A 44804-nucleotide genomic window follows, 5' to 3' on the forward strand; every position below is an offset into this window, starting at 1 on the left:
AGCGGCCTCAACTTTAAAAAAGCTATTTAGTATTTTGATTGCCATTGTATTAACTAATTTAGTTTTGCTTTTTCCGTTGAATTTACTCACCATCCTCTGGGACTCAGAATCAACAAATAGAGATAAACTCTATTACGGCCTCATTGCCATCAGCATAAATATTCATATTATTTGGTGTATCGGCTATCAAATGGCTTTATCAGCCAGAGAGAAAAGCAAGCTTGAGCAAGATAATCAAAAATTAAATTTAAAAATTTTAGCACAACAAATACAACCAGAGTTTCTTTATCAGAGTCTAGATAATATTGAAGAATTAATTGAACAAGATGAAGAATTGGCATCAAATGCCATTACAGACTTAGCTGAGCTATTACGTTATAAACTTAAGGCGAGTAAACTTGATAATGTGCTTATTGGTGAAGAACTTCAAGCCGTTAAGCACATGCAGTGCTTGGCTAATTCTGGCGAAATTAATATTATAGATTTACCTCACATCTTAGCGCAAAATGTAACTATACCACCCCTTTGTGTTTATAATTTATTGACATTATTAAATCAAAAAATAGCATCCCCTTTATCTATTTCTTTTCAAATAGAGCAAGGAAAGTGGTATTTGATAGTTTCAGGTGTACTCACCTCACCTAGATTGATCCGCAGAAAAATACTTAAGCAATACGAGATGTTTTTTAGACAAGATGCTGAATTAACTTACATTAACCAGCAACTCATTTTATCTGTAAAATTATAGTTTTAATTCGCCGCTAATGCTTTGGTAAGGTTTTAATTTAAAAATTAATAACATCGCTAAAAAGTGGTCAATAATATCGGCTTGAAGGTGCTCATAAGGGATCCAGCGCTTATCTTGGCTGAAACAATAAAACTCTATTGGCAAACCGTGCTCTGTTGGCTGTAGTTCACGTACCATTAAAGTTAAATTTTGATTCAAACTGGTATGTTGCTTTAAATAAAACTCTGCATATTGACGAAATAAACCAATATTCGTTTGTCCCACTAAAGGCTTTACATTTTTAAGTAAAAACCCTTGCAGGTTTTCATTATTGATTAATTCATTTTGCATTGATTCTGTAACGATTGATATTGATAACATATCAATATTCATGGAGCGTTTGATTCTGCGGCCGCCAGACTCAGACATGCCACGCCAGTTTTTAAATGAATCAGAGATAAGTGCATAGGTAGGTATTGTCGTTATTGTTTTATCCCAGTTGCGTACTTTTACAGTATTTAACCCTAACTCTTCAACTTCACCATCAGCACCAAAACTTTTTACTTCAATCCAATCACCATAAGTTACTAAGCGATTAGCTGCTATTTGAATGCTAGCAACAAATCCAAGAATTGTATCTTTAAATACCAGTAAAATAACGGCAGCTAACGCACCAAAACCCGATAAAATGTAAGCGGGTGTTTTACCTATCATGATACTAAAAACCAAAATAGCAGCTACAATAAAGGTGACTAATTTAATGACTTGGATTAAGCCTTGAATAGGTACATCTTTAGAAAAAGAGAGTTGGTTATATATCGCCCCAGCAATACTCACAACAGAGCTAAATATTAAGCCTGCATAAATGACTAAGAGAATTTGCCCGCCTGATTTAAATATAGATGTAAGTAACTCTGTAGAAGGGTAAATAAAATGAAAGGTTGTTAAGAATAAAATTGTACAAAACAAAACCGAGAGTCTTCGATCAAGTTTATGGATTAAATGACTTAAAGGACCTATTGTTTTTGGCGAGAAGTATAAAGCGATTTTCTGCAAGGTCGGTAATAATAAGCGACTTGCAAATAAGTACACTACAACTAGTAAACTAATACCTAATAATACTGCGATAATCGCAGATATTAAACCAGCCTCAGGCATGTTAGCTAACCAAGGTAAAACCAGTGTTTGTAGCGGGCTCATTTGAATTCCTTTTAGTGAAACTTAAAGTTTAAGCAACCTCATTTTCAGATAGCTTTTTCATGTTTTGCTCTTTATCTTGCCACATTTTATTTAGCTCAGACTGAAACTGCACTCTAAAGTCAGTATCATTACTATAGTCCCCGATTAATGCATCGCTAATAGGCATTACTTCAACATGTACTTGAATACGCTTTACTTTACCGCTAGCAAAATCAACGAAATTAGGTATGCCATCAGGGTAATGTATGGTGATATTAACTATTTTAGAGAGTTGATCGCCCATAGCTTGTAAAACAAAAGCAATGCCACCCGCTTTTGGTTTTAACAATTGCTGAAAAGGACTTTTCTGCCTTTTATGCTTATTTTCAGTAAAGCGTGTTCCTTCAACAAAATTCACAATACTTACAGGTACTTCTTTGAATTTTTCACATGCTTTTCGAGTTGTTTCTATATCTTTTCCACGTAGTGACGGGTTCTTTTTTAATTGTGCTTTGCTGGTACGTGACATAAATGGAAAGTCTAATGCCCACCATGCTAACCCTAAAAATGGCACATAAATAAGTTCTTTTTTCAAAAAGAAATTTAAAAATGGAATACGATTATGTAATAAACGTTGCATCACTAAAATATCAACCCAGCTTTGGTGATTTGCAATTACCAAATACCAATCTTTCGGTTGCAAATCATCTAAACCTGTCACTTCTAATTTAAATGGTGTCATTATATTTTGAATGAGTGAGTTACAAGCAACCCAGCGACTCGCTAAAAATTTAGCAATCCAACTTATAAACTGCTGCCACGGCTTAATTGGGATTAATTTTAAAAATCCACAAATAATAATAGGCAATACCCAAAAAAAGGTATTTATCGCATAAAACCCTATAGAAACGAACTGTCTAACTTTTGATAACACTGAACCCACTACAACTTCCTTAACTACGCTAATATCACAACGGCTACAGCAATATGATAACGCTTTTTAATCTTCAAAATAAGGGGGATACCTGTTAAGTCTCTTTAATATGGTTTTTTGCTTATAAATAGGGGCTTTGGAGGAGTGAAAATGAAAATATGATTTATAAAAAGCAACTTGTATATACAAATTACTCAATTGATTAAATTTGTATATACAAGCTTAAGTTATCTCTCATTAAAAGTGAATTAGTGAGTCACTTTAATACGTTCCAATAAATCAGGCGCTTTTTCACTATCTTTACTCATCGCATAATCTAATTGTACTAATAAACGCTTAGCACCATGCTCTGTTTTAGCAAATTTCCACTGCCTCAAAGCAACTTTTGAAACTTTATCAAATACTTTTTTAGGCTGTGCAGTAACTACGCTTACGTTTTCAACCAAACCAGCAGGTGTAATATCATAAACTAACACTACAGCCCCTTCTGTGCCTTCTTCGGCAGCTAGAACAGGATATTTTGGTTCGATACGCATAATTGGAGAAACCTGTTCTTGTTTCATGCCATGAGCTTCATCTTGATGTGCTACTGCTATACCGCTCAACAAGCTTGTAGTCAGTGCAATTGCAGCTAATTGCGCTAAAGGTTTTGTAGATTTCTTTTGTTTCAGATTATTAATTCTTTGCAACATAGTACTCTTCTCTCCATAGTGTGTATAAGCACAAAGTTTCGTGCTTGTTTGCTCAGCGCATATTAATAAGGCTTTACCATATTCAATGCTCTGTGACTTTGTTTTACTTTTTAATACAGCTGAATCGCATGAGATCTCTTGCACGCGACGATAACTAAAATAGCCAAACCAAATCAGAGGATTAAACCAAAATAAACTTAGAACAATAATCGCTAGGCTATTACATAAGTTGTCTTTACGTTTATAGTGATAAATTTCGTGCTCTAAAATCATTTTTAGCTGTTCTTGACTATATAACTTTTGATAATGAGTCGGTAAAACTAATTTAGGCGAATAAACCCCTAATAATAAAGGGCTTGATACAATATCTGAGTGATACAGCCTTAATCTATCAGGTAACTGTAGTGGTAAATTTTGTGCTGCTGTCAGAGTTAAAGATGATGCTATCTGCTGTTGCTGCTTTGAAAAAAATCCAATAAACAAAATAAAAAACGCACCTACCCCCCAAACTAAAGGTAGATAATTCAACTCCGTTTGAGAAAACTCAGGTGATTGAATCCCCACTAAATAACGGGTAATCTCATTATTTTCAATTGCCACAAACCCTAAAGGCAAATTATTCAAAATTATTCCCACTGGTAATATCAACCAAAGGCTATAACTTAATTTAGCGCCTAAACTAGGTAATGACTTTTTCTCAAAAAACACTAATGCGATCATAATTAAACAGATATAAAGTTGCTGCTCAATTAACCAAGTTAGCAATTGAGAATCAGCTAACATGTTAATCATTGTCTTGTTCCCATTGATCAATCAATTGCTTTAACTCTGATATATCTTGCTTTGATAGTTCATCAGATTTTGCAAAACCAGCAACTAAAGGGGCGATTTTCCCACTGAACATACGCTCAAGTAAGCTTTTACTTTCTTTTAATGTATAAGAGTCTCGCTCTAATAAAGGCGTATAAATATAAGTCCTTTGTTGTTTTTCGAATCCTATAGCGCCTTTTTTTACCATACGATTAAGTAAGGTTTTTACTGTTTTTTCATGCCATTCTTTATTTTCATTTAGCTTAGCAATGATCTCATTTGCTGAAGCAGGATGCTGCTGCCATAACACCTCTAGTACTTCAAATTCTGTTTTACTGATTTCTGTTATTGTCGACATAACGATTACCCTTGTAATTTATAAAGAATAGATTACACCTGTAATTATATAATACAAGCTTTTTTTGATGTTTATTTACCCAGACTAAAAATTAACTTATGCTGAAATTAAATAATAAAAGGGAACTATTATGCTCAAACATGTAATTTGTCTTAGCACTGCACTACTTTTAAGTACTTCATTTAGTTATGCAAACGTAGTTAAAGTACAAAAACTCAATCAGAATATTTATGTATTATTTGGCCAAGGAGGCAATATAGCGGCCAGTATTGGTGAAGATGGTATTTATATTGTTGATGATCAATTTGCTAAATTATCAGACGACATAAAAAACAAACTTAAGGATATAAAACCTGATGTACCAGAGTTTGTTATTAATACCCATCACCATGGAGACCATACTGGTGGTAATGAGAATTTTGCTAAATCAGGAGGGCATATCATCTCTCATGATAATGTACGTGAGCGACTCAAAGATAAACATGGTGAAGCATCCCACTATTTACCAGTGCTTACTTTTTCAAAAGACATCAACCTATATTTTAATGATGAGCATGCAAAACTTATCCATTATAAAAATGCCCATACCGATGGTGATGCCATTGTATTTTTTGATAACGCTAACATAGTGCATATGGGGGATATATATTTTAATTTAAACAGTCTGCCATTTATTGATGTGAATAGCGGAGGTAGTGTTAATGGTGTGATTGATGCAGTTACTGATGTATTAAAAAAAATAGATAACAATACTCAAGTGATCCCTGGCCACGGTCCTATTAGCAATAAACAAGAACTCAACAACTACTTACACTTAGTCAAAAAGGCTAAAGAATTAGTTTTAGAGGCAATGAAAACAAATAAAACTGAACAAGCGATTATTGATGCACAACCTTTAAGCCCATTGAAATTAACTTACTCAAACTGGTTGCCACAAGAACGGGTTACAAAACTCTTTTACCAAAGTTTAAATAAGTGAATTCACTGCCATAAATCTCCTTCATAACCCTTTTACGAGGTAAAAATGACCAAAAATCATTTTTACTCTCGTTTGTCCCCTTAATTTGTTACTTTATGTTTTATCAGAAACATTTTAAAAATATATAAGGGAATAATATGCAAAAAAATCAAAATGAATTGCCAGATCTGTCAGCTATTGTTAGCAAAAAGAAAGGTTCTGCTATCGGTGTAATACTGGCTATTGCTGGCATAGCGACAGCATACCAAGCCATGTATACAGTTGATGAAGGTCACGTTGGCATAATCAAACGTTTTGGTGAAGCAACAGAGCAAGTAAACCCTGGGTTACATACTAAAATCCCATTTGTGGATACCATAGAAGTATTAGAAATTCGTACTCGTAAGAATGTTGAAAAACTAAATGCTTCGACCCATGAGCAAATGCCCGTTGTGGCAGAAGTGTCGATTAACTGGACTGTTAAGCGCGATCAAGCTTTTGAGTTATTTAAAGCTTATGGTGGTTTATCTCAGTTTGAGAGTCGTATATTAGACCCCAAACTCAGATCTGCTGCAAAAGATGCGTTAGCACGATATAAAGCAGAAGAGCTAATACAAAACCGCTCTCAAGTAATTGCGCAAATTGAAGAGTTACTTGTTGATGGCATGAAGGAGTACCCTGTTAAATTAGATTCAGCGCAATTAGAGAATCTCATTTTACCGGCCAAATATATTCAAAGCATTGAAACAAAACAAACTGAGAAAAATTTAGCTGCTGCAGAACAACATAAGCTCGATCGTCAAAAATTAGAAGCGCAACGAGAAGTAAATACTGCTATGGCGCAACGTGATGCTGCAAAAGCTCAAGCTGATGGTCGTGCTTATGCCATTAAAAAAGAGGCAGAAGCTGAAGCCGAGGCAATATCACTAAAAGGTTTAGCGGAAGCAGAAGCGATTAAAGCAAAAGCAGCTTCTTTGAGTAAATCAAAAACATTAGTTGAGTATGTAAAAGCCCAACAATGGAATGGTCAAATGCCAACAACAATAATGGGATCTGACCAAAACGTTTTATGGAGTATTGATAGTAAAAAGTAACCCCTAAATGTAGCTTAACTTTACTTTAAAGCGTAGGCGCGACTTCAGTCGCGCTTGTTTTAACTTATTGTTTTTGCATTCAAAAACAACACAACTAATTCCACTCTATTTTCTTATTTATTTTCAACACGCTTTACAATACCAGTGAAAAGAACAAACACACAAAAAGCCAAGACCACAAGCACAATGCTAATTGGTGCAAATAAAATAGGAGCTTTCATCATCGTGGTCATTAGGGAGTCTTGATAGTAAAAAAACCATTGGTTTTCAGCAGGAAAAATCACTGTATGTAACCAATAAAATACTTTTTGAGGGCCTATAACTAAAACCACCAGCAAGCTGTAGCCTATAAATAATAAAATAGATTTTATTTGAGATTTAAAACTTGGAAGAGGTTTATTTTTATATATAAAGCCAAATGAAAGCGTGCACCAAACCACAAAAAAACCTAATGCCATTTTCATTAATATACTCAATAAATATGCCACATCTTGCAAGTGAGTCACTTCTGCCTGATGTAAAAATGTCGATGTGACTTTGAAATTTTCAGTATTTTTATACGTATAACTAATTTTGTCTAAACCCACCCCATCATTGTGAATAGCAGTGACAATATCTGAAAATAGCGATATATGAGTATCTTTTGAAGTTAGTTCAAAACCTTTTTTATAATAATTTTGCGGACCAAATTCTAAAATAGTTTCATCAATAGATAACAAATCATAAAAAGTAGGGTATAAAAAATCCACCTTAAACATCACTATCCAAGAGATAAAAAATGCGATGACTAAACCACTAAAGCTATATAGAGAAGAAACAAATCCTTGCGATATTTTATTAATCATACATTACCAATATAGCTGCTACAGCAATTAATAATAAACCTAACATATCTTGTTTTTTAGGTTTTTGTTTAAGCCAATAAATGGATATTAAAATAGTAAAAAACACTTCTACCTGCCCTAATGTTTTTACATAAGGCACATACTGTAAACTCATAGCACTAAACCAACCAATCGAGCCTATACAACTGCAAAAACTCACAGCCGAGGTCGTTTTTTTATGCTGCCAAAGTTTATTTAAGGTGTCTTTTTGAGTGATTGAAATAAATAACAATAATAAAATAGTTTGTAAGCTAATAACAATTAGCAGCACCCAAGCGGCACTATGTGGAAATGGCAAGCCTATATTATGACTTGCTTCTCTAATCCATAAAGATGTCAGTGCAAACGCACTGCCAGAGCCTAAACCAAGCATAATCGTTTTAAGGTTGGGTTTTTGTTTAAAGGATAAACCACTTAATAAAAATACAGCAACCGCACCTGTTGCCACACCAAACCAGCCTAAAGCGGATAACTGACTACCAAAAAACATACTACCAAGAATAGCAGCGACAATAGCTTCACTTTTTGCAAGTCCAGCACCTACAGCGTAGTTATTGAGTTTAAATAGTTTCACCATCAAAGCAGTCGCAATGATTTGTGCTAAAGATGCGCCTACAATGAATAAAATAAAGGTCGCATTTAATTTTGGTAGCTCAGTTTGCTGCCACTGATATAAAAGAAATAAATAAAGTGCAGCAATAGGCCCTGCGATTATAAACCTTGCCAATGTTACGCCTGATACACTGACCGACTGACTTAACTTACTTTGTAATGCATTACGCCATGCCTGCATAAATGCAGCTAAAAATGTAAATAAAATCCAACCCAAATCGATCTCCTTAAAAATGAACAAGCAATTTATCAGTTGAGTTAACTATTGTATACAAAGGAGAAATGCGAAATATTCAAGTCTATAGAATTATGCATGCTTTGTTGATCTTAACTAATTGCCCTTCGGGTAAGTCGGCAAGGTGATATTTCTCAAATCTGATGCGTTTTAAATCAATCACCTTATAACCGAGTTGATGACTCATTTTTCGGATCTGACGATTAAGTCCCTGGGTGAGTATAATTTTAAAAGTATCAGCTGAAAGTATAGATACTTTACAAGGCAAGGTTAATTGCTTATTAACAATCAAACCACCCGCCATCTGTTTAGCAAAGTCATTATCTAAAGGCTGTTGCTGTGGTTTTACTTGAACCTTAACCAAATATTCTTTTTCATGGCTAAAGTCAGGATGAGTCATTTGATTACAGAACTCACCATCATTCGTTAAAATTAACAACCCTCTCGAATCTTTATCTAAGCGGCCAATAGGATAAACTCGCTGCTCTGTTGGTAAACTATGACTCAGACTGGCTGGATCATCCATATTAAGCTTACAATCAATACCTACAGGCTTATGATAAGCATAATAAACGCGCTGCGTATCAACTTTAATTCTCTGTCCAAGTATCGTTATGCAATCATTCTCTGTGACATGATCAATATGATTGGCAGGCTTACCGTTAACCATAACATCACCGGCATCAATATGCCTTGAAGCCTGCTTTCGAGAACAGTAACCACTGTGCCCTATATATTTAGCAAGTCTTATCATGTGTCACTTTTAGTCTCTTTCTCATTTATAAAAGGCACTTCTATTGGTGGTAAGTCACCTTTGATTACAACTGTTGCACTGATTTTATCTTGAATTGCTTGTCGGTTTGGATCCCAATAAATTTGCATAAAACCCAATAAACCTGTAGCAAAACCGGCTCCATAACCGCCATAACGACCAAATGAATCCCAGGCATTTAAATATTCACCTGATAATGCGATGACTCTAATACCCATCATTTTTTTACCTGGCGTTTGCCCTCTCCAAAGCAAAGTAAATAACGTAAAATACACAGCCGCCCAACCAAATCCTAAACCAAGATCGGTAATGACAACTTTAATCCACTCAACTAAGCTATGGTTTGTTTCAAGAGGAGAACTTGCTGGATTATCTTTTTTAGATTGCAGCTTTTTTTGCTCTGATTTATAACTTTCATATATTCCCCAAATAACCGCTCTTGCTATTTTGGGGTCAGTTTTGCCTGTCAATTCATTATCAAAAAAACCATCACTGGCAATATCAGTATTTTTTGCTTTTAATTCATCTAAAGCTGCTTGCTGACAACTTGCTTCACATTCATCAGATTTTGTAGCTTCTAAATAATCCTCTATCTGTTTTTGTTGCTGCTCAGTTAAAGTCACATCACTTGAAACTGTAATTAAATCTTCTGAGGAATTAAAATAATCAACGGTTTCATCTAAAAACGCCATACTGGCCACAAATAGTATAATCGCAGCACTAAACTTTAAAAATTTACGTAGCCAAGTTTTTGTTTGTGGTAGGTATTTATCATTCATGCCACGATAAAATGCTAACGCAGCCACAACCGATATTAGCGCAGCACTGAGTTTAGCAGCGACAAATATAAAAAAGACATCTATCAAAATAGCAAAACCACGCCTATTAGCGCTTGCCAGCGGTAGCCCTAATAAGTTTTTGTTAATTTTAAAGGCGTAAGGTGTGATGATTTCTCTGCATTCTTCATTTGATAAATGAAGCTCTTCAAATTCTTTAGGTTCCATGATTTATTTATATCTATTTTAAGTAGTTTTAGAATTTATAACTCAATGAGACTTTAGCGCTTCGTCCCTGCTGAGGATAAGGATGCACTGTCGTACCGCCTTGCTCGTATTGATGGTCTAATACATTATGTAAATTAAACTCAATATTAAAGTCAGATGTGATTTGATGTTGGTAATTTGCATTTAATACTAATGCAGGATCAACACTATAATCTTTAGCATTGGCCTCACCTTCCATAAAAATAGGTGACATTTGCGAGCCGATATAACGAATAATTAAATTAAAATCACTTTGCGGTGATACTGCTATCGTACTGATGAAGTTTGCAGTTAAGCTTGGTACGTTATGAACATCGCCGTCAGTTTCACCATAATTTTCTGAACTAATCGCTTTTTGATAACCTATCACAGCTTTTAAACTCACATCTTTATGTTGATATTGACCTTCAAACTCTAAACCCCAGCTTTTTAGCTCTCCGGCATTGATATAGTTTGGACCTAAAATATCAGCGTTATTATCCCTAAAAATAAAGTCGCTCAATTCGTTATAATAAATATTGGTAGACAGTATTAGATTTTGATCTAAAAGTGTAAATGTGGGTGTTAGCTGTATAGACTCTAACCTTTCAGGCTTCAAGTTTTCACTTCCTTGAAAAGAGGGCAAGGTACTAAAGCGATTCCAAAAAGTTGCATCTACAAATGACGATGCGTAAGACAGTTTTAAATTGAATTGTTCACTTTTGTTATAAACCAAAGACAATCTCGGGCTGAAATCTTCAATATTTTCAGTTTCATAACGGGATTTATAATCATATCTCGCCCCAATATTAGCAAGCCATAAGTCGTTTAATCTATATTTCATTTGCACAAATATTGATGCGATAGACTCCTTTGCTTTTGGTAATAAATCAGCTCTACCCTCAATAGGTAATAAGTCTGAGCCTTCAAAAGAAGTTAACAGTTCGCTATCTTTTATCTTCATAGCGTCATACTGAAAACCAATTAAATAATTAGCATTTTGAGTTTGTTTATTAATACTAGAGATCAAACCAACTGAACGCTCTCGCCATGAAGGCGCCGAATAAGTTTTTGTTTCAGGGTTCACTATCACTAACGAATTAATCTCATTTTCATCCAGGTATATTTCTTGATGCCATAACCAATTATTAAGTTGCTTATCAAAACTAAAATTATAATGTTGCGATTGCCAACCTAAACCTGGCCCTATGCCATTTAACTTTGCATAATCATCATAATCATAAGGCTCACCAGTTTTACCGCCTCCAGAAAAAGGCTCTATATAATGACCCCTTCGCCAATTGGCATACAAGCTCCAATTATCATCTTTAATTTTAGCGCCTATATCGTAGCTAGGTAGATCATCATAACCACCAATAATGGCACTATCACTTTGGCTTGTCTTAGATAAATAAATAGGGCTATTAGGAATATTAATTGTATCCCCTTCACTTTTAAAATACTGACCCCAAGCAAGTACATCTAAATCAGCGATAGTTTGACCGTGTAAGAAATTAACTTGTTGCGTATTATTTTTAGCTAACCCAAGGGTTACTTGAGTTGAATCTAACTCACTACCTTTTTTCAAAATAATGTTAATAGTCGCGGTTAATGCAACGTTGCCATATAAAGAAGAAGCCGGACCTCTCAGGATCTCTATATGTTTGATTTTATCTAAACTGATACCGTAATCAGGTGCTGCCATCGAGTAACTACGGCTATTTAATCTATGACCTTCAATCATGATTAACATTTTTTGCTGTGAAGACGTAAATACACCTCGAGCAGCTACATTTTGCTCATTTTGGTCTTCTACACTAGTGAAATTTGGTACAAAGGTGGTTAATAAATCTTTTAAATTGCGAGCGCCGGTTTCATCTATCATTTGAGCGGTGATCACAGTAATAGGCACAGGCACATCTGCGAGGGATTCTTTAAAAAGAGAAGCCGAAGTAACCTCTATTTCGACTAACTCTTCTAAAGATAGAGAAAATATATCTTCATCGGCAGAAGCTGCATTGATGAAAATAAAAGTTAAACCTAATAAACAACCGCGGATAAAATTCAAAGAAAATTCTTTTTTATGATTCTTTTTATTTATTCTAGAGTTTATCTAGTTAAACAACAACGATTGTTTTCCCTGTATATCAGCACGAATAAATTTATTATCTTGCCAAATCAATAACTCGCCTCTTTTACCTTTTTTTATTGAGGCATCAATTGCTAAAATTTTATCGTTAAAACGGGTTTCCAGTTGCTTCATCGAAGTATGACCAACAACAATGCGCTTCGCATCTAGTTGCTTTAATAAGCTTTCTATTTGTTTTTGGTCTAACTCGTCCTCTTTAAAGAATCCACGATACCAGATTGGGCCAGTTGATGCGTGAAGCACTTTATATATATCATGAGATTTTACCTCTTTTTTACTCAGACCTATACTGTTTCTAAACTGTGCATTAGCCTCTTCTAAACTTAGATTTAAATCTAAAAAATCTTGATGAATACCGCCATGCAAAAATACAAATCCATTTACTTTAATAACTGTTGATTTACTACGCAACCAACGACCTAATACCGTATCTTCTGCAAAAAGCGCTTTTAAATCACGATTAATCACCTTAAGTGTATAAACGTATTTATCATGTAAGTAACGCTCATCACCACGTAAAACCATATATTCATGGTTGCCTAATAAGTAATGTAATTTACCGCCCGCCTTTGCTGCTTGTTGCTCTAATTTATATACTAGCCATAATGCTTCAGTCACAGTATCACCACGGTCAAAAATATCACCTGTAATAACTAAATGCCCTTTACCCCAAGTCCAGTTATGGTTGGCATCAATCACACCATTTTTTTCAAGTAACTGTATAAAAATATTAACTTGGCCATGTATATCACTAATCGCAGCTATTTTTTCTGCATTGTTATATACATCTTTTTCATTTATTTTAAATGTTTTAGGGATTGATAAATCACCTTTATAATCATAGATCTTGAGTTGATTGTTGTTAATTTGATATTCCATCAAAGCTTTATCACCATCAATCAAATAAGGCCCATCATTATATAATTTTGCCGCTGATACTAAATTTGTAAAACAAGCTAAGAAGCCTGTGAACAGTAAAATATGAGTTTTCAATTTTTATATCTCTTAATCTTTTTATCTATTGTACATCTGAGCAAAAATATAATTTGTATACAAATCTATCTTTCTCTTTTTAATCTCTATTTAAAGTTTAACTAATAAAAACAATTAGATAACTAATTAGTTTGAAAATAGTAATCTGTATATATGTGACTTTATTCATTTATTATTATTAGAAATTATGACCTTTCATGATACCTTGTGATTGATTTTTGTATGAGATTTAAATTTTTAGGGCTTAAATGAAACCTGTTTGGATAAATGGCAACAAAATAGATTGGCAACGCAGCGAACTTATCTCTCCAGCGCGTACCACCTCTATAGAGCCAAAAATATTAGCTGTTTTAAAAGTACTAGTTGAAGCTAATGGCGATGTTGTTTCACAACAGTTTATTTTAGATACGGTATGGGAAAATGTCGTAGTTGCACCCAATGCACTTCAGCGCTGTATTGCACAACTAAGAAAGCTATTTTCAGATGATGCAAAAACACAAGAAGTGATCAAAACACACCCAAAAAAAGGTTATAGCTTAGTTGCTAATATCTCTTTATCAGCCCCAGTCCTAAATAACTTAATTGATGAGACAAACACAAGTTCACAATCCGATAGAAAGCATTCATCAACGCAATCTAAACCCTATGTGTTTTTGGTCACTGCAATTATTTTCTTTATTGGTTTTTACTTAGTGACATCATTTAATGGTTTTGAAAAGCAATATAAAACAATAGAGTCACTCACAAGTTCTGACAGTATAGAGAGCATGCCATCCCTATCTCATGACAAACAATTGCTCGCATATATTAATACCCAAGCTGATGATGAATTTTCAGATAAATCTCAATTAATTATTAAACACTTACCTTCTCAAACAAAATCTGTTTTATTAACTGATACGCGCTTCAAAGGTGGACTCTCTTTCAGTCCAGATAATCAATCTATTACTTACTCACAAGTACGATTTTTTAATAACACAAAATGCGCATCTATAATGCAACTCACCATTGAAACCAAAAAAGTAAAACAACTGATTCCGTGTGAAAATAGCTTTTATCATGATGCGCAATGGCTTGATAGTAATACTTTAATAACACTAAAAACAAATAAGATAGCCGATAGCGAATTTGTATTATTTGATGTTTTATCAAATAAACAAACAAAACTTACCACTGATTTTAAAAAGCCAATCAGCTTCGCCTATAACCCGCTCTCACAACACATGGCTGTTATCTCTCAATCTATTAACGATAAATACCAGTTATCATTTTCTGCACTCAACCTCATAAACTCAAAGCTAATCACAACTAATCACTACCCTTTACCTATGAGCAATTTAAATCAAGCTCAGCCAAAATGGTTTAATGAAAACAAACTAATAATTGCCGCAGATAAAAAAATATATTGGTTTGATAATTCAGGCCTAATGAATACCACAGAGATACTGACACCTAATACAATATTTTCTGCACAGCCATTTAATTCTCATGGCGATATACTTGCAGTATTAGGCCAACAAGATATGGATGTTAGATTACGTACATGGGATAAAACTAATTCAGATAACTTTACTGATCACGTGGTTGAACGCTCTACAAAAAAGGAATATTCAAGTAAGTTTCAACCAAACACTCAAAATATAGGTTTGATATCAAACCGAACAGGGCATGATCAAATTTGGATCAATAGCAGCCAAGGGTTAAAACAATTAACGGATATCAAAAATGAACCAATAAGTACTTTTGTATGGTCTACAAATGGCAATAAATTAGCCTTTTTAACAGATAATGCAGTTTGGACTAAAACCTTAAACAACCCTGAAAAAGCATTAAAACTCAATTTTAAAGTCAAAGATATTTACCAATGGTGGCAAGATGGAAACTCTGATTATTTATTAGTTAACGCATTAATATTTGATAAAGCGTCTAATAAAACACAGCCAAAAATCATATCGCTTAACTTAAAAACCTTAGATTTTACTGTCGAATTTATAGGTGAAAACTATTGGGCACAAAAAACATCAACCAATGCTTTGGTTATGAACGATCATCAAGGACGTATTTTTAAACTAGTTAATAATCAAAAACAAATAATTAAAGATTTAGATCACATAACAGTGCAGTGGCGCTATTACTGGCGCAACAACATATTGTATATACAAGATAAGCAACAGAATATTTGGCAATATGATGCGATAAAAGACCAAGCAAATATTATTCAGCAGTTTGATTTAAACTCTCTGTTTATGACTGATTTCAATCCTTTAGAAATGAAAATGCTGTCAGACAATTACGCCCCACAGCAAAAAGATTTAGTGTTATTGAAAGTAGCAAACTAATATTATAATTTTAATACCTTTAATTTATTTTGGATAAATTGAATGCTTTCGTCATCACCCTTTGCTTTAGCTAAAATAAGCGCTTTATTATAAGTCTGTTTAGCCGCTCTATTCTTCTTAGCGGCCAATTGCGCTTTTGCTAAACGTGTTAAGTAATAAGCGTTTTCTGGTGATTGATTGACTACCAGTTTAAGAGTTTTAATCGCATCAGTATATTTAGAGTCCTCTATTTGCATATCACTTAAATCCATCAAAGTATTAATTGAAGATAACTCATAACCATATTTCGCTTTTAAATTATCGTAATAAACCTCTACACCCTTTACCCCAGATGCTTTAAATTGCGTCATATCTGAAGGACTACGGTCTGAAAATAGTTTTTGCACCGCTTTAGATACACCTACCATAGGCCCTGTCATATAATTATCTGTTCGAAAATCTTCTGTATGCCAAGTTAAATTATTATGCGCATATTGATTTAACTTCTTTTCTAATCCCTCAAATAAAGGGGCATTACTAGTGAAGCTGCCTAGGCTTAAATATAGACTTTTATTTTTATAATCAGGCGAAGCCAATCGATTATCAAATTTAGCCAATAAACCTGATTTATCCAAAGCTAAAGCAGGGCTTACGCTAATATATGCATTAAATAGTTCAGGTTTATTAGCTAAAACATATAAAGGAAAATTACCACTACTAGAAAAGCCTTCTAAAATATTAAACGGATGTGTTTTAAAGTGTTTGTTTATATAAGGCATCACTTCTTGATTTAAAACTTCAATAGTTAAATCACTATTGATACCTGAGGCAGAAATATATTTAGGCTCCATATCTGTTTCAATTTCAATATAAGGCACTGTGACGATAATCACTTTAGGTAAAGCACCAAAACCTACATGGCTCAACCAAGCTAATTGTTCTTTCAGAACGTTTATTCGACTGCCTCCTGCTGTTGTATAAAATATAGGATAACGCTCATCAGAGTCATCTTTATAACCATCAGGTAAATACACTTTAAATTTAACATCATGATTAGCAAGTTTACTTGGCAATACCACAGGCTGCTCTATATTTTTTGCCATTAAATGACTGCAATTAAAGATGAAAAAGAAACATAGCAGCAATATATATTTATTAAATCCGTTTTTAATATCGTTCATAATACTCTCAATTATTTAATATAAAATTCAAAGTTACTATCCCTTAAGTCACTGCTATTAAATTGATTTTTAGATGATAAAAAGCTGATGGTTTTATGATGAAATAAAAAATAACCCACTTATTTTTATATAAGTGGGTTATGGTTACAAGATAAGTTGGGTTTAATTACCTGTAATACACAATGCTAATTTTTATAAAACCGAGATGTTTTAACTAGCTTAATATCTGGGTTTTCTACCGATTGAATTGTAAAATTCACATCTGTTATTTTCTTTTTAATATCATATCCGTCAGCGGTGATGGTAACAGGGACTCGATGCATCACCCCTGGACCAATTTTAATGTCTTTTGATACATCGAGTATGCCACCTAATACGCCGTCTGATGTAATATTAAAGTGCAGTGGCTTTTGTGTTTTGTTTATAATTCTTAAAGTATAAGTATTCTCAACTAAACCTTCATAATTAACACGGTAAAGTGCATTACGATCTCTTAATATCGATGTCTCTAACGGCACACGATTAAATGCCCACAAACCCATAAGTACAAATAATAGAACTGTAAATACACCATAACCTACAAGCTTCAACCTAAATTTACTGACGCTTTTACCAGATAGTGCATGCTCACTGGTATATTTAATTAAACCTTTTGCATAACCAAATTTATCCATCGTATCGTCACATGCATCAATACATAAACCACAGTTAATGCACTCATACTGCATACCATTACGAATATCGATACCTGCAGGACATACCTCAACACATAAGTTACAGTCAACACAGTCACCTAAACCAAGTTTTTTAGGATCTTCTTTACGTTTACGACGGCCTCTGTTTTCGCCTCGTGCCGTATCATAAGCAACAATTAAAGTATCTTTATCAAACATGACCGCTTGGAAACGAGAATATGGACACATGTAAATACACATTTTTTCTCTTAACCAGCCAGCATTACCATAAGTACAAATAGCAAATAAAAATACCCAGCCACTGGTGATCCCTGACCATTCAAATGTGAACATTTCACTATATAATTCAGATGCTGGAATAAAATACGACATAAAAGTTGTTGCTGTGAATAAAGATAAAATGAGCCAAACACTATGTTTAGCAAATTTTTTACTAACTTTACTTGCTGACCAAGGAGATTTATCTAATTTGATCCTTTGATTACGTGTGCCTTCAATTTTATGCTCAACCCAAATAAATGCTAAAGTCCAAATTGTTTGCGGACACATATAGCCACACCAAACACGGCCTAACCAAACCGTGATAAAAAATAAAGCAAAAGCAGCCCCCATAAACAAACAAGCTAATATCATGAAGTCTTGTGGCCAATAAGTGACACCAAAGATACGAAATTGCTGCTGTGCAACATCTAATAAAACGGCTTGCTGACCATTGTATTGAATAAAAGGGATCAGGATGAAGCTAAGCATGAGTATCCAACCCATGATTCTGCGAATTTTTTGAAAATATCCTTTTTGTTCTCTAACATAGATCGGCCCATCGGTTTTATAGGGCTTGATGATCATATCTTCTTCTTTAATATCGAATTTCATATTGCTACAACTTAGTGACGGATTCACTTAGTTATAATCAAATATCGAGCCAAGAAGGCACCACCATAAACCATTGATTTTATTTAAAATAAATCTAATGTTAAATTAAAGAAAACACGATATATCACATACGCACGATATATCGCGCTTTAATTACGACTTATATTTAATTTTTTCATTCGAGATCTCAAAGTACTATCTGGCATACCCAATATTTGAGCTGCACCTTGTTCACCACCTATGCGCCAGCGACATTCACTTAATACTTCTAAAATGTAACGTTTTTCAATTTCAGCTAGTGGTACTTTCGTAATGTTTGGCACGTTTTTACTGATATTAAAATTTTGTTTAATATGCAGAATTTTACCTGTAGATAAAATCATTTCTCTTTCTAGGATATTTTGTAATTCACGAATGTTACCCGGCCAGTTATAACGCATTAATTTATCTAAACTGCGATTATTAATACCCTCGACTTGTTTATGTAGCTTTTGATTAAGTTGATGTAATATGCTTTTAGCTAAAGCAGGAATGTCTTCAATACGTTGCCTTAATGCAGGCACCTCAATCGGAAAAACATTAAGACGGTAATATAAGTCCATTCTAAACTTACCTTGTTCAACCATTTTGAGTAAATTTTGATTAGTAGCAGCAATAATACGAATATCAACAGCAATAGTTTGATTACCGCCCACTCGTTCAAATTCTCTTTCTTGTAAAACCCGCAAAAGTTTACTTTGTGCCTCTAACGGAAGCTCGCCAACTTCATCTAAAAATAAAGTACCTTTATGTGCCAGCTCAAATCGCCCTTTACGGGTTTCATTTGCTCCTGTAAAAGCCCCTTTTTCATAACCAAATAGTTCAGATTCTAATAAACTCGCAGTAAATGCCGCACAATTGACTTTTACTAATGGAGAGTGGCATCGAGCGCTTAACTGGTGTAAATTTCTAGCGATGACTTCTTTACCTGTGCCATTTTCACCTAAAATTAATACTGTACTATCTGTTTGCCCTACTAACTCTATTTGCGACAACATTTGTTTAAAACAATCAGTTTTGCCAACTAAGCCAGAATCAGCCCAGCCTTCATTTATCTCAGCTTGTAAGTAAGTATTTTCGGCTTGGAGTTTTTCCGTAAGTTGTTGTACTGTTTTTAATGCATCGCGTAACGCCTGATCTGTTTCCCTTTGCTGGCTTACATCTCTAAATACTGCAACTGCACCTATTAACTTGCCATCCTTATGAACCGGTGTAGATGTATATTCAACAGGAAAACTCGTGCCATCTTGACGCCAAAAGACTTCATGGGTAATTTTACGTTCAATACCATCGCGCATTGTATTATAGATATTACATTCTTCGGCTGGATAATCACTGCCATCAGCATGACTATGATGATGATATTTATGGATGTTTTTACCCAATAAATGCTTTGCTTTCCAGCCTGTCATACGTTCAGCTGCTGGATTAATAAATACCGCATTGCCATCTAAATCAAAACCATAAATACCTTCACCTACAGCGTTTAGTAATAATTCAGAGTCTGCTAAAAATTGCTTTATTGGGTGTGCCACTATTATTTATTCCATTACGCGATATATCGTGGCTTTAATTATGAGTGATAAAAGCCACGAAATACAATGTTATTTTATAGTGTTGATGCGCTACTAAGCTGGTGAATAATAATTAGATTAACGATAAACCACAGATCTTTAATAACAAACTGCCCAGTGCCTGTTAATAAGGTACTTGCAGATAAAGAGCCGCTAAATGTTAATAAGAAAGTCTGCGTCACTAAAAATACCGTACTTGCTAATAACAAAGTAAAAATAAGATAGCGTTTGGTATATAAACTGATAGCTAGTAACAGTGTTATCACTAAATCATATATGCCAATAAGATTTGAGGTCATTTGCAAATCAAAGAAGTGATATAACCACGACATTAGAAAAGAACTTTTAACTAAAGCCTCAATACCTTGCGCCTCAATTAACGTAAACTTCATGCCACCAATCCAGATATATACTAAAGCAACGGGAAAAAAGTTAAGCCATATAAGCTGCTGTTTAGAAAGCTTTTCAGATTTAATTAAATAAAAACCTATCGTAAACAATGCAAAATATTTAATAATGCCTTGCCCTGAGCCTATTGCAGGAAAGCCCCCTAATGAAGCAATCCATACTTTATCACTTAACAAAGTCAATAAAGGCACTAAGCTAACCAAGATCAGTAAATAACCTAGCCAAAGCGTTACTTTTTGATTATTTAAAGCAGAAAAAGATAAAACTGCACAAATGATAAAAACGACTGCTGCCATTAAAACAAATACAGTATTTGGCAATAGCCCATTAAGACTATAAAAGTCAGCAGTAAAGCTAATAGATTTGTGGTCACCAATTAAATAAGTACTTAACCCCATTAAAATAAATGAGGTTAATAATAATATTAATATGGCTTTTTGATGTGATATAAGGTGTTTCATAATAACTCGATTCAATAATAACTAACTTACTTGACCGAGTTTTTACTGTTTTTATTCTGATAATAAAATACCTTGTATATAACTGACTACTTGGCGAGAGTAAATCAGACTTGTATGACTTAAGTGAAATACTTTATGTTCGGCCATGCCTTTAAGCTTAGTTTCATCTAATAATACTGTGCCATCTGACTCACTGCCTCTTTCAAGTATTGGCATTAGACCTAAAGGTAAATCGCCCGCAATGCTGTAAAGCTTAGCCTTAAAAGGCCAATCATTATTTGGAGATAACAAATACTCCACACTATTTTTAAGCAGTTTATCTAACCCTTTTTCATGCATTTGTTTTGCTATGCTACTACCTTTATGTGGCGTGCCTAGAGTAATCACTTTAGTAATAAATTGCGATGATTCAGAATTGTTCTCTAAATACGCCCTCGCAATTAAGCCACCTAATGAGTGGCAAACTAATACTGTTGGTTTATTTACTATGAAATCATCTAACTGGGTAAAAATTTGGTTACTATCAGGGTCACGGCTTTTATATGTCAGGTTTAATATTTTTACACCTGATTTTGCCAATCGGTGGCATAAAGGTTTCATCACAAAACCTGACATATACAAGCCATGTAATACGATGACTTGCATATCTGATACCTCACTCACTTGGTAGTTTGTTGCTGTATGTATATTCAAATTAATACTATGTCCTTATCAATCTCTATTTGAGTTTAGAGGCTCAATTATCTTATGTCATCTTACTTGCGACGATAAAATGTAAACCCAACTAAAGCTAATAGCATATATGCCGCCGAACCTGAACTATGTACCACTTCAACATACTCTTCTTGAACATACTCTTTAGACTCTAAAGCAAGTCCAGCTAAATTAGCCCATGAATTAGAACTGATATAATGTAATTCATGCCCGTAATCAGCATCTCTTAAAACAACTTCAATATCATAATAACCACTCACAAAACCTGATTGTAGATTGATATCAAAATACTGCTTATCTTCTGTTGAATCAGCATAAATAGTAAAAGCATTGCTTGAGTAAAATAATTGACCATCAATCACAATATCAGCAACAACATTCTGATAACCATATGTGGTATCGGCATCAATCGCTAAAGTAAAATTTTCATAATACTGATCATTATCTATATCTTGATGGTATTGAATTGCAAGTGAATAAATAGATAATTCATTATCTTGATCATATACACTGCCTTCTAACGGTAAGTCTTCTAATGCATAAAAATCATTATGATTGGCAGTTAAATAAACCTCTGAAGAGTAAGCATCTCGCACTGTAATATAAACTTGATAATAGTTTGTAGGCAATAAATCAAAAAACTGAAAGTCAAACTGCTGGTTATCTTTATCTGAATCACCATTTAAGGTAAATAAATCAGATGTATATACAAGCTCTGATATACCGTTTTGATTTATAAATGCGATATCAACAAATACATCTAAACTTGAATAATCCGTATCTAAATCAAAATTTAAGGCTAAATTTTGAAAATAGCCATCTTGATCTAAATCTTGGTATGCCTCACTCGTTACATCATAAAACCAAATTGGCTCTTGATGATTCATAACTGAGTTTTTAACTGCACTTTTAACTGCATTCTGCTTTTTTACAGATTGCTGAACTTTAATACTAGGGGAAGCTTTAGTGAGTATTTCTGCCGAGGCAGTAAAACTGCTCAAAACTGCTATTAATAATGTAACTGTAAATAAACGCATTTGTGTATTCCGCTTTTATGTTTGCTTACCTATATAAAAGCGGATCTGCGCTGAATCAAAACTGAACAAATGTAATTATTTGAAATTACTTTGTAATCAAAGTTTATTTAAAGCACTATTTCAGTTGAATTGGTTCTACTAAAACACTGCTATTTTCATCTGAAAACCATACCTGGCCATCTTGAACAGTCACGGATAACTGCATGCCTCTGCCGATCATGCCAGCTAACTCTTGAGTCGTTGCAAAAGGTAAGCTAAATACTTCTAAGTTATCCATTTTATTTAACTTCTGAGCATTTTTTTGCCACCAAATATCTTGTGCACCTTCGCCATATGAATAAACACGCACCTTTTTAGAGCGGTTACTGGCTTTTTTTACACGTTTTTCATCAGGTAACCCTAAATCAATCCAAAGCTCTATTTCTTCTGAATAATTTACATGCCATAGCTCTGGCTCGTCTTCTTCACATAGCCCTTTGGTAAACTCTAATCCTTCACAAGCATTTAAAGCAAAAGTTAAAATACGCACCATTAAACGCTGATCTGTTTCAGACGGATGCTGGGCAACAGTAAAACTAAAATCTTGATAAACATGTCTATCCATATCGCTTAGCGATAGTTTTACTTTGAGAATTGTTGCTTTAAGTGCCACTTTAAGTACCTTAAAAAAGAGAATTTTAAAAATTTGTGCCAGTATACCTGAATAATGTTGGCTCAAGACACTATCGCCAGTTAAAATACAATCTGAATTTAAAGTGAGGAGTAAATAAATGGCTATCCAGTGGTTCCCAGGGCATATGAATAAAGCCCGTAACGAAATAAGTGAGATCATGCCGCAGATGGACGTGATCATTGAAGTACTGGACGCACGTATTCCTTACAGCAGCGAAAACCCAATGATCAGTGAATTACGTGGCGATAAACCTGTAATTAAAATACTGAATAAAGCCGATTTAGCAGATCCTAAGTTAACAAATGATTGGATGAGTTATTTAGAGCAAGAAACGGGTGTTAAATCTTTAGCTTTAGATACCAACAAAGCAGGTGAAGTTAAACGCATTACTGACCTGTGTAAAAAATTAGTACCTTTAAAAGTAGGCGCTGATAAACAAATTAAAGCCATGATTATGGGTATTCCAAATGTAGGTAAATCTACGCTGATCAATACATTAGCAGGGCGTATAGTAGCTAAGACAGGTAATGAACCAGCGGTAACTAAAGCACAGCAACGTATTAAAATTGATGAAGGCATCATGCTTTACGATACACCAGGCATGTTATGGCCAAAAGTTGAAAATGAGAATTCAGGCTTTCGCTTAGCCGCAACAGGTGCTATCAAAGATACTGCCCATGATTATGAAGAAGTAGCCAGTTATACTGCTGAATATTTATTAGCTTCTTACCCTGAGCTTTTAACAAAACGCTATAAAATTGAAGACTTACCAGAAAATGACTGGGAGTTTGTTGAAATGGCGGGCAAAAAACGTGGTTGTATTCGTTCAGGAAACCAGGTTGATACCCATAAGATGTCTGAAATTCTGATCAATGAATTAAGAGATGGCATTATCGGTCGTGTGACCATGGAAACACCTAAGATGCGTGATGAAGAAGAAGTGATTGTAGCTGAAATGCGCGTTAAAAAAGCTGCGCAATTAGAAGCTAAAGCGCAAGAAAAACTTGCGCGTCGCTCTCGCGCAAGAAAAAATAGACGTTAATTTTATTTTAATAGGGAATGAGTTAAGTTTCGGTTCAGGTAAGCATTGCTATAGTAGCGTTATTCCCTGGAACGATTACTCCCTGATGTAAAAATTCCCTTGTAGCATATTAAATTAATGCTTTAGCCGACTTATTTAAGTTGGCTTTTTTTTTACTTGCAATATAATACGCTTAAAAAAGGATAAAAATGAAAAAATGGATTTTATTTACTGTATTAGCATTAATCGCATTATTGCTTTGCACCTTAGTGACAACCTCAAATGTCAATAGCACCTATCAAAAAACAACCTTAATAAAAGCTAACGACTTTCAAATGGCTTCTCAGTTAAATAATACAAAAAGCAAAAAGACGACTAATTTCGAGCCTGAATCCTACAATCAGTGTGATAAATTTATAAAAACATATCAAAAACACAAGAATCAGATAGGAAGAAATATAAATTGGGAAAAATTCTTAGCCGATGACTATCATGTCGATGATATAACACTGACAATAGAACACATTCAAAACAGTAATTTTGCATCCAGTTGGCGGGTAGAGCAACTCCGAAAAGGCTCAACACTCAACAAAAGCAATAATGACATAAAAAATCATATAAAAGATTTAATACCAGACTTACCAAGTTTCTTTCATATTGAAAAAGCAGTACCCTTGCCCGACCTCGAAAAAATAAACGATTTAAACTACCATGATGCGCATAATTTGCTTAAGCGCTTAACTCTAACAGTTGATGATATAGCATGGTTAATCACACAAGAAAACATACCCCAACCTTTAATAATTGAAGCCCTTAACAATCAAAATCTTAATAAAATTATAGGCTACGATAAAATTGATGCAATATCACTATTAGATTATGCCGTAAATTATAATAAAGACTCTGTTGTTGAATTCTTACTAGATCATGGTGCAACAATTTCAAATGATCTGTATTTAGGTTCGACGATGGAGTGGGCACTAAAAAATTTAATGGTTCAATTTTGGAATCAAGATCAAAAGGAAAAAGTTTTAAAAAGCATAAATATTGTAAAAAAATTAATCCATCTAGGAGCAGAAGCACGATTTAGTGTAAAGAACGAATTTGAAATTAAGGGTGACTTTCCCCGTCAATTCTATCAATTCAAAGAGCTTGAAATTAAAAAGCTATATGAAGAATATCAATTAGATTTAATACAAATATCTGAACGTAAAACATTAGTTGTTGATAAACAGTCAGAATTAATACAAAGAATAACAACAAAAATTTCAAAGAATGTAACTAAAGAAACATCAATCAAAAACTCAATTTCGACTTTTCATAACTGCCGTAAAATGATCTCCAAGATAGAAGACAGTTGGAAACCAAAACCTCTTAAACACTTTATAAATCAGCTTTCTGAAAATAAAATACCTATCACTAAAGAAAATCTACAAGAGATAGATCCTATTTTAGCCACATGTTACTTTAAAAAAGAGAACCCTTTTCGCATAGAAGTAATTGAGAACTCACCTAGCACCAAGCAAATTTTTAAAGCTCTCAATGAGAAAGATATCAATAAAGCAATAAGTATCGCAGAAAGTAAAGAATACTCAATGAAACAAAAAAGATGGCTTTTTTATCAAGTTTTAGGCTGGGATACGGCATATTATTCAGAACTACAAAATAGCGATTTGCACCAAAGTAAATTTAACTATCGATATTTTTCTGCTACTAAAATTGAAAGTATAAAATCATTTGTTGAAGCGGGTTTTGATTTAGATTATATAGATGAACAAGGTACCACTCTGCTTCACTTAGCGATTCAAAAAAGAAACCTAATACTATTAAAATACTTATTATCTGAAAATGTTTTACTCGATGAATACAATTTATCTGATGATTTATTATATTTATTTCTGAGAGAGCTCAGTAAATTTACTGAAGAGGCGAGATTAGCTTTTTTAACCGAGTTAATGGCATTAGAGCCACAAATAAACCATCACCACTTGCGTGCAATGTCATTATTTAAAATGCGAAATCAAGAGCAATACCTCGAAATAATAGACTTATTTCCTAATTTTGCGATAACAGATAAAACACCTTTGCCTAAAGCATATTGTGGATTTTATTAATATTAAAAACACATAATATAAAGAAAATTTTTTAACAATTAAAAGAGTTAAGTTTCAGTTCAGATAAGCACTGCTATAGTAGCGTTATTCCCTGGAACGATTACTCCCTGATGTAAAAATTTCCTTTATTAATGCTTTAGCCAATCTCTTTAGGTTGGCTTTTTTTTGCCTAAAATTTAGAGTATTAGTTTTTTATAAAGTGACAATAAATAAAGTTTTGCTTGGTATTAAATGGGGTTTGGTGCGTTTCTTTGTGATGAGAGACTAAGGTAAAACATTCACCTAGCGCTAAAGCCAATGAATGTGGGTTATATCTACATATATCTAAACCACTACATTTCTCAGGTCCATCCTCTGCAAATGTAGCAATAATCACATGACCATTTTTATTTAATATATGCGTTAAATTATTTATATATTTTTGACGATTAATCTTATCAGTCAAAAAGTGGAACACAGCCCTATCGTGCCATAAATCAACTTTAAGCGCTTTTAATCTTTCATCAGTTATATCAGCTTCAATCCAATTAATTTGCTTGGAAATGTCTCCTAAGCGTTCTTGTGAAGTTTTTAAAGCTGCTAGTGATAAATCTAAAACCTGTAACTTTGAATAACCTAGTTTAATCAAATCATCCACTAAAATTGAAGCACCACCTCCAACATCAATCAAAGATGCTGATAAAGGTAAACCTAGTGAGTTTATTAGCTCAAGTGACTTAATACTATGAGATTGAAACCAGCTCACCTCATCATATGATTTAGTTGTATATACATTTTCCCAATGATCTTTTACTGTCATATTATTTATTCTATTGCAGTCTTTTTAAGACTATCTCATTATTTCAGGCATTAAAAAAGGCCGCATAAGCGACCTTTTTATTAACAATTAGAATTAACTAATTATTATTCTACGATGCTAGCAACAACACCAGCGCCTACAGTACGGCCACCTTCACGGATAGCGAAGCGTAAACCTTCGTCCATCGCGATTGGACAGATAAGTTCAACAACCATCTTAACGTTATCACCAGGCATAACCATTTCTACGCCTTCTGGTAATTGAACATCACCAGTTACGTCAGTTGTACGGAAGTAGAACTGTGGACGGTAACCTTTGAAGAATGGAGTATGACGACCACCTTCATCTTTTGAAAGTACGTATACTTCAGACTCAAACTTAGTATGAGGCTTGATAGTACCTGGAGCTGCTAGTACTTGACCACGCTCAACGTCTTCACGCTTAGTACCACGTAGAAGTGCACCAATGTTCTCACCAGCACGACCTTCGTCTAGAAGCTTACGGAACATTTCAACACCAGTACATGTAGAAACTGTAGTTTCTTTGATACCAACGATTTCAACTGAATCATTTACGTTGATGATACCAGCTTCAACACGACCAGTTACAACAGTACCACGGCCTTGGATTGAGAAAACATCTTCGATAGGCATGATGAATGCTTTATCGATATCACGCTCTGGCTCTGGAATGTAAGAATCTAGTGCTTCTGCAAGCTCAACAATCTTATCTTCCCACTCTTTCTCGCCTTCAAGCGCTTTAAGAGCTGAACCAGCGATTAGTGGTAAATCATCACCTGGGAATTCGTATTCTGAAAGAAGTTCACGAACTTCCATTTCTACTAGTTCAAGTAGTTCTTCATCATCAACCATGTCACATTTGTTCATGAAAACGATGATGTAAGGAACGCCAACCTGACGTGAAAGAAGGATATGCTCACGAGTTTGTGGCATAGGGCCGTCAGTTGCAGCTACTACTAAGATAGCACCATCCATTTGAGCAGCACCAGTGATCATGTTTTTAACATAATCGGCGTGACCAGGACAATCTACGTGTGCGTAGTGACGAGTTGGAGTATCGTATTCAACGTGAGAAGTTGAGATAGTGATACCACGTTCTCTTTCTTCTGGCGCGTTATCGATTGCAGAGAAATCTTTAGCTTCACCACCGTATACTTTTGCAAGTACGTTTGTGATTGCTGCTGTTAGAGTTGTTTTACCGTGATCTACGTGGCCAATTGTACCAACGTTAACATGCGGTTTTACGCGTTCAAACTTTTCTTTTGCCATCTTAAAAATTCCTATTAAGAATATAATAGTCCAATCCAGCCTTGCGAGCTATGAATCGGACCGAACTAAAAATTATCTAGCAGTACGAGCTGCCATGATTGTTTCTGTGACATTTTTTGATGCCTCAGCATACTTCAAAAACTCCATTGAGTATGAAGCTCGACCTTGTGTCGCAGATCGAAGGGCGGTTGCATAACCGAACATCTCAGCTAATGGAACAAGTGCATTCACTTGTCTTAATCCACCAGGAGCATCGTCCATACCTTCAATCAAGCCACGACGGCGGTTTAAGTCACCAACTACATCACCCATATTGGATTCTGGAGTAACAACTTCAACTTTCATCATAGGTTCAAGTAATGCAGGGTTTGCATCTAATGCACCTGTTTTTAAACCCATGGATCCTGCGATTTTGAACGCCATTTCATTGGAGTCAACATCGTGGAATGAGCCATCAAACAAGGTTGCTTTAACACCAAGTAGAGGGAAACCAGCAAGAACACCATTTTGCATTTGTTCTTGGATACCCTTATCTACTGCCGGTATAAATTCACGAGGAACAGCACCACCTACAATTTCGTTTACGAATTCGTAGTTTGGCGCATCATCATCGTTAACGTCTATTTCTAACGGTTCAAGTCTAAGCCATACATGACCATATTGACCTCTACCGCCTGATTGACGTATAAATTTGCCTTCAACTTCTACAGTTTTACGAATCGATTCGCGGTATGAAACCTGAGGTTTACCCACGTTACACTCAACGCTAAATTCACGTTGCATGCGATCTACGATAATATCGAGGTGGAGTTCACCCATACCTGAAATAATTGTTTGACCAGTTTCATCATCCGTATGGACTTTGAAAGATGGATCTTCAGCAGCTAGTTTACCTAGTGCGATTCCCATTTTGTCTTGATCAGCAACTGTTCTTGGTTCTACTGCAATTGAAATAACTGGTTCAGGGAAGTCCATACGCTCAAGCGTAATAACAGCATCCTGATCACATAAAGTTTCACCTGTGGTGACTTCTTTAAGACCAATCGCAGCGGCGATATCACCGGCTCTTACTTCTTTGATTTCTTCACGGCTATTAGCATGCATCTGTACGATACGACCAAAACGCTCCTTTTTACCCTTAATCGGGTTATAAACGAAGTCGCCTTGTTTTACTACGCCAGAATACACTCTAAAGAAAGTAAGCGTGCCAACAAATGGGTCGGTTGCAATTTTAAATGCAAGCGCTGAAAACGGTGCGTTGTCATCTGCCGGACGCTCAGCTTCGGAATCATCTTCAAGAACACCTTGAATTTGCTTCACTTCAGTTGGCGACGGTAAATAATCAACAACGGCATCTAATACTGCTTGAACACCTTTATTCTTAAAAGCTGAACCACATGCCATAGGAACGATTTCGTTCGCTAAAGTACGCTTACGTAATGCGCTTTTAATTTCAGCTTCTGAAAGTTCACCTTCTTCAAGGTATTTATCCATTAGCTCTTCGGTAGCTTCAGCAGCCGCTTCAACCAATTGTTCACGATACATTTCTGCTTCTTCTAATAAATCAGCAGGTATCTCATCGTAACTAAAAGACATGCCTTGATCTTCATCAGACCAATTTATGACTTTCATTTTAACTAAATCAATTACGCCAGAGAATTCTTCTTCAGCGCCAATTGCAAGTTGAATTGGAACAGGATTAGCACCTAGGCGGTTCTTTATTTGGTCGACTACCATAAGGTAATCTGCACCAACGCGATCCATCTTGTTTACGAAGATCATTCTTGGGACTTCGTATTTGTTCGCTTGTCGCCAAACTGTTTCAGTTTGCGGCTGAACACCAGAGGATGCACAAAGAACCACTACAGCACCGTCAAGTACACGCAACGAACGCTCAACTTCAATTGTGAAGTCAACGTGTCCTGGCGTATCAATGATATTGATACGATGGTCTTGGAACTGTGCGTCCATACCTTTCCAGAAACATGTGGTAGCAGCAGAAGTGATCGTGATACCACGCTCTTGCTCTTGCTCCATCCAGTCCATCGTTGCAGCACCGTCGTGAACTTCACCAATCTTATGTGAAAGACCAGTGTAGAAAAGCACACGTTCAGTTGTGGTAGTTTTACCAGCGTCTACGTGTGCAACGATACCGATATTACGGTAGCGCTCGATTGGGGTTGTACGTGCCATACTATTCCTCTTAAAACTTTAAACCACTTAAACAAGAAAGATCTGACTAATAAGCCAGACCATTTCAATTTTAAGCAGTGACTACCAACGGTAGTGAGCGAATGCTTTATTCGCTTCAGCCATACGGTGAACGTCTTCACGTTTCTTAACCGCAGTGCCTTTATTATCAGCAGCGTCAACGATTTCTTGAGCTAAACGTAAGCCCATAGATTTTTCGCCACGCTTACGTGCAGCGTCTACTAACCAACGCATACCTAATGCGTTGCGACGAACTGGACGTACTTCTACAGGAACTTGATAAGTAGAACCACCAACACGGCGAGATTTAACTTCTACCGTTGGGCGAATTGCTTCAAGTGCTTGTTCAAAGATTTCTAGATGCGCTTTACCTGATTTCTCAGCAGCCACGTCTAACGCACCGTATACGATTTTTTCAGCAGTTGATTTTTTACCATCTTGCATTACAACATTTACGAATTTCGCAAGAAGTTCTGATCCGAACTTAGGATCTGGAAGAATTTTACGTTGACCTACTACGCGTCTTCTAGGCATTTTGTATCTCCGGTTTATTCAGGTTGGACTTGTTAGTCTCATACCCAAAACAAAAAAATTAAATTATGTGTTTGGCCTTACTAACGGAGACTATTAACCCTTAGGTCGTTTAGCACCGTATTTTGAACGTCCTTGACGACGATCACTTACACCAGCACAATCTAATGCGCCGCGTACTGTGTGAAAACGCACACCTGGTAAATCTTTAACACGACCACCACGGATAAGGATTACACTATGCTCTTGCAAGTTGTGACCTTCACCACCGATGTATGATGTTACTTCGAAACCGTTCGTTAAACGAACACGCGCTACTTTACGTAATGCAGAGTTTGGTTTCTTTGGAGTAGTAGTATATACACGAGTACAAACACCACGTTTTTGCGGACATGCTTTAAGCGCCGCTGAGTTGCTTTTTACAACTTTACTTCTACGTGGCTTACGTACAAGTTGGTTGATAGTTGCCATTAAATAGCTCCTAATGATTAATTGACTGCTGAAAGAATTAAAATTCTGCCTAATGCTAGTTCAAAAAAGATTGAATTTTTACACTCTAAATTTTTTGCCCTCAACATAAGGGTGGCGGAATTTTAATGAGCAAAGTTTAACCTGTCAACAATTAGCGTAAAAAAGGCGGTATTAACCGCCTTTTTTCTTTATTTTGTCTTAAATTTGACTAAAAGACTCAAAAACTAGTCGCCTAGGGTCGCGTTAAGTGCATCAGTTAATGCTTGAGCAGCATCTTCTGCACTAACCGTCTGTTCTTCAACAGCTGGTTCGTTACGCTTTTTACGACGTGCCATACGTTCTTGATGATAAGAGAAACCTGTACCCGCTGGGATCAAACGACCTACGATTACGTTCTCTTTCAAGCCGCGAAGCTCATCGCTCTTACCATTTACTGCTGCGTCAGTCAGAACACGTGTTGTTTCCTGGAACGATGCTGCAGAGATGAAAGATTCTGTTGCCAATGATGCTTTAGTGATACCCATTAACTGGATTTCAAACTGAGCTGGGATCTTGCCTTGCTCTTCAAGTTCACGATTCGAGATATTTACTCGAGATACTTCAACTTGTTCGCCTTTTAAGAACTCAGTGTCACCACCGTGAGTGATAATACACTTACGGATCATTTGACGGATAATTGTTTCAATGTGCTTATCATTGATTTTTACGCCTTGCAGACGGTAAACGTCTTGCACTTCGTTAACAATGTAGTTAGCAACATCTGTTACACCACGAAGACGTAAAATGTCATGTGGAGACTCAGGACCATCGGCGATAACCTCACCTTTAGACACAGACTCACCTTCAAACACGTTAAGTTGACGCCATTTTGGAATCATCTCTTCGTAGTGGTCACCCTCTGGCGGAGTGATAACTAAACGTTTCTTACCTTTAGTTTCTTTACCGAAGCTAATTGTACCAGTTACTTCAGCTAAAATAGCAGGCTCTTTTGGTTTACGCGCTTCGAATAAATCGGCTACGCGCGGTAGACCACCCGTGATATCACGAGTTTTTGAACCTTCCTGCGGGATACGTGCTAATACGTCACCTGGATTAACGGTATTGCCATCACTTACTTCGATTGTTGTAAATGCAGGTAAACGGATTTCTTGTAAACCAGTCTCTTCACTTTCAACAATTAGTTTAGGCTCTTTCGCGTTAAGCTTAGAAAGATCTTTCACAACCATACGAGTTAAACCAGTTAACTCATCTGTTTGTGTTTCAGTGTTTGACTCATCAATGTCACTGAATGTAACTTTTGATACACGCTCAACAACGATTGGGTGACTATGCGGGTCCCAAGTTGCTACAACGTCGTTCGCTTCAATTGCGTCAGCATCTTTAACTGCTAATACTGCACCGTAAGGTACTTTATAACGCTCTTTTTCACGACCGTGATCATCAATAACACAAATTTCAGTTGAACGTGAAGTAATAACAAGCTTGCCATCAGTATTAGTTACTGATTTAGCATTATGTAGCTTAATAGTACCTGTGCTCTTAACTTGTACTGAGTTTTCAGCTGATGCTCTTGATGCCGCACCACCGATGTGGAATGTACGCATCGTAAGCTGTGTACCTGGCTCACCGATTGATTGAGCAGCGATAACACCTACTGACTCACCTTGGTTAATCAGGTGACCACGTGCTAAGTCACGACCGTAACACTGTGCACAAACACCGAAGTCATTTTCACAAGTGATGATTGAACGTACACGTACTTCATCAACTGAGTTTTCTTCTAACATGTCACACAGTTTTTCGTCTAGCATTACATTACGTTCTACAAGAACAACATCTGTAGTACCAGGCTTAATGATATCTTCTGCAACAACACGACCTAATACACGTTCGCGTAACGGCTCAACAACATCACCACCTTCAATTAGCGGTTTCATTGTTAGACCATCTAATGTGCCACAATCTTTGTCATTGATAACCAAATCTTGTGCAACATCAACTAGACGACGAGTTAAGTAACCCGAGTTAGCTGTTTTAAGTGCCGTATCGGCCAAACCTTTACGCGCACCATGCGTAGAGATGAAGTACTGTAGTACGTTCAGACCTTCACGGAAGTTCGCTGTGATTGGCGTTTCGATGATTGAACCATCTGGACGTGCCATTAGGCCACGCATACCAGATAACTGACGTATCTGAGCTGCACTACCACGAGCACCAGAATCGGCCATCATAAATACTGAGTTGAATGAATCCTGTTGAACAGTTTCACCTTGAGCAGTAACTACGTCATCTTTTGATAAGTTATCCATCATCGCACGTGATAAGTTTTCATTTACACGTGACCAAATATCGATAACTTTATTATATTTTTCACCAGCAGTAACAAGACCTGATTGGAATTGTTGATTGATTTCGCTTACTTCTGCTTCAGCGTTACCAATGATTTCTGGTTTAGTCGGTGGAATTTCTAAATCGTCGATACCTATAGAAACACCAGACTTCATTGCATAATGGAAACCGGTATACATGATTTGGTCAGCAAAAATAACTGTATCTTTAAGACCTAAACGACGGTAACACTCATTAAGCAAGTGAGAAATCTGCTTTTTACCCATAGGGTTATTGATTAAGAAGAACGGTAAACCTTTAGGTAATACTAAAGAAAGAATCGCACGACCAACTGTAGTTTCTACAATGTTAGTCACTTCAGTACGGTTACCTTCAGCATCAATTTCAGTTTCAGTCATACGTACTTTTACAATAGCGTGTAAATCAAATACGCCTGCACGGTAACCTTTTTCTGCTTCTTTAGCACTCTTAAGTACTGCACCTTCGCCTTTAGCGTTAATGCAATCACGAGTCATGTAATAAAGACCTAATACAACATCCTGTGAAGGAACGATGATAGGCTCACCATTTGCTGGTGATAAAATATTATTTGTTGACATCATTAGTGCACGAGCTTCAAGCTGCGCTTCAATTGTTAACGGTACGTGTACCGCCATTTGGTCACCATCGAAATCGGCATTGTATGCCGCACAAACTAGTGGGTGTAATTGAATCGCTTTACCTTCGATTAGTACCGGCTCAAATGCTTGGATACCTAATCTATGAAGTGTTGGTGCACGGTTAAGTAGTACTGGATGTTCACGGATAACTTCATCTAAGATATCCCAAACCTCAGCTACTTCACGTTCAACCATCTTCTTGGCAGCTTTAATCGTAGTTGCCATACCTTTAAGTTCTAACTTACCGTAGATAAACGGCTTGAATAACTCAAGTGCCATTTTCTTAGGTAGACCACACTGATGAAGTCTTAAAGTTGGACCTACGGTAATTACAGAACGGCCTGAATAGTCAACACGCTTACCAAGTAAGTTTTGACGGAAACGACCTTGCTTACCTTTGATCATGTCAGCAAGAGATTTCAGAGGACGTTTGTTAGAACCAGTAATAGCACGACCACGACGACCGTTATCTAATAATGCATCAACCGCTTCTTGTAACATACGCTTTTCGTTACGTACGATAATATCTGGCGCAGCCAGTTCAAGAAGACGCTTAAGACGGTTATTACGGTTAATAACACGACGGTATAAGTCATTTAGATCAGAAGTCGCAAAACGACCACCATCTAGTGGTACTAATGGACGAAGATCAGGAGGCAGAATTGGTAATACTGTCATGATCATCCACTCAGGGTTATTACCTGATTGGTGGAAAGATTCCATTAATTTAAGACGTTTTGTGATTTTCTTACGCTTAGTTTCAGAGTTGATTGTTGGTAACTCTTCACGCATTTCTGCGATTAACTGGCCTAAGTCTAATTCACGAAGTAAATCAAGTACTGCTTCAGCACCCATTTTAGCTTCAAATTCATCGCCATGCTCTTCTAGTGAATCAAGATATTCTTCTTCACCTAAAAGTTGACCACGCTCTAATGTTGTCATACCAGGCTCGGTAACAACAAAAGATTCAAAATAAAGAACACGTTCGATATCACGAAGTGTCATATCTAGCATTAAACCAATACGAGAAGGTAATGATTTAAGGAACCAGATGTGTGCAACTGGGCTTGCTAATTCGATATGACCCATACGGTCACGACGAACTTTAGTTAATGTAACTTCAACGCCACATTTTTCACAAATTACACCGCGGTGCTTAAGACGTTTATATTTACCACATAAACATTCATAATCTTTTACTGGGCCGAATATACGGGCACAGAATAAGCCATCACGCTCAGGCTTAAAAGTACGGTAGTTAATCGTCTCTGGTTTTTTTACTTCACCAAATGACCATGAACGAACCATATCGGGTGAAGCAAGACCAATGCGTATTGCATCAAATTCTTCGGTCTTATTTTGTTGCTTCAGAAACTTAAGTAAATCTTTCACTTTAGCTCTCCTGTCGGAAGTTAATAGTGTGGGCTGTTAATTAATCTGTTAACTAACAACCCAGTTATGCTTGCCATGCGAGTTGCTAACCTCATTTAAATGAAGTTAGCTGTTTCGCTTACTCTTCTTCCAACTCGATATTGATACCTAGTGAGCGGATCTCTTTCAACAATACGTTGAATGATTCCGGCATACCAGGTTCCATCTTGTGGTTTCCGTCTACGATGTTCTTATACATCTTAGTACGGCCGTTAACATCATCAGACTTAACAGTAAGCATTTCTTGTAGGGTATAAGCAGCACCGTATGCTTCTAATGCCCATACTTCCATCTCACCGAAACGCTGACCACCGAACTGAGCTTTACCACCTAGTGGTTGCTGAGTTACAAGGCTGTAAGAACCGGTTGAACGCGCATGCATTTTGTCATCAACTAAGTGATTCAGTTTAAGCATGTACATGTAGCCTACAGTTACTTGACGCTCAAATGCATCACCTGTACGACCATCATATAATGTAACCTGACCACTTCTTGGATAACCACCAAGCTCAAGCATGTCTTTGATTTCGTTTTCAATCGCGCCATCAAATGCTGGAGTAGCGATTGGTAAACCGCCTTTAAGGTTTTTAGCAAGACGTCTAACTTCGTCATCAGTGAAGCTAGCAATATCAACTTCTTGACGAGATTCGCCTAGGTCGTATGCTTGCTTAATGTAATTACGAAGCTCATGAACTTCACGTTGTTCTTTAAGCATCTCTTCGATACGCTCACCGATACCACGTGCAGCAAGACCCATATGTACTTCTAAGATCTGACCGATGTTCATACGAGACGGTACACCAAGCGGATTCAGTACGATATCAACGGTACGACCGTTTTCATCGTATGGCATATCTTCAACAGGAACGATAGTTGAGATAACACCTTTGTTTCCGTGACGACCAGCCATCTTATCACCAGGTTGGATAGTACGTTTAACAGCTAGGTAGATTTTTACAATCTTAAGAACACCTGGTGCTAAATCATCGCCTTGCGTGATTTTACGACGTTTAATTTCGAAACGCTTATCGTAGTCAGCTTTAAGTTCGTCATATTGCTCGGCTAATTGCTCAAGCTCAGCTTGTGCAGTTTCATCAGCTAAACTTTGAGTTAGCAATTGCTCGCCATTCAAAGTTGCAACTTTATCTGCATCAATGCCATTCGCAACGAGTAAAGTACGTGCACGACTTAAAACACCTTCTTCAAGGATTTTGAATTCTTCATTGAAGTCTTTTTTCGCTTCACGAAGTTGCATATCTTCAATTTCTAAAGCACGCTTATCTTTTTCAACGCCGTCACGAGTGAAGACTTGAACATCGATAATAGTACCTGAGATAGAGTTAGATACACGTAGAGAGCTATCTTTAACATCAGACGCTTTCTCACCGAAGATAGCTCGTAAAAGTTTCTCTTCTGGCGTTAGTTGTGTTTCACCTTTAGGGGTTACTTTACCAACTAAGATATCACCGCCTTTAACTTCAGCACCGATGTAAACAATACCTGACTCATCAAGTTTGCTTAGTGCTGACTCACCTACATTAGGGATATCGGCAGTAATTTCTTCAGGACCTAACTTAGTATCACGAGCGATACATTGTAGTTCTTGAATATGAATCGTTGTTAAACGATCTTCATCTACAACTTTTTCTGAAAGAAGGATTGAATCTTCGAAGTTGTAACCGTTCCAAGGCATGAAAGCGATACGTAGGTTTTGACCAAGTGCCAAATCACCTAAATCCGTTGAAGGACCATCAGCTAACACGTCACCCGCAGTAACCGGTTCGCCTACCATACAAGTTGGACGTTGGTTAATACATGTGTTTTGGTTAGAACGTGTGTATTTAGTAAGGTTGTAAATGTCGATGCCCGCTTCACCAGGGATGCGCTCGGCTTCATTTACGTTAACTACGATACGACCTGAGTCAGCGTAATCAACAACACCACCACGTTTAGCAACAACAGTTACACCAGACTCTTTAGCAATAGTACGTTCAATACCAGTACCAACTAGCGGCTTATCTGCTTTTAACGTCGGAACTGCTTGACGTTGCATGTTTGAACCCATTAATGCACGGTTAGCATCATCGTGTTCAAGGAACGGGATAAGTGCCGCAGCAACTGAAATAACCTGTTGTGAAGAAACATCCATGTATTGAATGTCATCTTTACCCATAAAGGTTGATTCACCTTTATGACGACAAGGAATTAACCCGTCAACAAGTTCTTTATCAACTGTCATATCTGCGCTCGCCTGTGCGATTACAAATTGACCTTCTTCAATTGCTGATAAGTAGTTTACTTCGTCAGTAACAACGCCATCGATAACTCTACGGTAAGGAGTTTCTAAGAAACCGTAATCATTTGTACGTGCATAACACGACAAAGAGTTAATTAGACCGATATTCGGTCCCTCAGGAGTTTCGATTGGACATACACGACCGTAGTGAGTTACGTGAACATCACGTACTTCAAAGCCAGCACGTTCACGAGTTAAACCACCCGGTCCTAATGCTGAAATACGACGTTTATGTGTTACTTCTGAAAGCGGATTATTTTGATCCATGAACTGTGATAGTTGTGATGAACCAAAGAATTCTTTAACCGCAGCAGAGATAGGCTTAGCATTGATTAAATCTTGCGGCATAATCGCATCAAGATCACCTAATGTTAAACGCTCTCTTACAGCTCGCTCTACACGTACTAAACCAACGCGGAATTGGTTTTCAGCCATTTCACCAACTGAACGAATACGACGATTACCTAAGTGATCGATATCATCTGATTCGCCTTTACCGTTACGAATGTCGATCAATGTCTTCATTACGTCAACGATATCTTCTTTAGCTAAAATACCTGGTCCAGTGTCAGAGTCACGAAGTACACGACTGTTGAACTTCATACGACCTACTTTAGATAGATCGTAACGGTCTTCATTAAAGAATAAGTTTTCAAATAACGCTTCTGCAGCATCACGGGTTGGTGGCTCGCCCGGGCGCATCATGCGGTAGATTTCAACAAGTGCTTCTAAACGGTTCGTAGTTGAATCAACACGAACTGTATCAGACATGTACGATCCACTATCAACTTCGTTGATGTAAAGCGTATCAATTTGAGTGAAGCCAGCTTTAACTAATTCAGCCATAAGCTCTAGAGAAAGTTCTGCATTTGCTTCAGCAACAACTTCACCTGTTTCTTCATCTACATAATTTTTAGCAATTACACGATCAATCAAGTACTCATGTGGTACTTCAAGTTGTGTAACTGATTTTTTCTCTAGTGTTCTGATATGACGAGCAGTAATACGACGACCTGCTTCAGCAATCACTTCACCCTCTTGATCTTTAATATCAAAAGTAGCGATTTCGCCACGTAAGCGTGAAGGAACTAATTCCATCATTACTTTACCGTTAGCAACTTCGAACGTAGTTGTTTCGAAGAACATCGCTAGAATTTCTTCTGTAGAGTATTCTAATGCACGTAAAATGATTGATGCCGGTAATTTACGACGACGGTCAATACGAACGTGTAAGTTATCTTTAATATCGAATTCAAAGTCTAACCATGAACCACGGTATGGAATAACACGAGCATTATATAAAACTTTACCAGAAGAGTGTGACTTACCACGATCGTTATCAAAGAACACACCTGGACTACGATGCAGCTGAGAAACAATAACACGCTCTGTACCATTGATTACAAAGGTACCCGTATCTGTCATGAGTGGAATTTCACCCATGTAAACTTCTTGTTCTTTTATGTCTTTTACTGTGCCTGGATTTTCTTTATCCATTACCACTAAACGTAATTTTACGCGTAGAGGAGCAGAAAAAGTAACACCACGGATTTGACATTCTTTAACGTCAAATACTGGCTCGCCAATACGGTAACTTACGTATTGAAGCTCAGCACTACCCGAGTTGTTTTTGATAGGGAATACTGAACGGAAGGCTGCTTCCAATCCATATTCGCCTTCGGCGTTTGGCTTTAAGAATTTTGCGAACGAATCCAACTGCATAGCTAGCAGTTTAGGTATTTGCATAACCTGTGGTCGTTTACCAAAATCCTTACGGATACGTTTCTTTTCAGAATAAGAGTAATCCATGAGGTTCCTCAGCTTGCTGAATCTTGAACACCACTCATAAATGAGCAGACTAAAATGGCGATTAATGCCATATTTTTTACTACATATTGTGTGTTTGCACACTTTGATATAATTGTAAAAAACAATATAAATCATAGAGGGCAAAATGCGCTGCAGTGCAAAACACTACAGCGCAAAAAGGCTGATGATTAAAAAACCATCAGCCCGTGCCTAATAAATTAGGCAGATAACCTAGCAAAAGCCAGATTATTTAATTTCAATTGTTGCACCGATAGCTTCAAGATCAGTCTTAAGCGCTTCAGCTTCTTCTTTAGTAACACCTTCTTTAAGTGCAACTGGAGCAGATTCAACCATAGCTTTAGCTTCTTTAAGGCCAAGACCTGTAGCGCCACGAACAGCTTTGATTGCAGCAACTTTGTTAGCACCGAAAGATGCTAAAACAACGTCAAACTCAGTTTTCTCTTCAGCAGCTTCAGCAGCTGGACCAGCAACCATTGCAGCAGCAGCAGTTACACCGAATTTTTCTTCCATTGCTTCAACAAGAGCAACAACATCCATTACAGACATTTCTGCAATAGCATCAAGGATTTGGTCTTTAGATACAGACATTTCAAATTTCCTAATAATATGAACTATTATTTACAATAAATAATGTTCTAAAAAAATATTTTACACCAATAAAAACAATCTAAACTTATAGAATTCTATAAGATTATGCAGATTGCTCTTCTTTTTGTACACGTACTGCTTCAATTGTTTTACACAATTTACCGGCAGACGCTTCTTTCATAGCGCTCATTAAGCGTGCAACTGCTTCATCGTATGTAGGCAATGTAGCCAACATAGCAACGTCTACAACGTTACCTTCAAAAGCGGCCAATTTAAGCTCAAAATGTTCATTTTTCTTCGCGAAATCTGAGAAGATACGCGCTGCAGCACCAGGGTGCTCGCTAGAAAAAGCAACTAAGCTTGGACCAACTAAAGAATCGTTAAGACACTCAAATTCAGTTCCTTCGATAGCACGTTTAGCAAGAGTGTTACGAACAACTTTCATCCATACACCAGCTTCACGAGCTTCTTTACGAAGGGCTGTAATAGCGCCAACAGGTACACCACGAGAATCTGCAACTACTGCAGATAGAGCACCACTAGCGGCTTCGCTGACTTCAGCAACAATCGCTTTTTTGCCTTCAAAGTTTAAGGCCATGGGTGTGACTCCTGGTTCTTGGAAAACTTAAATTAAGTTCCCCGATTTACTCATCCTAAATATCACAATAATATTTAGGTGCTTTTTACGGCGAGAGCCAGAAGATTAGGAAAAATCTATCTGGGGTTCTACACCATCTACGTAGGAAATTAAGCTTTTATTACGAATAATAAATAACACCTACGGTCTTGGACGGAAGTTTTAATTAATAATAATCGAAACTTCAACCCGAATTTGTTATTTATTGAAAAATTTAGCTTTATTTTAAATAAAACATTTCTTCAATAAAGTGGCGCAGAATTATAGCTTAAATTGTGCGCCAAGTATACAGTAATAGCTAATTTAAAAAATTAAGCTACAACAGTATTAAGTGTACCCTGATCAACAGTTACACCAGCACCCATAGTCGTAGAGATAGTTACTTTCTTCAAGTAAACACCTTTAGCTTGAGCAGGCTTAGCCTTCTTAAGCGCAACGATTAGTGCTTCTAGGTTACCTTGAAGCTGTGCAGCATCAAAAGAAACCTTACCGATAGTAGTATGGATGATACCATTCTTATCATTACGGTAACGAACCTGACCCGCTTTCGCGTTTTTAACTGCTTCAGCAACATTTGGAGTTACAGTACCAGTTTTAGGGTTAGGCATAAGGCCACGTGGACCTAATATTTGACCAAGTTGACCAACAACGCGCATTGCATCTGGAGAAGCAACAACAACGTCAAAGTTCATTTCGCCTTTTTTCACTTGCTCAGCAAGTTCTTCCATACCTACAAGCTCAGCGCCAGCTTCTTTTGCAGCTTCAGCGTTTGCGCCTTGAGTAAATACAGCAACACGTACATCACGACCAGTACCGTGTGGTAGCACAGAAGCGCCACGAACGTTTTGGTCAGATTTACGAGCGTCGATACCAAGGTTAACAGCAACGTCAACACTTTCTACGAACTTAGCAGTTGCTAATTCTTTTAAAAGTGCAACAGCTTCATTGATATCATATTCTTTAGTAACTTCCACTTTTTCGCGGATATTACGCATACGTTTAGTAAGTTTAGCCATCTGATTAACCCTCTACGTTCAAGCCCATTGCACGTGCAGAACCTGCAATTGTGCGTACACCAGCGTCCATATCAGCAGCTGTTAAATCAGCTTGCTTGATAGTAACGATTTCTTCTAGTTGTGCACGTGTTACTGTGCCACACTTTTCAGTGTTAGGACGACCTGAACCAGATTTGATTCCAGCAGCTTTCTTAAGTAAGTAAGCAGCAGGTGGAGTTTTCATATCGAACGTGAAAGAACGATCTGAATATACAGAAATGATAACTGGAACTGGAGCGCCTTTTTCTAAAGACTCTGTACGAGCATTAAAGCCTTTACAGAATTCCATGATGTTAACACCGTGCTGACCTAGTGCAGGACCAACTGGTGGACTAGGGTTAGCCATACCAGCAGCTACTTGTAGCTTGATTACAGCTTCAACTTTCTTAGCCATTATAAATACCTCGATTGTGGGTCTTAGCCTAGTGCGCGTGAGGACGCGTACTCAAACGGCTTCCCGTGTTTTACAAAAATTTTTAATTCATGCTTTTTGTTAGGGATTTAGCTAATTAATAACTAGCCCAATAACAAAAGGCCGCTGATTATAGTTTAATCAGCCCTCGTGATCAATATTTAATTAATATGAATTTTAAAACTAGAGGTAGTAAGAAATATCACAGCTTTTTTACCCATATGAAGGCGCGGAAATTTAAAAGTACTCACATTTCAAATATTTTCTTTATTGTTCAGTTTTGATTCAGAGAAAGAAATATATACTTGTTGCATTATTTAAAGGAGAGTTTAAATGAAAAAATCAGTTATCACGTTATTAGTCACTTCTATATTAACGGCCAGCTTACCGATGTCGGTAATGGCTTCACCTAATGACAGAAATAACAATGCGGGTGACAGACAAGATAACAGAGGCGATAACCGTGGCGACCGTCAAGATAATCGCGGTGACAACAGAGGTGATAGACAAAATAATTACCAACACAACAACAGATATAAAACTCAGCCATATCATAAAAATACACTTGTCGTAGTTACACCACGTAAACGTGTATATCACAATGTGACAGTATATCGTCCTTATGGACACGCTTACTTTGGTTACGGACATCATCATAACGATAACGATGCGCTAAAATGGTTAGCTTTTACAGCTATCGCTATCAAGTTATTAGATAACCTAAATGAAGCATCGCAACGTGAACATGAAGCAGCTCAAGTTAAAGCAACAACAGCGCCTGTTGGCGAAGAAATTAACTGGCATACAGATTCTTCAAGTGGTTCAGTAGTAACAACTAAAGAAGGTACGAATAAGTCTGGATTAACCTGTCGTGAATTTCAGCAAACAATTACAATCGGTGGCGAAACTGAACAAGCTTATGGCACTGCATGCTTACAAGCAGATGGTGCATGGAAAATAGTAGAGTAATTAAGGATTAAAATGAAAACTTCAATCAAAGCATTAATCATCACAATCACATTTGCCTTTACGGCATTATTTACTAATACAGTATCTGCACAAAACTGGTTAAGTTTAGGTAGTAAAACCGTAACTAAAAAAGCTGACTTCGATACCGTTACCGTACGTCAGCGTGGCGCATTTAGTAAATTACAATTAGCAGTCAAAAATAGCGGCATAAAAGTACAACGTATGGTTGTTCATTTTAAAAATGGTCAACGCCATGAAGTGAAAATACATGCATTTATCGCGCGTGATAGTAAATCACGATTAATCGACTTACCAGGCAAAGCCCGTGCAATAGAAAAAATCACATTCTGGTATGACGCTAAAGGCGTTGGCAGAAAAGGTGCAATCATGACAGTGTTAGGTAAACGCTAAACAAAATTATATTAAGATATAATACTCTCCTACCAAGCCAGCGATTTTTCGACTGGCTTTTTTATTTCTATCGATTCCTCCCCTGCAAACTCACTTGCTGATGGTTACTTTAACTTCTTAAACTATTACAGAATATCATCCTAACCCTTCTAAAAAAATTTTAAAGATTTCCTTTGTGATCACTGCGCCCTATATTTAATCGCGCTGCAATTGATATGTAATCAAACTAATCACTTAAAGGCATAACCCCTAGACCGATTTTCACTATTAGAGATCTAATTTAAATCAGTTTTTTAATGTTTAAATTACCCTCTATCTAGGTATTGGTATTGGTATTGG

Annotated in this window: 36 protein-coding genes (1 of these 36 running past the window's edge); 8 read left to right on the forward strand and 28 right to left on the reverse strand. The window is 36.5% G+C overall.

Features of this window, described 5'->3' with window-relative positions; all coding sequences use genetic code 11:
* Window positions 1–748 carry the 3' portion of a histidine kinase gene (locus KO527_RS00350; protein WP_216038445.1) on the forward strand. The gene continues 191 nt to the left of window position 1, outside the view, so only the last 748 of its 939 coding nucleotides appear in the window; its start codon lies beyond the left edge, outside the window; its stop codon occupies window positions 746–748.
* Here the strand turns inward: KO527_RS00350 and KO527_RS00355 are convergent.
* The 4 genes from KO527_RS00355 to KO527_RS00370 form a co-directional block, all read right to left on the reverse strand.
* Window positions 743–1933, reverse strand: a complete 1191-nt coding sequence (locus KO527_RS00355; RefSeq protein ID WP_216038473.1) for a mechanosensitive ion channel domain-containing protein — start codon at window positions 1931–1933, stop codon at window positions 743–745. The two genes, KO527_RS00350 and KO527_RS00355, sit on opposite strands and share 6 nt — an antisense overlap.
* 22 nt (window positions 1934–1955) lie before the next feature.
* On the reverse strand, window positions 1956–2849 hold the full coding sequence (locus KO527_RS00360) for an acyltransferase (protein ID WP_354668589.1): 894 nt from the start codon (window positions 2847–2849) through the stop codon (window positions 1956–1958).
* Window positions 2850–3088: 239 nt separating this feature from the next.
* Window positions 3089–4324, reverse strand: coding sequence for a M56 family metallopeptidase (locus KO527_RS00365; RefSeq protein WP_216038446.1), 1236 nt, complete (start codon window positions 4322–4324; stop codon window positions 3089–3091).
* Entirely contained in the window at window positions 4317–4691 is a 375-nt protein-coding gene (locus KO527_RS00370; protein WP_042150158.1) for a BlaI/MecI/CopY family transcriptional regulator, read from the reverse strand. The genes KO527_RS00365 and KO527_RS00370 overlap by 8 nt, the downstream gene beginning before the upstream one ends.
* Window positions 4692–4830: 139 nt before the next feature.
* Between KO527_RS00370 and KO527_RS00375 the strand changes: the two genes are divergently transcribed.
* Together KO527_RS00375 and KO527_RS00380 are read left to right on the forward strand one after the other, a co-directional pair.
* Window positions 4831–5679 carry an MBL fold metallo-hydrolase gene (locus KO527_RS00375; RefSeq protein WP_216038447.1) on the forward strand — a complete coding sequence of 283 codons (849 nt, stop codon included), beginning with the start codon at window positions 4831–4833 and terminating at the stop codon, window positions 5677–5679.
* A 137-nt stretch (window positions 5680–5816) separates the two neighbouring features.
* On the forward strand, window positions 5817–6752 hold the full coding sequence (locus KO527_RS00380) for a prohibitin family protein (RefSeq protein ID WP_216038448.1): 936 nt from the start codon (window positions 5817–5819) through the stop codon (window positions 6750–6752).
* A 113-nt stretch (window positions 6753–6865) separates the two neighbouring features.
* On the opposite strand, the gene KO527_RS00385 is transcribed toward KO527_RS00380, so the two are convergent.
* The 6 genes from KO527_RS00385 to KO527_RS00410 form a co-directional block, all read right to left on the reverse strand.
* On the reverse strand, window positions 6866–7597 hold the full coding sequence (locus KO527_RS00385) for a DUF1461 domain-containing protein (protein ID WP_216038449.1): 732 nt from the start codon (window positions 7595–7597) through the stop codon (window positions 6866–6868).
* The gene (locus KO527_RS00390) at window positions 7590–8465 is read right to left on the reverse strand and encodes a DMT family transporter (protein ID WP_216038450.1); all 876 of its coding nucleotides are present in this window, start codon (window positions 8463–8465) and stop codon (window positions 7590–7592) included. The genes KO527_RS00385 and KO527_RS00390 overlap by 8 nt, the downstream gene beginning before the upstream one ends.
* Before the next feature lie 82 nt (window positions 8466–8547).
* Window positions 8548–9237, reverse strand: a complete 690-nt coding sequence (locus KO527_RS00395) for an RNA pseudouridine synthase (RefSeq protein WP_216038451.1) — start codon at window positions 9235–9237, stop codon at window positions 8548–8550.
* The gene (locus KO527_RS00400; RefSeq protein ID WP_216038452.1) at window positions 9234–10259 is read right to left on the reverse strand and encodes an RDD family protein; all 1026 of its coding nucleotides are present in this window, start codon (window positions 10257–10259) and stop codon (window positions 9234–9236) included. The genes KO527_RS00395 and KO527_RS00400 overlap by 4 nt, the downstream gene beginning before the upstream one ends.
* Window positions 10260–10287: 28 nt before the next feature.
* Complete coding sequence (locus KO527_RS00405; RefSeq protein ID WP_216038453.1) at window positions 10288–12345, reverse strand: TonB-dependent receptor; 2058 nt, start codon at window positions 12343–12345, stop codon at window positions 10288–10290.
* A gap of 45 nt (window positions 12346–12390) precedes the next feature.
* Window positions 12391–13419: a metallophosphoesterase gene (locus tag KO527_RS00410; RefSeq protein ID WP_252733301.1), complete on the reverse strand. Its 1029-nt coding sequence runs from the start codon at window positions 13417–13419 to the stop codon at window positions 12391–12393.
* 248 nt (window positions 13420–13667) lie between these two features.
* Here KO527_RS00410 and KO527_RS00415 point away from each other — a divergent pair, with 248 nt between their 5' ends.
* The gene (locus KO527_RS00415) at window positions 13668–15758 is read left to right on the forward strand and encodes a winged helix-turn-helix domain-containing protein (protein WP_216038454.1); all 2091 of its coding nucleotides are present in this window, start codon (window positions 13668–13670) and stop codon (window positions 15756–15758) included.
* A gap of 2 nt (window positions 15759–15760) precedes the next feature.
* Here KO527_RS00415 and KO527_RS00420 read toward each other — a convergent pair whose 3' ends face one another.
* From KO527_RS00420 to KO527_RS00450, 7 genes are all read right to left on the reverse strand, one after another.
* Window positions 15761–16840, reverse strand: a complete 1080-nt coding sequence (locus KO527_RS00420) for an alpha/beta hydrolase-fold protein (RefSeq protein WP_216038455.1) — start codon at window positions 16838–16840, stop codon at window positions 15761–15763.
* 263 nt (window positions 16841–17103) lie between these two features.
* Entirely contained in the window at window positions 17104–18486 is a 1383-nt protein-coding gene (gene ccoG / locus KO527_RS00425) for a cytochrome c oxidase accessory protein CcoG (RefSeq protein ID WP_216038456.1), read from the reverse strand.
* Window positions 18487–18635: 149 nt separating this feature from the next.
* On the reverse strand, window positions 18636–20060 hold the full coding sequence (locus KO527_RS00430) for a sigma 54-interacting transcriptional regulator (RefSeq protein WP_216038457.1): 1425 nt from the start codon (window positions 20058–20060) through the stop codon (window positions 18636–18638).
* Between the two features lie 74 nt (window positions 20061–20134).
* Entirely contained in the window at window positions 20135–20968 is an 834-nt protein-coding gene (locus tag KO527_RS00435) for a DUF417 family protein (protein WP_216038458.1), read from the reverse strand.
* 51 nt (window positions 20969–21019) lie between these two features.
* Window positions 21020–21613, reverse strand: a complete 594-nt coding sequence (locus KO527_RS00440) for an alpha/beta hydrolase (RefSeq protein WP_216038476.1) — start codon at window positions 21611–21613, stop codon at window positions 21020–21022.
* A 110-nt stretch (window positions 21614–21723) separates the two neighbouring features.
* Window positions 21724–22719, reverse strand: a complete 996-nt coding sequence (locus KO527_RS00445) for a choice-of-anchor H family protein (RefSeq protein WP_216038459.1) — start codon at window positions 22717–22719, stop codon at window positions 21724–21726.
* Window positions 22720–22834: 115 nt separating this feature from the next.
* Entirely contained in the window at window positions 22835–23371 is a 537-nt protein-coding gene (locus tag KO527_RS00450) for a YaeQ family protein (protein ID WP_216038460.1), read from the reverse strand.
* Between the two features lie 118 nt (window positions 23372–23489).
* On the opposite strand from KO527_RS00450, the gene ylqF reads away from it, so the two are divergent.
* The gene (gene ylqF / locus KO527_RS00455; RefSeq protein WP_216038461.1) at window positions 23490–24434 is read left to right on the forward strand and encodes a ribosome biogenesis GTPase YlqF; all 945 of its coding nucleotides are present in this window, start codon (window positions 23490–23492) and stop codon (window positions 24432–24434) included.
* Window positions 24435–24622: 188 nt separating this feature from the next.
* Window positions 24623–26527, forward strand: a complete 1905-nt coding sequence (locus KO527_RS00460; RefSeq protein WP_216038462.1) for an ankyrin repeat domain-containing protein — start codon at window positions 24623–24625, stop codon at window positions 26525–26527.
* 184 nt (window positions 26528–26711) lie between these two features.
* On the opposite strand, the gene KO527_RS00465 is transcribed toward KO527_RS00460, so the two are convergent.
* The 11 genes from KO527_RS00465 to rplK form a co-directional block, all read right to left on the reverse strand.
* Window positions 26712–27326, reverse strand: coding sequence for a class I SAM-dependent methyltransferase (locus tag KO527_RS00465; RefSeq protein WP_216038463.1), 615 nt, complete (start codon window positions 27324–27326; stop codon window positions 26712–26714).
* Window positions 27327–27430: 104 nt separating this feature from the next.
* Window positions 27431–28615, reverse strand: coding sequence for an elongation factor Tu (gene tuf, locus KO527_RS00470; RefSeq protein WP_216038464.1), 1185 nt, complete (start codon window positions 28613–28615; stop codon window positions 27431–27433).
* A 72-nt stretch (window positions 28616–28687) separates the two neighbouring features.
* Entirely contained in the window at window positions 28688–30808 is a 2121-nt protein-coding gene (gene fusA, locus KO527_RS00475; protein ID WP_216038465.1) for an elongation factor G, read from the reverse strand.
* A gap of 81 nt (window positions 30809–30889) precedes the next feature.
* Window positions 30890–31360 (reverse strand): 30S ribosomal protein S7, encoded by a 471-nt coding sequence (gene rpsG / locus KO527_RS00480; protein ID WP_091988433.1) that lies wholly within the window; start codon window positions 31358–31360, stop codon window positions 30890–30892.
* 93 nt (window positions 31361–31453) lie between these two features.
* Entirely contained in the window at window positions 31454–31828 is a 375-nt protein-coding gene (rpsL, locus tag KO527_RS00485) for a 30S ribosomal protein S12 (RefSeq protein ID WP_042150078.1), read from the reverse strand.
* Between the two features lie 224 nt (window positions 31829–32052).
* Window positions 32053–36228 (reverse strand): DNA-directed RNA polymerase subunit beta', encoded by a 4176-nt coding sequence (gene rpoC / locus KO527_RS00490; protein WP_216038466.1) that lies wholly within the window; start codon window positions 36226–36228, stop codon window positions 32053–32055.
* A 118-nt stretch (window positions 36229–36346) separates the two neighbouring features.
* On the reverse strand, window positions 36347–40372 hold the full coding sequence (gene rpoB, locus KO527_RS00495; RefSeq protein WP_042150074.1) for a DNA-directed RNA polymerase subunit beta: 4026 nt from the start codon (window positions 40370–40372) through the stop codon (window positions 36347–36349).
* Between the two features lie 246 nt (window positions 40373–40618).
* Window positions 40619–40981 (reverse strand): 50S ribosomal protein L7/L12, encoded by a 363-nt coding sequence (gene rplL, locus KO527_RS00500; protein WP_042150071.1) that lies wholly within the window; start codon window positions 40979–40981, stop codon window positions 40619–40621.
* A gap of 103 nt (window positions 40982–41084) precedes the next feature.
* Window positions 41085–41579, reverse strand: coding sequence for a 50S ribosomal protein L10 (rplJ, locus tag KO527_RS00505; RefSeq protein WP_216038467.1), 495 nt, complete (start codon window positions 41577–41579; stop codon window positions 41085–41087).
* A 350-nt stretch (window positions 41580–41929) separates the two neighbouring features.
* Window positions 41930–42634, reverse strand: coding sequence for a 50S ribosomal protein L1 (gene rplA, locus KO527_RS00510; RefSeq protein WP_216038468.1), 705 nt, complete (start codon window positions 42632–42634; stop codon window positions 41930–41932).
* Window positions 42635–42638: 4 nt separating this feature from the next.
* Window positions 42639–43067: a 50S ribosomal protein L11 gene (gene rplK / locus KO527_RS00515; RefSeq protein ID WP_042150064.1), complete on the reverse strand. Its 429-nt coding sequence runs from the start codon at window positions 43065–43067 to the stop codon at window positions 42639–42641.
* A gap of 351 nt (window positions 43068–43418) precedes the next feature.
* Here rplK and KO527_RS00520 point away from each other — a divergent pair, with 351 nt between their 5' ends.
* Window positions 43419–44054 carry a hypothetical protein gene (locus KO527_RS00520; protein ID WP_216038469.1) on the forward strand — a complete coding sequence of 212 codons (636 nt, stop codon included), beginning with the start codon at window positions 43419–43421 and terminating at the stop codon, window positions 44052–44054.
* Window positions 44055–44066: 12 nt separating this feature from the next.
* Window positions 44067–44465, forward strand: coding sequence for a hypothetical protein (locus tag KO527_RS00525; protein WP_216038470.1), 399 nt, complete (start codon window positions 44067–44069; stop codon window positions 44463–44465).
* Window positions 44466–44804 lie beyond the last annotated feature (339 nt).

The organism is Pseudoalteromonas sp. C2R02 (assembly GCF_018860845.1).
Taxonomy (GTDB): domain Bacteria; phylum Pseudomonadota; class Gammaproteobacteria; order Enterobacterales; family Alteromonadaceae; genus Pseudoalteromonas.

Bases quoted from the DNA above. Each gene is read 5' to 3' on its own strand.
- ylqF (WP_216038461.1), top strand. From the start codon at position 23,490: ATGGCTATCCAGTGGTTCCCAGGGCATATGAATAAAGCCCGTAACGAA.
- KO527_RS00365 (WP_216038446.1), bottom strand. From the start codon at position 4,324: ATGATTAACATGTTAGCTGATTCTCAATTGCTAACTTGGTTAATTGAG.
- KO527_RS00400 (WP_216038452.1), bottom strand. From the start codon at position 10,259: ATGGAACCTAAAGAATTTGAAGAGCTTCATTTATCAAATGAAGAATGC.
- fusA (WP_216038465.1), bottom strand. From the start codon at position 30,808: ATGGCACGTACAACCCCAATCGAGCGCTACCGTAATATCGGTATCGTT.
- KO527_RS00440 (WP_216038476.1), bottom strand. From the start codon at position 21,613: ATGCAAGTCATCGTATTACATGGCTTGTATATGTCAGGTTTTGTGATG.
- KO527_RS00525 (WP_216038470.1), top strand. From the start codon at position 44,067: ATGAAAACTTCAATCAAAGCATTAATCATCACAATCACATTTGCCTTT.
- rplA (WP_216038468.1), bottom strand. From the start codon at position 42,634: ATGGCTAAACTTACTAAACGTATGCGTAATATCCGCGAAAAAGTGGAA.
- KO527_RS00385 (WP_216038449.1), bottom strand. From the start codon at position 7,597: ATGATTAATAAAATATCGCAAGGATTTGTTTCTTCTCTATATAGCTTT.
- KO527_RS00420 (WP_216038455.1), bottom strand. From the start codon at position 16,840: ATGGCAAAAAATATAGAGCAGCCTGTGGTATTGCCAAGTAAACTTGCT.
- ccoG (WP_216038456.1), bottom strand. From the start codon at position 18,486: ATGAAATTCGATATTAAAGAAGAAGATATGATCATCAAGCCCTATAAA.
- KO527_RS00460 (WP_216038462.1), top strand. From the start codon at position 24,623: ATGAAAAAATGGATTTTATTTACTGTATTAGCATTAATCGCATTATTG.
- KO527_RS00415 (WP_216038454.1), top strand. From the start codon at position 13,668: ATGAAACCTGTTTGGATAAATGGCAACAAAATAGATTGGCAACGCAGC.
- rpsL (WP_042150078.1), bottom strand. From the start codon at position 31,828: ATGGCAACTATCAACCAACTTGTACGTAAGCCACGTAGAAGTAAAGTT.
- KO527_RS00375 (WP_216038447.1), top strand. From the start codon at position 4,831: ATGCTCAAACATGTAATTTGTCTTAGCACTGCACTACTTTTAAGTACT.
- rplK (WP_042150064.1), bottom strand. From the start codon at position 43,067: ATGGCTAAGAAAGTTGAAGCTGTAATCAAGCTACAAGTAGCTGCTGGT.
- tuf (WP_216038464.1), bottom strand. From the start codon at position 28,615: ATGGCAAAAGAAAAGTTTGAACGCGTAAAACCGCATGTTAACGTTGGT.
- KO527_RS00435 (WP_216038458.1), bottom strand. From the start codon at position 20,968: ATGAAACACCTTATATCACATCAAAAAGCCATATTAATATTATTATTA.
- KO527_RS00380 (WP_216038448.1), top strand. From the start codon at position 5,817: ATGCAAAAAAATCAAAATGAATTGCCAGATCTGTCAGCTATTGTTAGC.
- KO527_RS00445 (WP_216038459.1), bottom strand. From the start codon at position 22,719: ATGCGTTTATTTACAGTTACATTATTAATAGCAGTTTTGAGCAGTTTT.
- KO527_RS00520 (WP_216038469.1), top strand. From the start codon at position 43,419: ATGAAAAAATCAGTTATCACGTTATTAGTCACTTCTATATTAACGGCC.
- KO527_RS00395 (WP_216038451.1), bottom strand. From the start codon at position 9,237: ATGATAAGACTTGCTAAATATATAGGGCACAGTGGTTACTGTTCTCGA.
- rpsG (WP_091988433.1), bottom strand. From the start codon at position 31,360: ATGCCTAGAAGACGCGTAGTAGGTCAACGTAAAATTCTTCCAGATCCT.
- rplL (WP_042150071.1), bottom strand. From the start codon at position 40,981: ATGTCTGTATCTAAAGACCAAATCCTTGATGCTATTGCAGAAATGTCT.
- rplJ (WP_216038467.1), bottom strand. From the start codon at position 41,579: ATGGCCTTAAACTTTGAAGGCAAAAAAGCGATTGTTGCTGAAGTCAGC.
- rpoB (WP_042150074.1), bottom strand. From the start codon at position 40,372: ATGGATTACTCTTATTCTGAAAAGAAACGTATCCGTAAGGATTTTGGT.
- KO527_RS00465 (WP_216038463.1), bottom strand. From the start codon at position 27,326: ATGACAGTAAAAGATCATTGGGAAAATGTATATACAACTAAATCATAT.